Here is a 57,671-nt window from a genome sequence, read left to right as displayed (position 1 = left end):
GCTCATCATGGGCGTTCACCTGTTATTTTTTGTGAATAAAATTGCCTCCATATCATACCATAAAGATTGCTAGAATCGTGGCGTGGATCCTGAAGAATACGTAGGATATAAGATAGGGAGGTGCGAAACAATGTCATATCAAAAAGCCTTTGAGGCCTACATAGCGGCTACGAATACGCATGATTTTGATCAGGTAGCCCGGCTGCTCGATGAGGGAGCGGTGTATTGGTTCTCGGACCGGAGCTGCTGTTGCCTGGAGGAAATCAGGGCCTATTTCGAGCACGCTTGGGACGTCATCCGGGATGAGGTCTACCGGGCGGAGGACGTGGTGTGGATTGCGACTGATGTACATTCGGCTGTCTGCATTTATACTTATCACTACGAGGGGTATTTTCAGGGGGAATACACGACCGGGAGCGGGAGAGCAACGAACGTATTCGTTCGAGATGCCGACGGAGTATGGAAATTAAAGCATGAGCATCTAAGTTCAATGGGATGAATTGGCCGTCAACTTTTACATAGGAAACAGAAGAAGAGCCTTTGGAGGGCTCTTTTTTGTGGATTGAATTTATTAACAGAATATAAAATTACAAGAATTTATCCCATCTCTATGGAAATGTATCCCTTCTCAATCGATGGCGCAGGTTCCATGATACAACTATATGAATATGGATTGAACAACATGGATTTCATTGAAAGGGGGCCGTAGTAGAGCGATACAGCAAGCAAGTGGTGTAGGTATGGAGCGAAAAGGGGGAGGGGATGAATCTAACATAGTTAAGTTTACCTGGATTGGTAACCGCTTTCAAAAACGAGTGGATTTCGAGCGATATGCGAAGCTGGGCAAGTCATCAAGGATACCACCCGGGTGACACCAAGAGGAACAGACATTCATGGAAATGCTGTATCATTTGCAATCGAAATTTAATCGACAGAGGTGAAAACGGTGATACTCTTTATCACGAAAAGACGCCCGAAATGGGTACTGTGTTTTTTGGCCCTTATTCTCATGTTTACCCCACTGCTTCATGCGCCTGCATCCTTTGCAGCAGAAGGCGCATCTCCTTCAGAAATGACCGCAACGAGCTCCGGCATCGATCCGGCGACGGTAACAAGCTCGACCTATGGCTCCCAGGATCCGCTGGCACCGCAGAATCTTCGTATTGAGCAAGACTCCATCACGGCCACCGAAGCAACGATACTATGGGATTACGACAAAAATAATCCGCAGCATACGTTTGATATTGATGTCTGGAACGCCGTGGATGATGCATGGTATACATGGGGGAACGGCGGAAGCCGGACCCTGGATGATTTGAAACCCAACACAACCTATAAATTGTACATTACATGGTATGAGAGACCATCTCAAGGTCCGGACCAACGCCATAAGAGTAATGTAATCGAGTTTACTACGCTGGATGGCGATGTAAAGCCTCCAAAAACGTCCGCTCCCCAGAATCTGCGATTAGTGGAGGTAACGCATAACCAGGCTACCTTTGAATGGGATTTCCTCAAGGGAGACAAGAACGATATCGATGTCTGGAATGCAGATACGGATGCTTATATCACGTGGGGAAATTTAACCACGCATGCCGTAACAGGGCTTAAGCCCGAGACAACCTATCGCATATATATTACCTGGTATGACCACAGGCCCTCAAAGGATATGAAGAGCAATATTCTTGAATTCACGACCACCGCGGATCAAACCGTATATGAACAAGCTCCGATTTCACCTCCGAGTTACCTGAAAGTGACGGACGTTTCCGAGAAATCGGTGACATTAAATTGGGGAGCAAGCTCAGGAGCTACCGGATACGAGCTGTATGTGGACGGCAATAAAGTCGATACCTTGGAAACGGTGACGTCGGTCACGTACTCCCTGGACCCAACAGCCAATCGCGATTATATCTTTGAAGTGACTGCTCAAAAAGCATTGCAGGGACAGAACCCGGAAACCTCGGTGAAGAGTAACGCTGTACATTTAAAATGGGGAGAGCTCGCTGCACCACAGGGGCTGCAGGCTGTTACAGCTACAAGGTCTACCGTCTCCTTGGGATGGGCTCCGGTTCCGGGAGCAACGGGCTATCATATTTATCAGGACGGAAATAAGGTGGCGACAAGCAGCGAGAACCGGTTTGTGGCTGCCGGATTGCAGGAAGGTAAGACGTATTCGTTCCAGATCATCGCTGTTAACCCTTTATGGACATCGCCGATCAGTCAAGCGATTACGGTTGTACCAGGCAGCAATTATAATAATATTACCTACTACACCTCTTGGTCAGCACTACCGGCCGAACGGAATTTCTATCCGTCCGATCTTGACGTTTCTCAAATCACGCATATCAATTACGCGTTTGCTGATTTGTGTTGGAAGAAGTTCGGAAGCACGGTAAGAGCATGTGAAGACCCAAAGGTTCCGCTGCAAAATCGATACGTGTATGATGGCGAGATGATACTTGGCGATCCCGAAAAGGATTTCGAAAATTTCCAAGCTTTCGAATCCGTGAAAGCCGCTAATCCGCATTTGAAGCTTATGATATCGGTTGGCGGCTGGTCCTGGTCCAATCATTTCTCCAACATGGCCAAGACCGAAGAAACACGCCGGGCCTTTGCGAATTCCGCGGTGGATTTCCTCCGAGAATACAAATTCGATGGTTTGGATATCGATTGGGAGTATCCTGTTGAAGGCGGGGAAGACGACAACTCCCGGGGACCGGAGGATACGGAAAACTTCACATTGTTAATGAAGACCGTTCGCGAGGCGCTGGATGCTGCCGGATCAGAAGACGGGAAGTACTATCTGCTGACGATTGCTTCCGGGCAGGGCGATAATTTCGTTAAAAATGCCGATCTTGCGAATTCCGTGACGTATCTCGATTTCATCAATATCATGACTTACGATTACAGCGGCAGCTGGGAGACGCTGGGTCACCATAATGCACCGCTGTTCTTTGACCAAAAGCATCCAAGAGCCGCCTCCTCCGCTCCGAGAAATCATGTGCTCGGCGGTTTGTTGGGCCATCTGAACGGAGGGGTGCCAACGCACAAGCTGATCGCCGGGGTGCCATATTACGGTAAAGGCTGGGATGATTGCCCGCCTACCGGCCAATATCAGACTTGCAAAGGCGGATCCGCGTTAAAGACATGGGAAGCGGGCGTTTTCGATTTCAGCGATCTCGAGAATAACTACATCGACAAGAACGGTTATAAGAGATACTGGAACGAATCCGCCAAAGTTCCATACCTGTACAATGAGCAGAATAAAGTGTTCATCACTTACAACGATAAGGACACCATGAAATATACGGCCTCCATCGTGAAATCGCTGGATATCGCAGGCGTCATGAGCTGGGATATCAGCGGCGACCGCAATAAGACGCTGACGACCCAACTCGTTCACGATCTGCCGATCAACGGCAAAGTCAATGCATCAGCACTCCCGGCTCCAGGGAATCTGGCCAAGGTAAGCGCCGATTCCGGCTCCATCCAGCTGAAATGGGATGCCGTGACGGGCGCAACGGGTTATGAAGTGTACGTGAATCATGCGTTGTCCGGCTCGGTGGCAACGAACGGTTATACCGTGAAGGGCCTCAGCCCCCTAACGAATTACAAGATCCATGTGCTTGCCGTGGATCGAACGGGAGATGAGATCAACCGCGTCTCCAGCGCTTCAAATCAGCTGAGCATCACGACTTCGGGCAACGGCTCCGGTGGCTCTGAAGGCGGAGGAGGCTCCGGCGGATCCGGTTCTACAACGCCATCGACGCCACAGCCGCCTAAAGGCAAGGATCAACTCGAAGCAAACGTTGTGCTTGAAGGAGATAAGGCCCTAGTTACCGTGCCTGCGGCTGCGGCGGTTAACAGCATTAACCAATCGGGATCCTCCAACTTCCAGCTCCATCCGGGTGCGGGCGCGAAGCAGGCGGTGCTGGAAATTCCGCAAGAAGTGATTGCGGCCATTGCGAAAAAAGGGGCGAAAGCCAGTCTGTCCGTTTTCCTAAACGGTACGGAATACCGGATTCCGGCTTCGCTCATCTCGGTTTCCGGGCCGGTGAGAGTCTCGATTGTGGCTCCAGACAATAAGGACGCAGCAAGCCTGGCCGCCTTGCTTCAAGGGAAAGAAACACTGGCGAGTCCGCTGCAGTTCAAGCTTGAGCAAGTACACGCGGATAAAACGGCAACCGAGCTGACACGCTTCGGGAAATCCCATGTCAGCGAGTTTGTTACCTTGGATGCGAAAAAGATAAATATAAAACGTGCGACCGGAGTGGTCTATATACCGGGTACAAACGAGCTTCGATCCGTTCCGACATTGTTTAAAGTGAATACGGACGGCACGGTGACCGTTGAAATCAAGAAAACCGGCAGCGGCGTTTATGCGCTGGTACAGCAGGACATCCGATTTAGTGACGCGATTCCTTCATGGGCACGGGAAGACGTGGCGCAAGCTGCCGCCAAAATGATCGTATCCGGAGAAAATAACGATTCGTTCGGTGCAAATAAAAACATTACCCGTGCCGAGATCATCTCCATCCTGGTGAAAGCGCTGGGTCTATTGCCTGACGACAAGGATTCCAGCTTCAAGGATGTGGATCCGAAATCCCGATATGCCAGAGAAATCGCGGCTGCCCAAGCTGCAGGACTGGTGAAGGGACGCACAGGCGATATCTTTGATCCCAACAGCTTGATTACGCGCGAGGAATTAGCGGTTATTCTAAGCAATGTGCTGGAGTATGCCGGTAAGAAGAATGATGAAGCTAACCAAGGCCTGTTAAACAAATTCAAGGATCACTCCAGGGTTTCGTCCTATGCGAAGTCTTCCGTCGCCTTTGTCGTAGAACAGAAGATAATGCTGGGGGTGTCTGCTACCAAGCTGGATCCGCAATCCCACGTAACCAAAGCTCAAACGGTCGTAACGGTTATGAGATTACTGCGTGCAGCGGAGTTATCGAACTAATATGACGGTATAAGAGAGCGGAGGCCATTTTGACGGATGTGTTTTTCACGGAATTGGACGAATACTGGCTTGAACATAGCAAGCGAAAAGAAATGCCATGCCGCTGCCCATGCTAAGATGAATCTATCAAATGGATGAGGTGATCGTAGATGGCATTGAAAATCGATAATATTTTTGTGAATCTTCCGGTTAAGGATCTGGAGAAAACGAAAGACTTTTTCTCGAAAATCGGTTTTGAGTTTAATGAGCAGTTTACGGATAAGAATGCGGCCTGCCTGGTCATAGGCGATAACATCTTTGCCATGCTGCTCACCGAGGATTATTTCAAGACGTTCACCAAGAAAGATCTGTCGAATGCGGTCAACACAACGGAAGTGATTCTGGCGCTGTCGGCAGAAAGCCGGGAGCAGGTGGATGACATCGTGAACGCTGCGCTGGCTGCTGGGGGATCGCCTTCCAACGACCCGGTGGATCACGGTTTTATGTACGGATGGAGCTTCCAGGATCCGGACGGACATCTATGGGAAGTCATGTACATGGATCAGAGCCATGTCGAATAAAGCAGCGTTATCCTAAGCAGGATCGCAACCTGAACGACATATCCTAATAGAATGAAGCGGCAGATGACTCCAAGAGACAGGGGGAAACTGCCGCTTTACTTTTATTTGGAAATCCACTATATTTGTATGTGCAAACAATATGTGGCGTTTCAACATGATGAACTTCAGCGAAAGAGGTAACCGTTATGCTCAATACGTATATCAAGGAATGCCTTTACTTCACAGCCAATCGCCTTAGCCGGGTCATTACCAAGATGGCCGAAGACGAGTTTGCCGCAAGCGGATTGTCGCCTACGTATGCATATCTGCTTATGGCTGTATATGAGAAGGAAGGAATCTCGCAGAAGGAATTAGGCGAAATTCTTCACCTCCAGCCATCCACCGTAACCCGACTGATTGAGAAGCTGGCCGTGAAAGGGCTGGTATACAATCGGGTGGAAGGAAGGATGTCGCTGATCTATACGACCGATAAAGGAAAGGCTCTTGAGAAAGTAATACACGAGTGCTGGAACAATCTGCGTAGTCGATACGGAGATGTTTTAGGCAATGCCCAAGGGGATGAATTATCCCTGCGTCTATACGAGGTCAGCGATCGATTAGAGAATAAGGACTGAACGCAAAAAAGGCCCTTCAAGCCAAACTTGAAGGGCCTTTTCTAAGATTAATTGGCTTGGACTTCCGTCGTGACCTGCCATAACACGCCGAACTTGTCTTCCAGCACCCCGAACAGCGCTCCCCAGAATTGAGTCTTCAGCGCATCAATCACCTTGCCGCCCTCGGCCAAGCGGTCAAAAGCTTCATGGGCTTCGGCATCGCTCTCAAACGACAGGCTCAGATGAATTCCGTTCCCACGCTCCAGGGTTTGGAAGATCGAGTCCGACATAAAGATCGGGATTCCTCCGGCTACCAGACTCAGATGCATGACCTTGTCTTTCAATTCTTCCTTGGTTCCGGGAACCTCGCCATGGGTTTGCACGGATAAGATTTCCCCTCCCAGTGCTTGGGTATAAAATTCAGCCTGCGCTTTTGCATCCTCAGAGAAAATATACGGTGTCAGTTTAGCCACGTTCAACATCCTTCCCAGGTTTTAATATGATGGATTCGTTTTCCTTGGTTTTAGTATAAATGGTCTCTGGCCCTCACATTTCTTCTGGATTGCTAAATGATACGGCAGCGTCTCGGGGTTGTCCTATAGAATAGGCGACAACAGGCGGGAGATGGACTCCTTGAACTTGATCCACCGTGAACGCTCCAGATACTGCTTCATCGTAAGCTGGCTGGATACCCGCAGATCCTGGTGGAAGATGTGGGTCAACTGTTTCGATATATGCTCATCGTACAGGAATGCGTTCACTTCGAAATTTAGCTTGAAGCTTCGAACGTCGATATTCGCCGTGCCCACGGATGAAATCTTCTCATCGATGATGATCGTCTTGGCATGAATAAAGCCATTATTGTAGAGATACACATTAGCCCCGGTACCCAGCATTTCCCCGATATAAGATAAGGTAGCCCAATACACGAAGGGATGATCCGGTTTATCCGGAATCATCAGATGCACCTCTACGCCGGAAAGCGCCGCAATGCGCAGTGCATCCAGGAGGCTGGCGTCCGGGATAAAATAAGGCGTCTGAATATGAATCGATTTCTTGGCGGACGAAATCATTTTGATATAACCGTTCTTGATGTGTTCATATCGGGAATCCGGACCGCTGGTAACAATCTGAATCCCGACATTGCCGGGCGAATTGATCTTGGGAAACAGATTCGATTCGTAAGTGATATCGTTATGATGCGAAGCCTGATTCCAGTCCAGAATGAAGCGAACCTGCATCGCATAAACGGCCTCGCCTTGGATGCGCAGATGCGTATCCCGCCAATACCCGAACCTGGAGTTGAGGCCCAGGTACTCGTCCCCGACGTTGAAACCGCCGACATACCCGATATTGCCGTCGATGATCGCCAGCTTTCGGTGATTCCGGTAATTCAGCCGCAGGTTAATGAAGCGCAGCTTGGACGGGAAGAAGGCCTCGGCTTCTCCGCCGGCTTCGCGGAATGCCTTGAAGAAGCCTTTGGTTAGTTGACGCGATCCCAGCTCATCGTATAGAACACGGACCTTCACGCCTTCATTAGCCTTTTGGGTCAACAGGGAGATTAGCTTCTTGCCAAGCTCGTCGCGGCGGATAATGTAGTACTGAATATGTATATAGTCTTTGGCTTCCTCGATATCCTGAAACAACCGTTCAAACTTCCTGCGTCCATCCGTAAAAATTTCAACATGGTTGTCGTCCGTAAGGATCGCCTGGTTCTCATTGATATGCATATGGATCAAATCGCTGCTGTCCGCCGCCGCTTGATTGGTAAACGGGTATTCGCCGTTGTTCATCCCTTCCATTTGGGACAGCAATACTTTCTCGATGCCGGTTTTTTGCAGATCGTCCCAATGAAAGAGACGGATTCTTCTTAAATTCTGGGCGAACAGCAAGTACAGCACAAAGCCCAGAATCGGGATAAAGGACAGCACCAGCAGCCATGCCCAGGTGGAGCCGGCATCCCGCCGTTCCCTGAAAACCACGAACATGGAGAACACGATATTCAGAACGATGATCAGACCAAGAATGATGGATGTAACATGCATGTTTATGATATCCTCCTACACTATAGCCTTGCCCTAGCAATCCTTCATATTATACGTGAGGCGTTAGAAGAAGTATATATCGGCGGCATGGAGTGAAACCGAAAGGTCCTAAAACGTTGGCGGCTAGGATAAGGCCTCTTGTAACGAATATAGAAGGGGCCATTTGAATCCGTACTCGTTGTCATGATACGATGGTGAAAAAATAGGAGAAGGGGCATGCTTTTTGCTGAAAATGAACAAGTTTTTCAAATTGTGTCTTGCCGTGATCCTGGTGCTGACCATCATTTATTTGGGATCGCTGGTGGATTTTATATTCAGACCCGTACTTTCGTTCTTCTCCATCATCCTCGTGCCGTTGATGCTGTCGGGATTCTTCTATTACCTGCTCAGACCGCTGGTTGATCTCCTCGAAAAACGCAAGCTAAATCGCTCGCTGGCCATCCTGCTCCTGTATGTCGTGTTCGCGGGCATCCTTACCGGCTTTATCCTGGGCGTATGGCCATCGCTGCGCGATCAGATCGTGGCTCTCGTACAGAACGCTCCAGCCTTGTTTGCCAAGCTTGGCGAGCAGCTTCAGGAATTGGAGAATAACGGCTTTTTCCAGGATATTTTTCCGGAGAACGCCAACCCGCTTACACAGCTCACCGATTATTTGAATCAAGGCTTCACGTTCCTGACGAATTATATTATGAATCTGTTCTCGTTCGTGTCGAATTTTGCCATCGTATTGTTTACGTTCCCGATTCTCCTGTATTACATGCTGAAGGAAGGCGGGAAATTCGGGAAGATGGTGGTCAGCTTTTTGCCTGACCGATTCAAGGGCGAGGGAGCCTCGGTGCTGGATGAAATCAACAATGCACTCAAAGGCTTTATCGTAGGCCGGGTTCTCGTCAATTTGGCGCTGGGGGTTTTGATGTATATCGGATTCCTGATTATCGGCCTGCCTTATGCGCTGTTGTTGACGGTCGTGGCGGTCATCGCGAATTTCATACCGTTTATCGGCGCCATTCTATCCGCGATCCCGATCGTGATTATCGGCTTTATTCAGTCCCCGGGAACCGCGATCTGGTCCCTTGTCGTCATTCTGGCGGCCCAGCAGATTCAGGATAACCTGATTGGTCCGTATATCTTCGGCAAACAGCTGGCGATCCATCCCATTACCATCATTATCCTGGTGCTGGTAGGACAGGATCTTGGCGGGATTATCGGAATTCTGCTGATCGTACCGATCTATATGATCATTAAAATTATCGTAACCAGAGTGTACCAGCTGTTCTTTAAGGAGAAATGGCAAAAGGCTTAAGCCGTGGGATAGGGAGGCGGCTTTAGCCGCATATTAAAGCCGCCCAAGAGCGAGGAATCGTTCTCGGCGGCTTTTTATATATTTGGGGTGCACAGGAGCTTGACAACGATAAGAAAATTATATAATCTTAAAATAAAGATATTAAATTTAAAGATTATTTAATTATTTATGGTTTATGGCTCATCCATCATGCAAAACGGATCATGAACGGAAATAAAGGGTTTCGACACGAAACGGTGAGGGAGAGATGGGATATGACATTACATACGGCAGGCATTCATCATATTACCGCTTATGCGCAGGATCCGCAGAAGAACGTTGATTTTTATACAGGCGTGCTAGGACTCAGAATGGTAAAGAAGACCGTGAATTACGATGCGCCCGAGGTATATCATCTGTATTTCGGGGATGAGGGAGGACAACCCGGAACGATCATCACTTTCTTCCCTTCCTCCGCTTCGCGAAGAGGGCTGCGTGGAGGAGGACAGGCAGGATATACGACCTTTGCGGTTCCTGTAGGGGCCCTGCCTTATTGGGAACAGCGGCTGCGGAGCTTTGGCGTTCCCGTCATGAAGGCTTTCCGGTTTAACGAACCATATCTTCAATTCTCCGATCGGGACGGGCTTTCGCTAGAGTTGGTGGAGCGGGAAGGCGGTCCGAATAACAGCTGGTCCGTGGACGATATAACTCCGGATACAGCCATTAAGGGATTCGGCGGCGCGGTTCTGTTCAGCAGCAAATGGGAGGAAACGAAGAAGGCGCTGGAGAACGTCATGGGACTGACCTACATTGGAGAGGACGTCAATTATGCCCGGTTTCAAGCTGCGGGCCCCTTCGGCAACGTGATTGATCTGCCGATGCGGGATATTCCTTTGGGAGCCGGAGGTGCCGGAACGACCCATCATATCGCATGGCGGGCCCAAAATGATGAGGAGCACGGCAAATGGCATGAATGGGTGAAGGAGCAGGGATTTCGCCCTACGGATATCAGGAACCGTAACTATTTCAAAGCGTTATATTTCAGGGAACGTGGGGGGATCCTGTTTGAGATCGCAACCGATCCGCCCGGATTTACGGTGGACGAAGACCTGCACTCGCTGGGGGAACAATTAAAGCTTCCTGCCTGGTTCGAACCGGAGCGTGCCCGAATCGAGCAGGGGTTGGAGCCTATACAAGTCAAAAATACTGGAGAGGGGCAACCCAAGTGATATCCATTGACCCGAATACCCAAAGCGAACGGGACACATACAAGCTGCTGATTGGAAGCGTCGTTCCGCGTCCGGTCGCTTTCGTTACGACATTATCGGCGGATGGCGTGCTGAATGCGGCGCCGTTCAGTTACTTTTCCATTGTGTCGAGCAATCCCCCTTTGCTGTCGGTTTCCGTTCAGCGAAAGAACAGTGCAACTAAGGACACGGCGAGAAATGCCATGCAGAGCGGCGAGCTTGTCATCCACATCGTGGATGAAGATACCGTTGCAGCCGTGAACGAAACGGCTGCGAATCTGCCTCCGAACGAAAGTGAGCTTGACCGAACCCGTTTAACCCCGGTCGTTAGTGACGTTGTTAAGGTTCCCGGCGTTCTGGAATCCAAGATCCGCATGGAATGCGTGCTGGAGCAGGTCGTCACGTTGGATGGCGCGGATCAGCTGCCTGCCGCTGATCTATTGATTGCCCGCGTCGTCCGATTTCACGTGTCCGAGGAGCTCTACGAGCATGGCCGGATTGACGCATCGAAGTTGAAACCTGTGAGCCGCATGGCAGGAAATATCTATTCGACCCTGGGAGAGATGTTTACGATTGAGCGTCCGGTCTGACAGGGCTTGAGCTTGAATAGGGTTATTGCTTTGCGACTATTTTTAGCGAACATTCTTTTTCGATAGTTGCTGGTCATTCATTAGGAAACGGGGTATTGGAATATCATGGTCGGTATTTGCCCATTCTACATGAATGGATAGCCGGTTGATGAATTTACAACATAGGAGTGATCAACGCATGAAATTTGATTCCAAGGTTGTCATCGTGACGGGGGGCGCCAGCGGGATTGGCGAAGCGGCAGTCAGACTTTTTGCAAAAGAGGGGGCCAAGGTCGTTATCGCGGATTATTCCGACCAGGGCCAAGCGGTTTCCGACGAATTGAGAGGAGCCGGCTTTGAAGCGCTGTTCGTCAAAACGGATGTAACCCAAGAGCAGGAAGTCGCGAATATGGTGAGTCAGACGGTGCAGCATTTTGGCCGTGTCGATGTATTGTTTGCCAACGCAGGCATTGCCCATGATGCTCCTGCCGATCAGTTAACGATGGATAACTGGCAGAGAACGATTGATATTAATCTGACAGGGGTCTTCCTGTGCGATAAATATGTTATTCAGCAAATGCTGTCCCAAGGAACCGGAGGGGCAATCGTAAACTGCGGCTCGATCCATAGCCATGTCGGAAAAGCAGGGGTAACCGCCTATGCTTCGGCCAAGGGAGGCGTCAAGCTGTTAACCCAGTCGCTCAGCGCAGACTATGCCTCCAAAGGAATCCGAATCAATGCCGTGTGTCCGGGATATATCGATACGCCGCTGATCAAGGGAAGAACGGAAGCGATCACGCAGCACCTGGTCGGCCTTCATCCGATGGGCCGTTTGGGACAGCCGGAAGAAGTGGCCAAAGCCGTGTTGTTCCTCGCCAGTGAAGATGCCTCCTTCATTACGGGCACGAGCCTGCTGGTGGATGGCGGCTATACCGCGGTATGATGAGAAAAGCCCTGATGCTAAGCATCGGGGCTTTTTTTCAAGTCATTCCAGGCGTTGTTATCAGACTTATTATGGAGTGTTTCAAAAATTTTTTTTCGGTCCCGTATTTCATACGGGCAGACTTCCTGATCCGGGGCTCATTCATTTCCTGAGCTTCCCTTTATCATGAACACACGCTTAGTTTCCGGCATACATATTCCGGAAAGCGGGGGAACCAGTTTCACCAGGGGCGAGTCACTTGGAATTCACGAGTGTAGGGTACCATCTTACCCGAGTCCGTCAGCTAACCTCGTCAGCAGTGGATGGGTCTTGCATACATAATGGATGTTCATACAAAAGGCCCTTTATTCTCTATAGGGGCCTTTTCTCTATTTTTTGACCCCCTGCTGGCGGAGCTATGTCTAGATCCCCTGTTTGGTGGTCTTTTTGCATTCAATTACAGAGGAGGGGCAGCGCCTGCAAATGTGGAACGAATTGAATCGATCAGACGGCATTGGGTCAAAGCGCGCAAGGAAGCGGATGAATCATCTTCCCTGAAGCCTCGTCCCATGCAAGGGTATCTGAACGTCTATATATCCAAGTTAACACATGTGCTAACACGGATAATTTCGTCATGCCGTTTTTTTAAGAAAGTGAAAAGCTATTACGAAAGGTTGTGGAAGGTTTTGAAGAAAGTGGTTGTGCTGGTGTTGTCCGTGATGATGGTGGTATTGCTCGCGGCTTGCGGCGACAAAGGAAGTACGCTGGATCGAGCCATTGAGCAGGGATATATCACCGTAGGGTTTGCGAACGAGAAGCCGTATGCCTACAAAGAAGCCAATGGGGAGCTCACGGGCGAAGCGGTTGAGATTGCCCGCGTTATTCTGGAGCGTCTTGGCATCAAGGAGATGAGAGGGGAGCTAACGGAATTCGGTTCGCTGGTCGCCGGATTGCAGGCCGATCGGTTTGATCTGATCACGGCAGGCATGTTCATTAATCCTGACCGCTGCTCTGCCGTCCTGTTCGCGAATCCGGAGTACAGCATCGGGGAAGCCCTTGCGGTAAAGCAAGGGAATCCGATGGAACTCGGAAGCTATGAGGACATTGCCAAGAATGAGCAGGCCAAGGTGGCCGTCATGACCGGCGCGGTCGAAATCGGCTACATGGAGAAATCGGGCATTCCTGCGGACCGGATCGTACAGGTCCCTGACCAGGCTTCGGCGATCAGCGCCCTCCAGGCCGATCGGGTGCAGGCGATTACCATGACGGGGCCGTCCCTGCAGGCGATGCTGGATTCAGCCAGCGACGACAGCATCGAACGCGTGGCTGATTTCGAGCAGCCGGTCATCGACGGCGAAAGCGTTCGCGGTTACGGGGCTACGGCTTTCCGCCAAGCGGATACCGAGTTCCAGGAGGCTTATAATGCAGAGCTTGAAAAGATGAAGAAGTCGGGCGAGCTGCTGGAAATTTTGCAAGAGTTCGGGTTCACGGAAGAAGAGCTCCCGGGTGAGATGACGGCCGCTGCGCTCTGCGGGGAATAGCATGCCGAATTCTTGGATCGATTTTCTTCCGACGCTGCTCAAAGGAGCAGAGATCACGATTATCGTCGCGTTCTTTTCAGCCATCCTGGCTATCGTGATGTCCTTTGCAGCCGGATTGTGCCGGCTGTCGAAGCTGTGGATCGTCCGCACGGCGACGGCCGTGTATGTCGAAGTCTTTCGGGGAACCTCCTTGCTGGTGCAGCTCTTCTGGTTGTATTTTGCCCTTCCGTTCATCGGCATCGAGCTTCCGAAAATGCTGGCGGCGATTCTCGCGATCGGACTTAACTTCGGCGCATACGGCTCCGAGATTGTTCGCAGCGCGGTGCTTGCCGTTCCGAAAGGACAGTGGGAAGCTGCCGTGGCGCTTAACATGAAGCCTTTGCAGAGGCTGTGGAACGTTATACTACCCCAAGCGTCCCTGCGAATGCTCCCCCCGTTCGGGAATCAACTTGTGGAACTCATCAAATCCACTTCGCTCGTTTATTTCATCACGATGGCGGATTTGACGTATCAGGCGATGGTGCTCCGCAACAATTACATCTCCTGGACGACCGAGATTCTGGTGCTGCTGCTCTTCATGTATTTTGTCATCGCCACGCTCGTCTCGATGGCGGTTCGACTGCTGGAGCGCAAACTGACCGCGGGGAGGCTGTAGCGGATGTGGGATTGGAAATATGTGTTTGAAATACTGCCGCAGCTTCTGAGCGCATTAAAAATGACGGTATGGGTCACGCTCTGTGCTTTTGTGGTGGCATTGATTATCGGACTGCTGCTTGCCTTTGCCGCGCGGAGTACATTTAAGCCCTTGTCGCTCATCACCAAAGGAATCATAGAATTTATTCGCAATACCCCCTTGCTGGTACAGGTGTTCTTCCTGTATTACAGCTTGCCGCTGCTGACGGGCATTTCGATTCCGGCCTTCTATGCGGGGGTCATCGGCCTGGGGCTGCATTACAGCACGTATCTGTCGGAGGTGTACCGTTCCGGCATTGAAGGGGTGCCGAAAGGACAGTGGGAAGCCGCAACCGCACTGAACTACACGAAATCCCAGACCTGGCGGAGCATTATACTGCCGCAAGCGGTGCCGCCGATCATCCCGGTGCTGGGCAATTATTTGATTGTCATGTTTAAGGAAACGCCGATTCTATGCGCCATAACGCTGGTTGAGATGATGCTGACGGCCAAAAATATCGTGTCGCAATCATTTCGCGCTTTCGAACCGTACACGCTGGTCGGGATTCTGTTCCTGATCATCAGTTATATTGCGTCTTTGCTGGTGCAAAGGCTGGAGAAGCGTTTGAATCTGCAGCGTGGAAAATAAGGAGGGAGTCTATTGAATGCCGTTGTAATCGATGAGCAGGCCGAAGAGGCGAAGAAGCCGCAGCGGGAAAGAAGCCCCGTTACGGGCTCACAGCCGATCGTGAAATATGCGGGCGTGACCAAGTCGTATGGCGACCTGCAGGTGCTGAAGGGCATCGATTTGGAGATGCAGCCGGGAGAAAAGGTGGCCGTGATCGGACCGAGCGGATCTGGCAAAACGACGATGGGCCGGATGCTGATGACGCTGGAAGAACCGACCGAGGGGACCATCGAGGTCGATGGCGAGCTGCTCTGGCATATGGAGGAGAAGGGCAAGCTGGTCCGGGCAAACGAGAAGCATCTGCATCGGATGCGGTGCAACGTCGGCATGGTCTTCCAGCACTTCAATCTGTTCCCGCACATGAATGTGCTTCGCAACGTGACGGAAGCCCCGCGCAAGGTGCTGGGGTTGTCCAAGGAGGAAGCGGAGGAGCGGGCCGTCTCGATGCTGGGCAAGGTCGGTTTGGTCGATAAGCTGAAGATGCACCCGTCCAATCTGTCGGGAGGCCAGAAGCAGCGGGTCGCCATCGCCAGAGCGCTGGTCATGCGGCCGAAGGTGATGGTGTTTGACGAGGTAACCTCGGCGCTGGATCCCGAGCTGGTCGGCGAGGTGCTGGAGGTGATCCGGGAAATCGCCGAAGAAGGCGAAATGGCCATGATGCTGATTACGCACGAGATGGATTTTGCGAAGGAAATCGCGGATCGGGTCATCTTCGGAGCCGACGGCAGAATCGTTGAGCAAGGAACACCCGAGGAAATATTCGATCATCCGAAGAGCGAGCGGCTGCAGAGCTTTCTGCAGCGGTTCCGCTCGAACGGAAATTAGTGCTGGAAAGAGGTGTTTATGTAGATGGCTGTGGATACCGGAACCGAAGTGGTTTACCGAAGACCGGAGGCGCGGGACGGAACCCGGGTATGGGAGCTCATACGCGACACCGGATCGCTTGATCTGAACTCGCCTTATTGCTACATGCTGTTAGGGGATTACTTCAACGATACCTGCATGATCGCGGAGCATGAAGGAGACATCGTCGGTTTTATCTCCGCTTTCCGTTCTCCGCGCAATCCGGAGACGCTCTTTGTATGGCAGGTGGCGGTTGCAAGCTCGCACCGGAGGCAGGGGATCGCGAAGGCGATGCTTACCGGCCTCATGAACCAGAAGGCCTGTCATGGCGTCCGTTTCATCGAAACGACGGTATCGCCCAGCAATATGGCATCACGCCGACTGTTTCTCGGTTATGCCGAGGAGAAATCCATTCCGAGCACCGTAACGGTGGGTTATGGAGCAGAGATGTTTCCGGATGGTACGACACATGAAGATGAGCCGTTATTCGTGATTGGCCCCTTTTTCAATGACATTTAAACAAATGGAGGGAACTATGGACAACCAAGTCATGGAGAAACCGAAGCTTACCGTGTTTAACAAGCTGGAATCGGAAGTGAGAAGTTATTGCCGGAGCTTTCAGACGGTCTTTGACAAAGCCCGGAATGCCAAGCTGTGGGATACGCAGGGCAATGAATACATTGATTTTTTTGCCGGCGCCGGCGCCTTGAATTACGGGCACAACAATGAGAGGATTCGCGAAAAGCTGGTCGACTACATCCTGCAGGACGGCGTTACGCACAGCCTGGACATGGCTACGGGAGCGAAGGAAACGTTTCTGACCCGCTTTCAGGAGATTATCCTGAAGCCTCGCGGGTGGGATCACAAGGTGATGTTTCCCGGACCGACCGGCACCAATGCCGTGGAGGCCGCGCTCAAAATCGCCAGAAAAGTGACGGGGCGCAGCACCGTTCTGTGCTTTACGAATGCCTTTCACGGCATGTCGCTGGGATCGCTGGCGGTGACCGGCAATGCCTTCAAGCGCCAGGGCGCCGGCGTGGATCTGAGCCACTCGGTATTTATGCCGTATGACGGTTACTTTGGCAGCGACGTGGATACGATGGCATATATGGAGAAGCTTCTGGATGATCCGGGAAGCGGCATTCCGCTGCCGGCAGCGGTCATCGTCGAGGCGGTTCAGGGGGAAGGCGGATTGAACGCCGCCAGCCGCCAATGGCTGCAGAAGCTGGCGCGCATCTGCAAGGATAAGGGGATGCTGCTCATTCTCGACGATATCCAGATGGGCTGCGGCAGAACCGGTTCGTTCTTCAGCTTCGATGATGCGGGCATCGAGCCGGACATCGTGTGCCTCTCGAAATCGATCGGCGGCTTCGGCTTGCCGATGGCCATCACGCTGATCAAGCCGGAGATCGACATCTGGGAGCCGGGAGAGCATAACGGCACCTTCCGGGGCAACAATCTCGGATTCGTTGCCGCTGCCGAAGCGCTGAGTTATTGGAAGACGGAGGATTTTCAGCTCGATATCGGCATTCGCGAACATCGGATTCGCCAATCGCTCGAAGACGTCATGAGGGATTATCCCCGGCTTAAGGGCGAAATCCGCGGCAGGGGCATGATCCAGGGGGTAGCCTTTGATAAGCCGGAGCACGCAGGAAGGCTAATCGAAATCGCCTTTGAGCAAGGACTGATTATGGAAACGTCAGGACCGCATAGCGAAGTTGCCAAGCTGATGCCGCCGCTGACCATTGAAATGAACACGCTGGCAGAGGGACTGGGGATTTTTGAGAACAGCATGAAACAATTAGCTGCAGAGGAGAGGTTGTCATGATCGTTAAACATTTGGAAGAAATCGTGGATACGAAAGACGACATCGATACAACGACATGGAATTCGAGAAGGCTTCTGCTGACCAAAGACGGCATGGGCTTCTCTCTTAACGACACCCTGATCAAGGCCGGAACGGAGACGCTGATCTGGTACAAAAACCACGTCGAGGCCGTGTACTGCATCGAGGGGGAGGGAGAAATCGAGGTTGTCGGCGGCGAGACCTATCCCATCACCCCTGGCATGATGTATGCGCTGGACGGACACGAGAAGCATTATTTGAGAGCCCGTTCGCAGATGCGGATGGTCTGCGTATTCAATCCGCCGCTAACCGGCGCGGAAGTTCACGATGAGGAAGGAACCTACCCGCTGCTTGCCCCCATTACGGATTAAGGAGATGATATGCGATGAGTAAACATCATGCGTCGGCCCTTCAGGAAAAAGAAATGGACGTTTACCCTTCAAGAATGCATGCGGAGCCCCGGATCTTAAAAAGGCAGGATCCGGTCGTACATTCGGAGTGGACGCCGGATGCGCCGCTAACGCAGGAGCAATCCGACTTCTACGAGCGCAACGGTTATTTATTTCTGGAAGGCTTCTTTGATCGGGAGGGGCTTTCGCGATATCAGGAGGAGGCCCGCAGGCTGCAGATAACGGCACGGGACTCCGAGAAGGACGAGGTGATCCGGGAGCCCGGCGGAGACGAAGTGCGGTCGGTATTCGCGGTGCATGAGAGCCACGAAGTGTTCAAGAAGCTGTCCCAGCATCCTAGACTCCTGGCGATCATGGAATATCTCTTGGGAAGCGAGACGTATATCCATCAATCCCGAATTAATTACAAGCCGGGCTTTACGGGCAAGGAGTTCTACTGGCACTCCGATTTCGAAACGTGGCATGTCGAGGACGGCATGCCGCGCATGAGAGCGCTAAGCTGTTCCATTGCCCTGGAAGATAACTATCCTTATAACGGTCCCCTTATGGTGGTGCCCGGATCGCATAAGGAATTCGTGGCCTGCATCGGCCAAACGCCGGAGGATCATTTCAAGGATTCCCTGCGCAAGCAGGAGTACGGCGTTCCGGATCATGACAGCCTGACGCGGATGGTGAAGGAGGGCGGGATCGACACGCCGGTCGGCAAGGCGGGTTCGATCGTGATTTTTGACTGCAACATTATGCACGGCTCGAACAGCAACATCACCCCCATGCCGCGCAGCAATATATTCATGGTCTATAACAGCGTGGAGAACAAGGTCAAGCAGCCGTATTCGGGCCAGAAGCCAAGACCGGAGTATATCGCCACCCGTGATTCTCTATGATCTCGCTGTCGCTGATCGGCTCCATCATCGGCATCAATGTGGTCTATGTCTCGATTTTTTCATTGCGGCTGATTCTGATGATCAAAGGCAGGAGAGGGACAGCTTCCCTTCTGGCCATGCTGGAGGTATTCGTGTACTTGCTCGGTCTCAATCTCGTCCTGCAAAATCTGGACAATCCCTTTAATATGGCGGCCTACTGCCTGGGCTTTGGCCTGGGCGTGTATGCCGGCAGCCGAATTGAGGAGTATCTGGCACTCGGATACATCGTGGTGCAGGTGATCGTCAATTCCGTTGAGACGAACCTGGCCATGAACCTCCGGGAGAAGGGATACGGCGTGACCGCTTGGGAAGCGGACGGCAAGGATGGCAAGCGGCTGGTGCTTCAAGTGCTCGTGAAACGGAAGAATGAGCGGCGGCTGATGGAGTCACTTTCCAAAATGTCGCCGCAAGCGTTCATTATCTCCCATGAACCGAAAAGCTTCAAAGGCGGCTTCTGGGTGCGATTGACGGAAGGTCGCAAATTGTGACAAGCGTACAAACGGGATGTAGGATAGAAAGCCTGCTTCGGAACCGGGTTCCTGAAGCAGGCTTTTTGGTTTTTGTCGGGCTGAGACCGGCATGGAATTTCAGAGGTCCTGGACTTCCGCCGCTATTCTGAGCGCCATCAGGCGAAGACGGGCTCCGGTTCATTCTGGTACCAAAAAAAAGCGTAATCGGTCATCGCGGAGGAGCTTCCGAGCTGGCGCAGCATGGCGGCAATATTTCCACGATGGTAAGTGCCGTGGTTCACGACATGCAGCATGATCTCGGACAGGCGGGTATCCCGGATGCCGGCATAAGGATTATCCAATCGGATCATCCGCTCCAGGTCAGGCTGCTGGCGGAGAAACGCAGCGTATCGATCCGACAATTCGATAAACCGCAGGTTCAGGTCTTCCAGCGAAATCGCTTCAAGCTCTTCCCGTAGCTGGTAGGCCTCAGCCAATGCAGAGCTCATGTCCTTCCCGGACAAAATGTTCATCCAGCCGAGATCCACCGTGTAGATATGAATCAACGCTTCCGATACGGTCGGAAAGATACTCGTGATGGTCCGATTGTACAATTCGCCCGGAAGTTCCAGCAGACGGTTGAATATGGCCTGGTTGGCCCATACATGGTATTCATACATTATTACAGGATAGTTCATTAAGATCGTCCCCTTTGGCTTCGTGTTATTTCCTTCTTGGGAACATTGTAAATAAAAAAGTATGACAGCGGACTGTCATACTTTTCCGTACACTTGAAGCATTTTTTCTAATTTGGCTTGCATGCGGATCCTTAAGTCGGCCGGCTCCACAATCTCGATCTCCTCGCCAAAGCTCAGCAGGGTAGACCAGAACCACCAGGAATCCGGATCATTGACCTTGAACGTGAGACAAAGCGAGCCGTCTTCATGAAATTCCCGCTGTACGTCATAGAATTGATCCATCGCTTTGGCCAGGGCCCCGGGGGACACTTGCAGCACGACTTCTACGGCATCGGGCGATGATGCCCAGTTATACCGTTCGCTCCGCCCATATGGATGTTGCTCTTGAAGCTGAGGTCCGTGCGTATGCTCCTCGGAGTGCTGGCGCATAAAGGGCTCGGCGGAGGGGGACAGCTCCGACATTCTCGAGATCCGGAATTCGCGGTAATCGTTCCTCGTTCTGCAGAAGCCGTACAAGTACCAGGATCCGAATTTATACATAAGTCGCAGGGGCTCGACTTTTCGATAAATGCGTTCATTCTTGGCGCTTATGTATTGAAAGGAGATCACATGCTTGTCCGTAATGGCGCGGCGAAGAAGACGAAGGATTTCGTTGTACGACCGCCAGCTCCCGATATCCATGGACAATCCCTGCGAAGCGGAGTTGGCGGAACGGTCAATGGTCTGCAGGCGCTGAATCGTATCCAGGGCCCGTTCATCCTCGAACACCGTAGACATGCTGTGCAGGATGGTGATCAGGGCGCTGACATCGTAGGAACCGAGCAGGCTTTTATCCATCTTGTATTGCTCCATAATGCCGTATCCGCCGTTGACCCCTTGATAGGATACGACCGGAATGCCGGCGGCGCAGATGGCATCGATGTCGCGGTAGATGGTTCGCTGGGACACGTTATATTTCTCTGCCAAGGCTGACGCGGACAGAATCTCATTGTTCAGCAGCATGTAAATCATGGATATGAGCCGCTCCAGTTTCATCGGTACACTCTCCTATCATAATTGGATCTATTCTCCAATGATTCCGTATTATATCATAGGTTTACAGGAGGGAGAGGATTTACGGATGGGCGGGAACATGAAAAAACTACTATTATTAGGGTTGATCGTATTATCGGTTGTCGGAATGTCCGCTTGCGGCGGCTCGGGCTTGTCGGAGAACGAACGGGAGCAGATCGTGAACCAGGTCGAGAAGCTGGAGACGGCGGAATATAAGCTGCTGCATTTTCAAATGGATTATCCGGAGTATTTGGCCGAGGTGGGCGGGATAGTCAGCGAGTCTTACATGCAGGCTATGAGCGACCGGATTATTTTCGGATATAACGAGAAGGAATATCGTGCAAGCGACATGATAGAGATGTCCGCCGAAGAGTACGAGAAGCATAAGGAGCATATGCGGGGGCTGGTCAAATCTTTGGGAATGAACGAAGAGAAGGCCTCGATTCGCATTTCGGACCCTTATGAGAGTGATCAAAGTGGGGAGGTGTTTGTATATGCATCGGAATCCAGGGAACTGAAAGGAAAAACGCTGACTCAAATGAACCGCAGGTATTCCCTGGATAAAACGGAGGGTTCCTGGGTCATCACCGCCGTAGAACAGGATAAGGTCACGATCGGCAGCGATGAGACGGAGACCGACGCCGAAGCGAAGCTGGATGCACTGAAATACCGGACGCATGAGGGAGTGGACGTCAATTACCGGGATAAGATCCTCACGTTTGAGGGATGGAAATAAACGGGCGTCAAAAGGGTGGGCGGAGTCCCGGCGGCTCCGGTTCCATTCCGTTCGATTTTGCCGTACAATATAGGGAGTTCTATAATAGAAGGAGTGTGAGCCTCATGGCCCGTACCAAAACGCAAAAAGCGCTCCGCAAAGCGGAACGCGCCGGCATATGGTCAGCCGTCTCGATGAGAAAGACCAACGAGGATTATGGCGCGCTGTCACAGCATCTGAGAGTGAAGCCGACGAAACAGGAACAATTGAATAAGGTCAAACATCGAAAGCGGATCGGAGACGATGGCGCTTTTTTTGTTGGTTTCGGAGGATGTGATATAGTACGCTAGAGAGGTTAGTTCCAGGATGGAGGTTTATGATGGCAAAGCAAAAATATTACGTAGTCTGGGTAGGCAAAGTACCCGGAATTTATACAAGCTGGGGCGAATGCCAGCAGCAGGTGAACCAATTTACAGGTGCGAAATTCAAGGCGTTCGAATCCCGAAGCGAAGCGGAACAGGCCTATGCGGCAGGGTATAAAAATTACTGGGGACAGTCCGGAAGCGGTTCAAGCAGCTCGGGCTCCAAGAGCAAGAGCTATAAGCGCAGCAGCGCCTCCGCGGACGAGGACCCGGGGGAGATTGATTATGACAGCATCTCCGTGGATGTGGGAACGCGGGGAAACCCGGGACCGGTGGAATATAAAGGCGTGGATACGCAGACGGGAGATATTCTGTTCTCGTGCGGGCCGATCCAGAAGGGGACGAACAATCTCGGCGAGTTCCTGGCGATCGTCCATGCGCTGGCTTATTTGAAGAAGATCGGCAGCACCAAAACAGTGTACAGCGATTCCATGAATGCGCTCAAATGGCTGAAGCAGAAGAAGGTGGTGTCCACGTTGCCGCGCGACGCGTCAACCAAAGAGATATGGGATCTCGTGGACCGGGCCGAGCACTGGCTTCGAACCAATACATACGAGAACAAGGTGCTGAAATGGCAAACGAAGAGCTGGGGAGAGATTAAGGCAGACTACGGGCGCAAATAAAAGAATGATCCTGTCCCGGAATATGCGAAAAAATCCAAATCCCCGGATGTGGATAATTGCATTCTATAAAACGGATGGAGTCAGCATGAACTGTGCATAACCTATTCTTACGTTACTTTATACACAGATTTATGAACATCATCCCCATTCATTCAGCGCAAGCTGCATTTTGCTCCCTGATTCCAGGGGAGTTATCCAGCGTTTGTGAACAAATGTGGAGAAGTGCAAGGATAACTTCCTATTAACTTGGAGGGGCGGCGGGTTATCCCCAAGGAAAAAGGGGCGCCCGGAACGTTCGCTATGACTTATCCACGATACGCCAACCATGATGCCGGACGCTGGCCCCCGGTCCCCCGCCTTATTCCTTGTCGCGAACCTGCTTATAGTATTGGTTCGGCGACATGCCGACGTATTTCTTGAACACCTTGCTGAAATAAAAGGGATCATCCAGGCCGGTCAGATATCCGATCTCCCCGAAGCTGAGGTGAGTGGCCTCGATTAACTCTTTGGCATGATTGATCCGGACCTGATTCACGTATCGCATGATCGTATGGCCCGTGAGCTTGGCAAACACCCGATTGATATAGTCATAGTTGCATTCGAAGCGCTGTTCGATATCCGAGCTGATGATTTTCTCGGCATAATGTTCGTGGATGTAGTCGAGCAGCGCATGCACTTTCATATAGGACTTGGTGTGCGGGCTGTCCTTCTCCAGTTCATCGAACAGGCTTTCGCGGGACAGCTCGATCAGCATTTCCATGAATTTGAGCGCGGTCAAACTGCGGTAAAAGTGCTTTCTTCTGTAAAGCTGCAGCATTTCACTGAGGGCATGGTACATGTGATGAAGACTTTTTCTCTGGGTTAACGTGCAGGTCTTCGGAAAGTACAGCGGCCTGCCGTCATCCTTGCCTGCCGGCTGATTCTCGCTCATGATCCACTGCTTGGCCAGCAGGGATAAGGGACGTTCGGGCGCCTGCCGAATATCGGGATGCTCAAAATGAATATAGTAGTAGTCGCAGGGATGCTTCTGGGTTCCCTCATGGTCCAGATGCGGCTCAAGCACCAGCATGTCGCCTTTTCGGAGCACATGGGATTCGCCGTTCTCCCGCATATGAAGCTCGCCGCTCTTCACGAAATACAGAATATGCTCGTGGGTGTTCCGTTTGAAATGAATCCAGGGGTTCTTATAGGAGACGAAGCCCATCAGTTTGATTCTAGGCACATAGTCAGCGTTCATCGATAGCACGAGTTCCACCCTCTCTCCTTAAAAAACGCGAAGTCGTTTTTGTACAAAAAGAGTAACTTTCACACATTCCCGTTCATTGTAACACAGCCTATACTTGGGTTGAATGCATAAGAGGTCTTTGGATTTCAATTTAAAGGAGGCCGCCATCCTTGGCTAATATCAATGTAACGGTATGGAACGAATACCGGCACGAAAGACATAATGAACAGATCGCGAAGATTTACCCCGAAGGCATCCACCGGACGATTGCCGATTTTCTGGGGAAAGATGCACAGTTCGTCGTACGCACCGCCGTGCTGGATGATCCGGAACACGGATTGACGGACGACGTGCTCGCTTCAACGGACGTTCTGATCTGGTGGGGGCATGTGGCGCACAGTGAAGTACGGGATGATATCGTGGAAAAAGTGCGCCAGCGCGTATTGGACGGCATGGGGATCATCGTGCTGCATTCCGGCCACGGCTCGAAGATTTTCCAGCGCCTTCTCGGCACGAACACCGGCGCGCTGAAATGGCGCGACGACGGCGAGAAGGAACGGTTGTGGGTCATCGATCCCGGCCATCCGATCGTCAGCGGGCTCGGTGAGTATATCGAGATTCCGCAGGAGGAAATGTACGGGGAGCGTTTTGAGATTCCGGCGCCGGATGAGCTGGTGTTTGTCTCCTGGTTCGAAGGCGGCGAGGTGTTCCGCAGCGGCTGCTGCTACAAGCGCGGACGCGGCAAGCTCTTCTATTTCAGACCGGGTCATGAAGCGTTCCCTACCTATCACCAGCCTGAAATTCAGCAGGTGATTGCCAATGCCGTGGCTTGGGCGGCACCGATTCAAGGTGCGAAGACGTCCTATGGCCGGGTATCTCCGCTCGAATACGTACAGCCGGTATAGCTATAGAGGTATAGGCTGGTTCTTAGCAAGCGCCCGTTGTCAACGCGTGAATCTCCTGCAATGTCAGGACTTTATGTGTTGATCGGGCGCTTGTATGTGTTTACGAAGACGGCGCTATCGAAATCCGCAGCATAACGATGTATAATGGACCCAATTCGATTACGACATAATAAAAGTGGGTTGGATCATGGATCAGGATAAACAGCGCCTCAGCATTGAGGCGGCAAGATTGTACTATATGTCGGATTACAGCCAGCAGGATATCGCCACGAGACTCGGCGTTTCCCGCCCTACGGTCTCCAGGCTTCTTCAGCACGCCAAGGAGCAGGGTTATGTGCAGATCAGCATCGTGGACCCTCTCGAGGACCTGGGCGCTTTGGCCGAAAGGGTGAAGAAGGCTTACGGTTTGGAACACGTGCTGGTGAGTTATTCTCCCGCTAACGAATACCGCGAAATCCAGAAGCATATCAGCAAAAAGGCAGCCGATTACCTGCATGAAACGGTCCAGGATGCGGATATCATCGGCGTTACCTGGGGAACGACCATGCATGCCGTGGCGCTTCAGCTGCAGCAAAAGCCCGTTCGGGGCGTCGAGGTCGTGCAGTTGAAGGGCGGCGTCAGCCATTCGCATGTGAACACGTATGCCGCCGAGATCGTCAATCTTTTCGCCGAGGCGTACCACACAATGGCGAGATATTTGCCGCTGCCGGTCATCTTCGACACCACGGAGCTAAAGGAAATGGTGGAGAGGGACCGGCATATCCAGCGGATCATCCAATTAGGCAAACAAGCCAATATTGCCATGTTTACAGTGGGTACCGTTCATGAAGACGCGCTGCTGTTCCGGCTCGGTTATCTGAGCAAGGAAGAACAGAAGCTGCTCCAGCGGATCGGCGCGGGAGATATTTGCTCCCGTTTTTTCGATGCGGAGGGCAGGGTGTGCAGCGAGGATATCAACAATCGTACGGTGGGCATCGATTTGGACGATTTGCGCCACAAGGAGAAATCGATTCTCGTGGCAGGCGGGCAGCGCAAGGTGGAGGCCATCCGAGCTGCGCTGATCGGCAAGTATGCAAACATCCTGGTAACGGACCAGTTTACGGCGCAAGCCTTGCTTCCATGAAATGTCCAACATATTGTGCAGTTTTACGGCACCTCGTTCCGGAAGGTCGAAGCGGCAATCAGCTTCCTCTGTCTGGACGGGGTGTTTTTTTTGCGTATTGGAAATCGGCTTCCCCAAGCCGCATGGGAGGAATATTCTCTGTTTATGTTTACGCTGACAGGGTATAGAGCATAGTAAACGGCGTGAATTGTTAGATTATTCCTGAATGATGAATAGTCCTTCAGCGAACAATGATAAATATCATTGCCATAAATCGGAATGAACATATTTTCAATATATGTTTTACATATGTTCAAGGCTGTGATATGATGGTCCCGTCTAAAGGATTGAGCGTTATGATAGCGCTTTTACAAGATTGCATAAAAACAATATAAGGAGTGTTTTAACCAGATGAATATAGCAGGAATGATCGACCACACGCTGTTGAAGGCGGATGCAACCCAGGCCGAGATCACGAAAATTACGGTTGAGGCCAAAAAGTACGGATTTGCTGCGGTTTGCGTGAACCCGACTTGGGTATCCTACTGTGCTGAGCAGCTTGCGGGCACGAGCGTCAAAGTATGCACCGTTATCGGCTTCCCGCTGGGGGCTAACACGACGGCCGTAAAGGCTTTTGAAGCGAAGGATGCCATCGCTAACGGGGCTACGGAGGTTGATATGGTCATCAACATCGGGGCGCTGAAAGATCGGAACGATGAGCTGGTGCAGCAAGATATTCAGGCTGTCGTGGATGCAGCCAAGGGCAAAGCCCTGGTCAAGGTCATCATTGAGACAAGCCTTCTGACCGAAGAAGAGAAGGTGCGTGCGTGCCAGCTGTCCGTGAAAGCCGGAGCCGATTTTGTCAAAACCTCCACAGGATTCTCCACGGGCGGAGCTACTCCGGAGGATGTCGCCTTGATGCGCAAGACGGTCGGAGAAAACACGGGCGTTAAGGCTTCCGGCGGCGTGCGCAGCAAGGAAGACATGGATCGCATGATTGAAGCGGGCGCAACGCGTATCGGGGCCAGCTCCGGCGTGAAAATTATGGAGGGCGGCCAATCCAGCTCTTCCTACTAAATCGTTTTTTGGATTATACGGTTTTCGATGATTCGGTAGCCATGCCATCTATCAAAAAAATTCACCTATGGGGGAACATCGACGATGAAATTTCTAATCGCCATACTAGGTTTGCTGGTCGTATTCGGTCTTGCGTTCCTTATCAGCAATGATAAGCGCAACATTCGTTATCGCCCGCTGGCTGTCATGATTGTGCTGCAGCTGATCCTTGGATTCGTCCTGCTGAATACAAGCATCGGCGAGTATCTTGTTAAAGGGATAGCCAGCACGTTTGAAGCGCTGCTTGGCTATGCCGGAGCCGGAATCGAGTTTGTATTTGGCGGCATTGCCAATGAAGGTGCAGGTCCGTTCTTCTTGAATGTCCTGCTGCCAATCGTGTTTATTTCCGCGTTGATTGGTATACTTCAATATATTAAGGTACTGCCGTTTATCGTAAGATATATCGGCCTCGTCTTGAGTAAAGTCAACGGCATGGGTAAGCTGGAGTCTTACAATGCGGTAGCTTCCGCGATCCTGGGGCAATCCGAGGTGTTTATCTCGGTCAAAAAACAGATCGCCTTAATTCCGAAGCACCGCATGTATACGCTTTGCGCTTCCGCGATGTCCACGGTATCGATGTCGATCGTCGGCGCATACATGACCATGATCGAGCCGCGGTATGTGGTGACCGCGCTTGTATTGAACCTGTTTGGCGGATTTATCATCGCTTCCATCGTCAATCCCTACAAGGTGGAGAAGGAAGAGGATATTCTGGAGGTGCAGGAGGAGGAGAAGCAATCCTTCTTCGAAATGCTGGGCGAATACATCATGGATGGTTTCAAGGTCGCGATTACCGTTGCGGCGATGCTCCTCGGCTTCGTTGCTTTGATCGCAATGATCAACGGCATTTTTGATATGATTTTCGGAATCACCTTCCAGGAGCTGTTAGGTTACATCTTTGCTCCATTCGCTTTTGTGATGGGCGTGCCTTGGAAAGAGGCGGTGGATGCAGGCAGCATCATGGCTACCAAGCTGGTATCGAATGAGTTCGTCGCGATGCTTGATCTGGCCAACTTCACGAATATGTCCGAACGCACCGTAGGTATCGTATCCGTATTCCTGGTGTCCTTCGCCAACTTCTCCTCGATCGGCATCATTGCCGGCGCGGTTAAAGGCCTGAACGAGAAGCAGGGGAACGTGGTCGCCCGCTTCGGCCTAAAGCTGCTGTACGGGGCGACGCTGGTGAGCGTGCTGTCGGCTACGATTACCGGACTGTTCCTGTAAGCCCAGCAGAGGGAACTACTGCAAGCGAGCCTTATGGATAAGTTTGATTCAACAACTCTATATGAGGGGGAGCAATGGATATGGAACGTTTTGACCGAATTCACTTGATCGTATTGGACTCCGTTGGCATCGGGGAAGCACCGGATGCGGCTGATTTTGATGACATCGGCTCCGACACGCTGGGGCATATCGCCCGCGAATGCGGCGGGCTGAACATGCCGAACATGGCAGCGCTCGGGCTGTCCAACATCCGGGAGATCGAGGGCGTCCCTGCAACGGATCAACCTCGGGCTTACTATACGAAGATGCAGGAAGCTTCGAATGGCAAAGATACCATGACAGGCCATTGGGAGATTATGGGCTTGTATATCGATACGCCATTTCGCGTATTCCCGGACGGGTTCCCGGACGAGCTGATTCAGCGCATCGAAGAGAAAACCGGACGCAAGGTTATCGGCAATAAGCCGGCCAGCGGAACGGAGATTATCGAAGAGCTTGGCGAAGAGCATGTAAAAACAGGGGCTTTGATCATCTATACCTCTGCCGATTCCGTGCTTCAAATCGCTGCGCATGAGGATGTGGTTCCTCTCAAGGAGCTGTACGAGATTTGCGAGTTCTGCCGCGAAATCACGCTGGAAGATCCGTATATGCTCGGCCGGATCATTGCCCGTCCTTTCATTGGCGAGGCGGGGAGCTTCAAGCGTACGGCGAATCGGCATGACTATGCCTTGAAGCCTTTCGGACGTACGACGATGAACGAGATGAAGGATGCCGGTCTTGACGTCATCGCCCTCGGTAAAATCTCCGATATTTACGACGGGGAAGGCATTACGAAGGCAGTCAGAACCGTATCGAACATGGACGGCATGGACAAAATGGTGCAAACCCTGGATGAATCCTTCAAGGGGCTGAGCTTCCTGAATCTCGTGGATTTCGATGCCGTGTACGGACACCGCCGCGACCCGAAAGGATACGGCCAAGCGCTGGAGGATTACGATCGGCGCCTGCCGGAGGTATTCGAGAAAATGACGGAGAACGATCTCCTGATCATCACGGCCGACCACGGGAATGATCCTACTTACAAGGGCACGGACCATACGCGAGAATACGTGCCGCTGCTTGTATATTCCCCTCGCTTCGCGGAAGGCAAGGAACTGCCGCTTCGCAAGACCTTTGCCGACATCGGCGCCACGGTTGCCGACAACTTCGGCGTGAAGCTGCCGGAGCACGGAACCAGCTTTTTGAGAGATTTGAAATAAATCGAACAAGTGGAGGAATGGGACATGAGTACACATATTGGAGCGAAACCGGGAGATATCGCGGAGTCGATTCTGCTGCCAGGCGACCCGCTGCGGGCTAAATTCATTGCCGAGACGTATTTGGAGGACGTAACCTGCTACAACGAAGTGCGGGGGATGCTTGGATTTACGGGAACCTATAAAGGAAAACGCATTTCCGTTCAGGGATCGGGCATGGGCGTGCCTTCCATCGGGATTTATGTCAATGAACTCATTCGGGAATATGGCGTCAAAAACCTGTTCCGCGTCGGAACCTGCGGCGCGATGCAGGAGCACGTCCGGGTGCGCGACGTCATTCTGGCCCAGGCGGCTTGCTCGGATTCCGGCATGAACCGTCACCACTTCAACGGTTATGATTTCTCCCCGATTGCCAGCTTCCCGCTGCTGCTCGGCGCGTATGAGCGTGGCAAGGAGAAAGGCCTGAAGATGCATGTCGGCAACGTGTTCACGTCCGATGTGTTCTACCGCGAGGACAAATCCGTGGTGGAGAAGCTGATGCAGCATGGCGTGCTCGGCGTGGAAATGGAGACGACGGCGCTCTACACGATCGCGGCACGATTCGGCGTGAATGCCCTGACGATCCTGACCGTTAGCGATCACTTGCTCACAGGGGAAGAGACTTCTTCCGAGGAGCGGCAAACGACGTTTAACGAGATGATGGAAGTCGCGCTGGATACGGCGATTTCATTGTAAGGAAACTGCCCTGAGCGCAGAAGGCGGAATTGTTTTGGAGAAGCGACCAGGTCGACTTTGCCCACGGATTCCAATAATAAGGAATTTGGGGGCAGCGGCGATCGGAAGGAAGAACAGTCCGTATTTGTAATGCTTCCCGTGGAAGGAATACAATCATCGCAAACAGTGAGGAGAATGTACGATGAGAATGGTTGATTTAATTGCGAAGAAACGCGACGGCAAGGAACTGACAACAGAAGAGATCAATTTCTTTATCGACGGATATACCAAGGGAGATATTCCCGACTATCAGGTGAGCGCCATGAACATGGCGATTTATTTCCAGGACATGTCCGACCGGGAACGGGCGGACTTGACGATGGCGATGGTAAACTCCGGCGAAACGATTGATCTGTCCGCAATTGAGGGAATCAAGGTCGATAAGCATTCCACCGGGGGCGTAGGCGACACGACGACGCTGGTGCTGGCTCCGCTCGTAGCGGCTCTGGATATTCCGGTAGCGAAGATGTCGGGACGAGGCCTCGGCCATACCGGAGGAACGATCGACAAGCTGGAATCCATCGAAGGCTTCCATGTGGAGATAAGCAAAGACGAATTTGTGAACCTTGTGAATCAACATAAAATCGCCGTCATCGGCCAAACTGGAAACCTCACGCCGGCAGACAAAAAACTGTACGCGCTCCGGGATGTGACGGCCACCGTCAATTCCATTCCGCTGATTGCAAGCTCGATCATGAGCAAGAAGATTGCCGCCGGTTCGGATGCGATTGTGCTGGACGTTAAAACCGGCGCAGGCGCGTTCATGAAAACGGTGGAGGATGCCAAGGAACTGGCACACGCCATGGTCAGCATCGGCAACAACGTCGGCCGCAAAACGATGGCGGTCATTTCCGATATGAGCCAACCGCTTGGGGCCGCGATCGGCAATTCGCTGGAAGTGCAGGAAGCGATCGATGCGCTTCGCGGCGAGGGCCCGAAGGATCTGGAAGAGCTGTGCCTGGCGCTGGGCAGACAGATGGTGTATCTGGCCCGGAAGGCCGACTCGCTTGAAGATGCCGAAGAGAAGCTAAAAGAGGTGATTCGCAACGGCAAGGCACTGGAGAAGTTCAAGGAATTCATCCAGAACCAGGGCGGAGATTCGTCCGTGGTGGATCATCCTGACCGTCTGCCGAAGGCACAGTATCTCATTGAGCTTCCCGCGCAGCAGGACGGTGTTGTCGCCGAGCTGGTAGCGGATGAGATCGGTACGGCGGCGATGCTGCTCGGGGCCGGCCGCGCGACGAAGGAATCTGAAATTGATTTGGCGGTAGGCCTGATGCTGAACAAGAAGGTCGGCGATGCCGTGAAGAAGGGGGATTCCCTTGTCACGATCCATGCCAACCGCGAGAACGTGGACGACGTGAAGCAGAAGCTGTATGAAAGCATTCGAATCGCTGATCATGCGGATGCCCCTGTATTGATTTATGACATCGTGACGGAATAAGGCGAATTTCGATCCGAAGCGAGCCATAACCTAAACGCTGGCGCTGTTTGGAATGAGTGCCTCGTACGCTGTCCGGAATGAGTACCTCGTACCCCGTGCGCTGCCTCTTCCCCCGTGCCTGCGCGATATGCAAACCTGCCCTCGAAAGTTATCTGAACGAGGGCAGGTTTTTTTGGCGGTCATCGTCATAAACGGGGGATGAACCCTCATAGGATGGTAATGGGGAAAACGTAAGGCATTTAACGGGAGAGGGAGATGCGTAGTCCGGCAAGAGCCATCCTGCCATTCAAGGAGGCTTTTGGCCATGACCATCGATCAGTTGATTGCTTTGCTGGCACTTATCGTTATGATCATTGGGCTTGCGGTGAAGAAGGAGTCTTAACCGATGAGTCCGAAAAGGGCTGCTGCTAAGTAGAATTTCTACGGATGCGGCGGTCTTTTTCTTTTTGATAGGTTGATAGGATTCGCTATAAGTCATATACTTAGATTGCAATGTTCTCCATTATTCATCATTCATTGGGAGGAAACCATGCTCTATTTTGCAGCGTTTGTCATATCCATGGTGCTGGTGTTGGTATTGATTCCGCCATTTCGCAAACTTGCGATCAAGATTGATTTTGTGGACAAGCCAAGGCCGGACAGCGAGCGGAAAATACACCGCGAGCCGATACCGCTGACGGCGGGAGTCGCCATATTCATCGGATTTTTCATCACTTATTTTGCGCTTACAGGTACCATCTCAAGGGAAGCGGTAGGTATCTTTATCGGTAGCGCGTTGATTCTTGGGATCGGCCTCGTGGACGATTGGTATAAGTCCCAGGGCAAGGAGCTGGCTTCGCTGCCGAAGCTCATTGTACAGGTCAGCGCAGCCGTCGTTGTATACAGCTACGGCATCGCGTTCGAAGGATTCAACAATCCGTTTACGGGTCACTATATTAACTTGCCGGAATGGCTGCAGCTGATCTTAACGATTCTGTGGATCTTCGGCGTTACGACGGTTATTAACTTCTCGGATGGCATCGACGGGCTGGCAGGAGGACTATCCGCCATATCCGGAGGTACGCTGTTTGTTGTCGCGATTACGATGGGCCGAGGCGAATCCGCCTTGCTCGCCGTCATACTCGTAGGAGCCGCGCTGGGATATTTAAGGTACAACAAGCCGCCGGCCAGAGTGTTCATGGGGGATGCCGGCGCTACCTTCCTCGGGTTCATCCTTGGGATTATTGCTCTGGACGGCGCGTTTAAGGGTGCGACCCTGGCGTCCTTGTTCGTTCCCATCTTTGCGCTGGGCGTGCCCATCTTCGATAATATCATCGTGGTCATCCGCAGAATGCTTCAATCCAAGCCGATCTATCAGGCCGATGCCTCCCAAGCCCATTATCGTTTGCTGGCAACGGGGCTCAACCAGAAGCAGACGCTGGTATTCCTGTGCCTGCTGAACCTCTGCTTCGGACTGGCTGCGATCATACTCGCCATGAACGGCGGCGCTTGAGGCGTATAAGCCTGGCATAAGCTTTCTTCAGTACGAAATTGAAGTCTCGTCTCCAGATCGATGTTGGTGGCGGGACTTTTTTTTAGAGATAAGAAAGTATAAACTTCGGAGGCTTACCATCCTTGTCTCGCAAGAAAAACTTCCGCTAAATGCGGTCTGTCTTCTGAGAAAGTACGTCGATAGACGTTTTTGTTATTACAATGGTAGAAGGATACGAACAGGAGGTCAGCGGGATGAATGACATGACAGGAAAGATCGTCATCGTAACAGGAGCCAACTCCGGCATGGGCCTGGCAACGACGTCGGAGCTGGCAAAAGGCGGAGCGCACGTGATTATGGCCTGCCGTAGTCGGGCCAGGGGCGAAGAGGCTCTTCGGCAGGCGCAGCAGGAGAGCGGCAGCTCGAACATCGAGCTGATGTCGCTGGATTTAGGGTCTTTTGACAGCATTAGGGCATTTGCTTCCGAATATAAGGCCAAATACGAGCAGCTTGACGTTCTGGTGAATAACGCCGGCGTGGTCACCATTCAGCGGGAACTGACGAAGGACGGATTCGAAGCGATGATCGGAGTCAACCATCTGGGGCATTTTTTGCTAACGAACGAGCTGCTGGAGCCCCTTCAGCATGCCAGGCAGGGGAGGGTCGTGAACGTTTCCTCCGGAGCGCACAAGGTGGGCAGCATCCACTTCGATGATCCGAATCTTGGGAAGGGCTTCAATGTGGCCAAGGGTTACGCGCAGTCCAAACTGGCTAACATTTTATTCACCAAAGAGCTGGCCCGCAGGCTGCAGCCGACAAGGATAACGGTTAATGCGCTTCATCCGGGCGCCGTCAGCACCAGCATCGGCGTGAACCGGGATACAGGCTTCGGCAAAGCCGTTCATAAGCTGCTTCGTCCCTTCTTCTTAACCCCGCTCGAAGGAGCCCGGACAGCGATTTACCTGGCATCAAGCCCAGAAGTGGAGCATGTGTCAGGGGAATACTACGTCAAATGCAAACCGGCCAAAACGACCGAGAAGGCAAGGGATCCGAAGCTGGCTGCGCGCCTGTGGGAATGGAGCGAACAACAGGTCGGCCGGGCATCGGACAAGGAGTGATGAACCCACGGTTGTTTATAAGAAGTCCAGGTTTCGCGAGGGGCTGAAGCCTAACGATCCGATGGGGCAGAACGGGCATCCATGAACGATGAAACCCGTCGGCCCATCAATAAGATGACGTCTATCCGTACATAAAGGTCCAAGGCTGGCAAACAAATAAACGGGATATCCTCCAGATCGACCGGACCTGGGATATCCCGTTTAACATTTCACGACGGGTGCCTTAGTTCGCACATAAGCACACGTTATGTTATTTCGTTGTTTTCATATCGATCGCGCTGCGCACAAACCCGCTGGTACCGTCAAGAAGCTTGGAGGCTTCCGCGGCACTGACGTTGGCAAGCAGCATTACGATCGCGGTTTTGACATGGGCGCCGGCTTCATGGTATGCCTTCTCCACGGCCTCCTCTGATGCTCCCGTTGCCAGGGTAATGATGCGCTTGGCGCGATGGACCAGCTTATTGTTCGACGGGTTGAGGTCAACCATCAGGTTTTTGTACACCTTGCCGATCCGAATCATGGCGGTGGTCGTCAGCATGTTCAGAATCAGCTTCTGAGAGGTGCCGGCCTTCATGCGCGTGGAGCCCATGATGACCTCGGGACCCACGACAGCCTCGATCACGAATTCGGCATACTGATGCATCGGCGATTCGTAATTGTTGCACAAACCGATAACAACGGCCCCTCTTTCCTTGGCGCGTCTCATGGCGCCAAGGACATACGGCGTGCGTCCGCTTGCAGCGATGCCAAGAACGACGTCCTTCTCGTTGATACCGTTTTCATTGATATCCTGCTCGCCGAGCTCTTCGCTATCCTCAGCGCCTTCGATGGCCTCTTTGACGGCCCTGAAGCCGCCGGCAATCAACCCCTGCACCATGGACGGGTCCGTTCCATAGGTAGGCGGGCACTCGGATGCGTCCAGAATCCCGATGCGACCGCTGGTCCCCGCACCGATGTAAAACAATCTGCCGCCCTTCTGGAAAGCATCGACAACGTGATCGGCCGCCCTGGCAATCAGAGGAATGAGTTCGCGAATCGCATCGGTGATCAGGCTATCTTCATTGTTGATGAGGATCATGATTTGTTCCGAGCTCAACTGATCAATGTTCTGGGTATTTTCGTGAGGCTGTTCGGTTGTCAATTGACTTAGAATATTCGTCATGAGACAGGTCTCCTTTTTTGCCTTGGAATATGGACGGGCACTGATGATGTGGAAGCTACAGCAAGTCAGAGACGCCGTCAGTAAATAGCTTGCAGGCCAACAGGGCCCCGCCCTGCGCGGGCGTTCGCTCACGGTTTCCTTCAGGGAAACGGAGCAGGGGGTAACGTGTAAGCATAAGGCTGGTGTACGTCTCCCGGAACCATCGTGAATGCTTGAAAATCGAGCCGATTCCCACAAGCTCGCTCTCGGCGAATTCGGCGTTCTGTCGAATGAGCGCGCAAGTGGTATCGGCCAGCTCTTCGGCCTGCTGCCTGATAATGCGTAGTGCCGTTTCATCGCCGGCGTCGGCTGCCTCGATGCAGCAGCGGGCGAAAGAGGCGATATCCTGTTTCGTTATAGCGGGCTGATAAATGTAAGATTTGAGGTCGGTAATATGCCGGATCGGGTAGGCTGCAACGATCAGGCTGCTCATGAGGGTGGGGGGCGTTATGCCTTCATGGCTCTTGATCACGGATTTCAGAGTCTGAAGTCCGATCTGATAACCGCTGCCTTCATCTCCGAGAAGATGTCCCCAACCACCGACGCGGTAGATGTCTCCCGATTGGGTGATGCCGTAGGTATTGGAGCCTGTTCCTGAGATTGCGAGTATTCCATGCTGACGCCCCAGTACCGCCATCAATGAAATTTCGGCTTCCGAACGCATGTAAATACGCAGCGAGAGCTGCCGCTGCCGGAAGTAGGAACGCAGGTGAGATTGTACACGCTGTCGTTCCTCTACCGAACTTATACCTGACATACCAAGGCATATTGATGTTAATAAAAACGACTTATTAAAAAGAGGGGCCATGAGCTCATCCAACACGGTTCGGAGTTCCTCCATCGCTTTATCGAATGTTACAATGTAAGGATTGGTGGAACCTCCGGTAAAACGGGACAACACTTCTCCAGCGCTATTGATAGCGGTTGCTTCGGTCTTTGTACCGCCGCCATCGACACCGATAAAAATTTCCATATTGAACCACTTCGCTTTCTATATCCAGTATAGGAGAAAAACCAGGTGTTGTAAAATAAAATTTTAAATCATGAATTATGTATTGAAATATAATTTCATACAATTTATAATAAACTCAATCCACTGATAGTGAAAGCGATACCAGTCATGCTTTCATTCAAGATGTGTAAAGTAATATTACATAGTAGTGACCATCAGAGGATGATTTGAAAAGGGGGGCAAGAAATGAACGGCGGATTGGTTCGATTGCGCGAGGTGTATGATTCATTAAATCCGTCCGAGCGCAAGGTTGCAGCCTTCATTTTGCAGGAGCCGGCAGAGATGATACAAATGTCGGTGGCGGATCTTGCTGTCCGAAGCGGCTCCAGTCAGGCAGCCATTGTGCGCCTGTGCAAAACGATGGGATTCAAAGGCTATCAGGATCTGAAGCTGAAGGTAGCCGGAGACTTGCAGGAGCCATTAGCCACCGGATATCAGGATATCCGGCCCAATGACAGCATTTCTGCAATTATACAGAACGTCTCGAACAATAACATTCAATCGATTCGGGATACGATGAAGATTATGGAGGAAGGGATGGTGGAAGAGGCCGTTCTGGCCCTCGATCAGTCGAAGCGCATTTTCATGTTTGGGGTAGGGGCTTCCAATCTGATCGGGATGGATGCCCAGCAGAAATTTTTGCGGATCAATAAGGTATGCATATCTTTTCCGGACCCTCATGTTCAGCTCACCTCGGCGGTGCTGCTGACTCCGGAAGATGCGGCCGTATGCATTTCCTATTCCGGTGAAACGGACGAGGTGATCCGCGCAGCAGCCATTGCCAAGGAGAAGGGGTGCAAGACGATAGGCATTACCAAATACGGAGATTCTACCTTGAGCCGATCGGTCGACATACCTTTGTACACCTCCTCGACGGAGAACGAGATTCGCAGTGGCGCGATGTCCTCTCGTATTACGCAGCTTAATCTTATCGATATTTTATATCTTGGCGTCGCCAGCCGGAATTACGAGAATTCAGTGAAATACCTGGATGAAAGCCGGCGAGCGATCAAGCGTTTGTAGTTCATAGCGAAACCACAAATATATAAATGATAAGGGGAGTAGTACATGAAGAAAAAAGGTTGGCTTACATTGTTGGCTTCTTTGATGCTCGTGTTTACCGCGGCTTGCGGCGGTTCCGGCGGAGCGAAGGCACCGGAAGGCGGAAGCGGAACGGCTTCGGAAGGAAACGGCGAAGCTGCGCCGAAGCAGGACACGGTTGTTGTCTGGACTTATCCGGTACATGGTAAATACGAAGATGAATTGAAAGAGCATGTGGCGGATTTGAAGGAGAAATATCCGCATATTACCGTACAAACCGAAGTGCTCTCCTGGGCTGAAGGCCCGAAGAAGTTCGACGTCGCCTTGAATGCCGGCAACCCGCCTGACCTATACTTCCACGCGGTGGATGGAGCTTATGTGGATACGGGCCTGGCACTGGAACTGACCCCTTATATTACGGATGAAATCAAGAACGACTATCTGCCGGGAACGCTTGAGCTGGGTCAAATCCAGGGCAAGCAGTATGGTCTCCCGCTGTACCAATCCCTCTGGGCTTGGGGCGGCAACAAGAAGATTCTCGAAGAAGCAGGCATCGACTGGAAGGCTATTCAAGAGAACGGCTGGACTTGGACCGAGTTCAAGGCTGCTGCCGAGAAGCTGACCAAGAAACTTCCGAACGGCAATACGCAGTATGCGCTGGTGACGGACGGTACTTCCCTGGACTTCATGGAAATGCTGACGCGCAGCAACGGCATGCCTGACGTTCTGAACGACAAGGGAGAGTTCCAATGGAATGACGAGCGGATCCTGGATACGATGACGTTCGTGTCCGATCTGATGAAAGCCGGACATCTGCCTGCAGAGACTGCCGCGATTACGCCGGCGAAACGGATGGACCTGTTCTATGCCGAGGAAGCCGCGATCGTGTCCAAGGCGATCCCTTACTATGACGTGATGCTGCAGAACCGCGCGAAGGATATTGACAGCGGTACGGTCCAAGGCGCGAAAATCGACTTCGTCCTGCTGCCGGTTCCGCATAATGACGGGGCTGAGCGCAAGACCTCCATGTTTGGCGAAGGCTACGTAGCGTTCAAACAGAAGAAGGATAAGGGCGAAGAGCATGCAAAGAACACGTTCCTCATCATGGAAGGACTGAGCGGCGCGAAAGCAGGTAATTCCGCGAATGAACTGGTGCTGCCTTTCGTTCGTAAATCCCAAGCGGAGTTTTATGAAGGCAAAGGGCTCGGTACGGAATCTACCATTAAAGCAGCGGAAATTTTCGCGAACTTCAAGGAAATTCCGGTGACTTTGAATCTCGATGCGGATGCTTCGGGCAACCAGAAGAAATTCAAGGAGCAAGTGGTGAAGCCGAACATTCAAGCGCTGTTCTCTGGCGAGAAGACGCCGGAGCAGATCGCACAAGACTTCAAGGACAAAGGCAAACAAATTTTAGGACAGTAATTGAAGTTATAAGGGGGTGTCCCGTTGTCCTTAGCAGGAACGATCGGGGCACTCCCTTTTTAAACCAATCGCTCCAGGCTCTATAAGGCTTCATGAAAATACTTCACCTGTGCGCAAAGGAGGAAATCACATGCAGACTGCCCCGGCGCAAGCCCGGCCATCACGTCCCCCCATGAAGGGGTACATACGAGAATATGGATGGGCGTATTTATTCATTCTGGCTCCCGTACTGTTGTTTTTGATATTCACGCTCTACCCTGTCGCCTCCGCTTTTCTGATGAGTTTTCAGGAATACAGCGTGATGGGCTCCGAATGGATTGGAGCAGACAACTACACACGGATGGTACAGGATGAAGTGTTCTGGAAATCCATGAGGAATACGGTCATCTTCACGATCGGTACCGTTCCGGTTAACATTGTCATTACGTATGCATTATCCTTTTTTATTTTTCAGATGAAAAATAAATGGCAGACCTTCTTCAAGGCTACGATGTATTTGCCGGCCGTTGCCTCCGGGGTCACCATTTCGGTGGTATGGCTCGCGATCTACGATCCGACCCAAGCCGGGCTGCTGAACCGTTTCATCGGTTTGTTCGGATTCGATCCGGTCATATGGCTCGGCAAATCGAACACGGCGCTCTTTTCGCTCATTCTGATGAACTGGCTCGGTTCGCATGGCGCGGGCATTATTCTCTATTTGGCCGCCATGGGCGGGATTCCGAAATCGCTCTATGAAGCTGCGGACATCGACCATGCCAGCGGTTGGTCCAAATTCTGGCGCATTACGTGGCCGCTGATGAAACCAACCACCCTGTATCTGCTGGTGACGGGCGTCATTACGTCTTTCCAGGTGTTCATCTCGGTGTACCTGATGACGCAGGGCGGACCGAACTTCGCGACGACAACCATCGCCTATCTGATTTACAGCACGGCGTTCAATTTCTATGAATTCGGACTTGCGGCGGCGCAATCTTTTGTCCTGGCTGCCTTGATTATTGTCATTTCCATCATTCAATTCAAATACTTCTCGTCCGACGTGGAGTACTAAGGCCTATTTTTGAAGCTAAGGGGGTGCACCTATGAAATCAAGATCAAAAGTGATCATGCTGATTGTGGCCTCGGTCATCCTGGTGGTATGGAGCGTTCTGACGATCATTCCGATGTACTGGATGCTGATCGGCTCTGTGCAGGACACCAAGTCAGCGGCATCGTTTATCCCGAAAATGATACCGGAGGTATTCTCCGTAGCCCCGTACGAGCGTTTTTTTGGCAAAACCGACGTCATGAGGTGGCTCTTTAACTCCTTATTGATCTCATCCATCCTAACGGTGACCAACGTATTCCTGGCTTCGCTCGCAGGGTATGCTTTTGCGAAGCTGAAGTTTCCGGGGAACAAAGCGGTATTCTGGATTTTGCTCAGCACGATGATGATCCCGGCGCAGGTGACGCTGATTCCGCTTTACATTTTGATGATCGACGTATTTGATCTCGGGAATACATACACGGCGATTCTTCTTCCCGGAATCGTAAGCGTGGGCAACATTTTCTTGATGAAGCAGTACATGTCATCGCTGCCTACCTCTTTGATACATGCGGCGCGCATCGACGCTTGCGGCGAATTCGGCATCTTCTGGAAGGTCATTCTTCCGATGGCGAAGCCGGGTCTTGCCGTGCTTGCGATATTCACGTTCGTTGCATCATGGAATGATTTCTTCTGGCCCTTCCTCGTGACCAACTCGACGGAAATGAGGACGATTCAGGTCGGTCTTGCTTCCTTTGTCTATGCGGACACGACCGATTTCGGCGCACTTATGGCTGGAGCAACCGTCGCGGCACTGCCGATGATGATCCTGTTCTTCTCGCTTCAGCGCTATTTCCTGCAAGGCATCACCATTGGAGCCGTTAAAGGCTAGAAGGAGGCAAAGTTATGGCACGCGTAGAATTCCGAAATATACGAAAAGAATTTGTAGACGACAACAAAGGGACGTTTACCGCTGTAGCGGGGTCGGACTTTGTGATCAATGATAAAGAGTTCGTGGTATTCGTCGGTCCGTCCGGCTGCGGCAAAACCACCTCGCTGCGCATGATTGCGGGGCTTGAACGTCAAACGTCCGGCGACATCATCATCGGCGACCGGGTGGTCAACAATCTGCATCCGAAAGACCGCGACATCGCCATGGTGTTCCAGGATTATGCGCTGTATCCGCATATGACGATCCGCGAGAACCTCTCCTTCGGTTTGAAGAACCTGAAGAAGCCCAAGGCTTACATCGAGCAAAAGGTATCGCAGGCAGCCTCCATACTCGGCCTGGAGTCGATGATCGACCGGAAGCCGCGCGAGCTGTCCGGCGGACAGCGTCAGCGTGTTGCGGTAGGGCGGGCGATCGTGCGCGACCCGCAGGTGTTCCTGTTTGACGAGCCGCTGTCGAACCTGGATGCGAAGCTTCGCGTGCAAATGCGGGTAGAGCTGTCCGAGCTGCACAAGCGCCTGGAAGCTACCATCGTATACGTCACGCATGATCAGGTTGAAGCGATGACCCTCGGTGAGCGTATCGTTGTAATGAATAACGGCATTATCCAGCAGATCGCCTCACCGACCGAGCTGTATGCGAATCCGCAGAATATGTTCGTAGCCGGCTTTATCGGATCCCCGCCAATGAACTTCATCGACGTGCAGAAGGAAGGAAATGTTCTCCGGATGGAAGGCGGGACATTCACCATTCCGGATTCGATGGCAGGTGCCCTAAGCAAATACGACAACAGGCATCTGATTCTGGGGATTCGCCCCGAGCATATTACCGGCGAGGATATGCCAGGCACAACCAATCTGAATTACAAGTATTCCACGAAGGTTCAGGTCGTTGAACATCTCGGCTCGGAGAATCTGGTGTACTTCCGCGTAGGCAACCGGACCGTGACCGCGAAGGTTCATCCGGAAACGACGGGTTATCCGGGCATGGACAAAACCTTCATTTTCAATTTCGATAAAGTGCATTTCTTCGATCCTGAGACGGAGCAGCGTATCGATTGGTAAACAACGACGAAGAGGAGAGGAAAGCTATGCGCAAGCTGAATGATGTGTTGAAGAAGACCGGGGTTGAGATTTACCGTGAGATTACGGCGGTGGCCTTATACAGCATGATTACCTCGCTGGTGCTCGTGACGGTGGTCATGTTCGTGCCGCTGATGGTAGCGCTGCTGCTGCTGCCGGTCCTGTACATGCCGCTCTTCTATGGGGTTTGCTATGCGTATCACCGCAAGACGGAGAGAGGAAAGTCGAGGCTTAAAGATGTGTTCCAAGGCGCGATCAAGGGACTCGGACCTGCCGTAGTCATGGGCTTCTTCTTCGTGGTGATGGCGCTGATTTTGTGGTCCACCTGGTGGTATTACGGGGGCAAAGAGGGAATCGGTTATCTTGCGATCGGCGTGTTCCAAACCTATTTTGTCATCATGGCGCTCATCTCCCAATTCTACACCTTTCAGCTTGTCCTTCAGGAAGGGATGGGGATCTTCAAGGCCATGGCGCACAGCGTCAAGCTGTTCTTGAAGTTTCCGGCCTATACGCTGGGCGCGTGCTTCCAAGCCTTCTGCGTCGCCATTCCGCTGCTCGTCACAGTTGTTGGCTTTGGATTCTTATTTAACGGCATGTGGGCCATATACCAGCATAAGGTTACGTATAATGTACTGAATCCGGAAGAGGCCAAGCCGGCGGAAGACGGTGTGGTAGCCTCCGAAGCGAGAGGTGTGAGCATATGATAAAAGTCAATGTGCGAAGCGGCATTGATGTGCTGTCGGGCATCAAGCACGAGAAAATCACGGGTCGTCGCCTTGGCGTCATTACGAATCCGACGGGGCTCACGTCGGATTTTCGTTCATCTATCGAGGTGGTTGCAGGCTTGCCAGAGTCGGAACTGACGGCTTTGTTCGCCTGTGAGCACGGACTGCGCGGCCAGCTGCAGGCAGGCAAGCACGTGGATGACGAAGTGGATCCGGTATTCGGCGTGCCGGTGTACAGTCTGTACGGTTCGCGGCGCAAGCCGGATGCTGACATGCTGAAGAACGTGGACACGGTCATCTTCGACATTCAAGATCTTGGCGTGCGCTTTTATACGTATATGACGACGCTGCTGTATGTTATGGAGGCATGCGCCGAACATGGCAAGAGCCTGCTTGTCCTGGATCGACCGAATCCGCTGGGCGGCGAGCGCTGCGAAGGAGGTTTCCTTAAGCCGGGATATGAATCCATGGTGGGCGGATGGCACATTCCGATTAACACCGGGATGACCATCGGCGAATTCGCGCGCATGGCCAATGACATGCGGGGAACCGGCTGCGATCTGGATGTCATTGGGCTGGAAGGCTGGACGCGCGGCATGGAATATACCGACACGGGCTTGCCGTGGGTGTTGCCTTCGCCGAACATTCCCACGATGGATACGGTGCGGCTGTACAGCGGGACCTGTTTCTTCGAAGGGACCAATCTTTCGGAAGGTCGGGGGACGACCCGGCCGTTTGAATGGATCGGCGCTCCATGGGTCAACGGGGAGGAGCTGGCCCAGGCGTTCAACGCATACGGACTGCCCGGCGTCCATGCCCATTCCATGTATATGACCCCTACCTTCTCGAAGCATCAGGGCGAAGGCTGCGGCGGGGTCATGCTGTTTGTGACCCATCCGGCAGAAGTAGAGGCTGTGCGCACAGGGCTTGTGCTGCTGCATCTTGTCAGCCGGATGTACCCGGATCAGTTCCAGTGGCTTAGCCCGCCGGAAGGACGAAGCCGGTACTTCATTGATTTGCTGACGGGAAGCGAGGATGTCCGCCGGCACATCCACGAAGAAGCCGGACTCCAGCGTCTGGTTGCGGAGTGGGGCAAGGACGCGGAGCAGTGGAGAACGATGCGGGCTCCGTATCTGCTGTACGGGGAGGCGTAAAATATGATGTTCTCGCCATGGAAGGAGGGCAGGCCGGCCATTGTGGTCGGCCTGATGTCCGGTACTTCGCTGGACGGCATTGATGCGGCCATCGTCGGCATACAGGGAAGCGGCTTCGATGCATCGGTTGAACTGCTGCATTACTATAGCAAGCCTTACGAACCGGAGCTCCGTCAGCGGCTGCGCGATTTGTGCAGTGAGGAGAATTCGAACAGCGCTGCTGTCTGCAGCATGAATGCATACTTGGGGTATCAGTTTGGAGCCGCAGTCCTGGAAGCGGTTGCCGATGCCGGCATGCGCATAGATGAAGTGGATTTGGTAAGCTCCCATGGACAAACGATTTGGCATCAGCCCGTACCGGAGCAAGGGGATCCGTATTCCGTCGCTTCGACTTTGCAGATCGGCGATATTTCCGTTATCGCCAAGCGCACCGGCAAACTTACGGTAGGAGACTTCCGGCCCGCGGATATGGCGGTTGGGGGCCAAGGGGCGCCGTTTGCGCCTTACGGAGACTTGATCCTGTTTCGGCATCCGGAGCGGGGGAGGCTGCTGCAGAACATCGGCGGGATCGGCAATTGTACGGCGCTGCCCGCAGGGGCGGATCCTTCGGATGTGCTGGCCTTTGATACCGGACCCGGCAATATGATCATGGATGCAATAGCTCATATGCTATCCGGAGGGCAGCTTTCGTATGACGACAGCGGACAATGGGCTGCCCGAGGCAACCCGGATCAGGATTTGTTAAGGGAGATGCTGGCGCATCCCTATTTTCAAGCAGAGCCGCCGAAATCAACGGGCAGGGAATTGTTTGGCCACAATTACGCGGTTTCGTTTCTGGAGCAAGCCAGGCTCAGGAGCCTCTCGGATGAGGATACGATGGCCACGGCAACGGCGTTTACCGCACATTCCATTGCCGATAGCTATGTGAACTATGTGTTTCCTCACCACAGAATGGATGAGGTGATCGTAACCGGTGGAGGGGCCCATAACAAGACGCTGCTCTCGATGTTAGGGGAGCTGCTGCCGGAGCAGAAGGTCATGACCTCCAAGGCGCTGGGCTTCGATGACGATGCCAAGGAAGCCGTGATTTTTGCGCTGCTGGGCAATGATTTCATGCTCGGCGTTCCTAACCATTTGCCAGTGGCAACCGGTGCGCGCAAGCCGACCGTTATGGGGAAGCTGGCACTGCCATAGACCATTCACTAAAGCCAGCAAACGGAAGTGCCAGGCGATGGCACATAGATAATGTTAGGCAGCGATTTGGTGGTAAGTAAAGGGATTATCTTAGTAGTCAAACCCGTATAGGGGAGGGGGAGAAACAACATGCTGGAAACTGTCATTCGCGAGCAGCTGGCCGCCGTGGTTGGCGGGAAGTGGTTCAAGGATGATCCGGAAAGTCTCGTCTCATACAGTTATGATGCTACGCCGCTGTATCAAGCGATGCCGGACGGAGTTATCTTTCCTGGAAGCACGCAGGAGGTCTCCGACATCGTCAAAATTTGCTCGAAGCACCGGATACCCGTTATTACGCGGGGAGCGGGCAGCAATCTGTGCGGCGGCACCATTCCGCTTCAGGGCGGTCTGATCGTGGTCATGACCCGTATGAACAAGCTGCTGGAGATCGATGCGGATAATCTAACCGCGACCTTCCAGACGGGTCTGAATACAAAGCAGTTTCATCTGGCGGTCGAGCGGACGGGGCTGTTCTATCCTCCGGATCCGAGCAGCATGATCATCTGCACGATGGGCGGCAATATTGCCTTGGGAGCCGGCGGGCTGCGCGGATTGAAGTATGGAACGACCAAGGATTACGTACTCGGCCTGGAGGCCGTATTGCCGGACGGCAGTATCCTGCGCACGGGCGGCAAGCTGGTGAAGGATGCCGCCGGGTATGATTTGACCCGATTATTGGTGGGATCGGGCGGAACGTTAGCCATACTGACGGAAGCCACGGTGAAGCTAATTCCGAAGCCTTCATACAGAAAGGCCATGGTCGCCGTATATGATGACCTTCAAGCGGCGGCTCGAACGGTATCCAACATTATAGCCAATCATATATTCCCGTGCACCTTGGAGTTCATGGATCAGCCGACTCTTCAGGTGGTTGAGGATTTTGCCAAAATCGGGCTCCCGGTTCACGCCAAAGCGATGCTGGCGATCGAGCAGGACGGCAGCGTGGAGGATGTGGAGCGGGATCTGAAGAAGCTGGAGGAGATATGTCTTGCTTCCGGCGCGGTGCAGCTGAATATCGCCAAGACCCCGGAAGAAGGGGCGAAGGTGATGGAGGCGAGACGGAGCGCGCTCGCTGCGCTGTCCCGTCTGCGGCCGACCACGATCTTGGAGGACGCAACGGTTCCGCGTTCGAAGATTGCGGACATGGTGCTTGAAGTTCAGCGCATTGCCCAGAAATACGATGTGCAAATCTGCACGTTTGGCCATGCCGGGGACGGCAATCTGCATCCGACCGCGATGACGGATGCCCGCGACCCGGAAGAAATTCATCGCGTGGAAGAGGCATTCGCCGAAATCTTTGAGGCGGCGATTGCCATGGGCGGCACGATTACCGGCGAGCATGGCGTCGGTATCGTGAAGGCGCCTTACCTGGAATGGAAGGTGGGGGAAGCCGGCATCCGGATGATGAAATCCATCAAGGATGCAATCGACCCGCACCAGATCATGAATCCGGGCAAGCTGTTTGCGGAAACCCGAAAGCGCATCGTATTCCAGGAGCGGACGGAGCAAGCAGGGCGGGACTCAGCTTCGGATCAGGATCAGGATCGGAAGATCGAAACATCGTGAGAGGAGGCGATCGCGCATGAATTCAACCCATGAGAAGCTTGCACAATCGCTGAAGCTGACGCTGGACGAGGATCAATTGACGAACTGTATGCGCTGTGGGTTCTGTCAGACCGCATGTCCGACATTCATCGAAACTGGGCTCGAGGCTGCCTCCCCACGCGGGCGGATCGCCCTCATGAAAGCGGTTGTTGATGGTTTGATGGAACCGGATGAGAGCTTTCGGAGCCAAATGGATCTCTGTCTGGGGTGCAGGGCATGCGAGCCGGCATGTCCGTCCGACGTGAAATACGGCCAATTGATCGAGCAGACCCGGGCGGCCATTGCGGCGGAGAAGCCTTATTCGCTGCCGGTACGAGTCGTCCGCAAGACGTTCCTGCAAGGGATTTTCCCGCATCGCGGAAGACTGAAGCTGATCGGCAAGACGCTTTCGTTCTATCAGAAATCCGGGCTGCAGAAGTTTGCGCGCAGCTCCGGGGCCATGAAGCTGTTTCCCGACCATCTCCAGCAGCTGGAAAAGGCGCTGCCTGACGTAACGGGCGATGGTCTGGAAGAACTGTGGGGCAAGGCCGGCTTGCCCTACCGCCGCGAGACGACAGGGAGCGGTTCCAAGCTTATGGTGATCCCCGCGTCCGGGGCCAAGGTCGGCCGGGTCGGCATGTTCCGGGGCTGCATTATGGATGTCATGTTTGCTTCTACGAACGTGAACACCGTGCGGCTGCTGCGTCAGGCCGGGTTCGAGATTGTCATTCCGGAGGAGCAGGTATGCTGCGGTGCGCTGCATGCCCATGCCGGTGAAATGGACGATGCCAAACAGCTGGCCGGCCAGAATATATGGGCTTTTGGGGAAGCGAACGTGGATTACATTGCAAGCAATGCGGGGGGCTGCGGCGCCCTGCTGAAGGAATACGATCATCTGATGCATGCCGAACAGGATGAGCGGCTTCAGCAATCGGCCGTTCGTTTCGCAGAACAGGTAAAGGACATCTCGGAGCTGCTGAGCAGCCCGGGACGGCCGCTTACGCCGATTCAAGCGGAAAGCGCGAATAAGACCGTCAAGGTCACCTACCAGGATTCTTGCCATCTGCGCAACGTCATGCGGGTGCAAGGAGAGCCTCGCCAGCTGATGCAGCAGCTTCCGGGCGTAGACATGTGCGAGCTTCAGGGGGCAGAGGTATGCTGCGGGTCTGCAGGCATTTACAATCTGACCCAGACGGAAATGTCGACAACGCTGCTCGATCATAAGATGGAGCATGTGGAGGCAACAGAGGCCGAGGTAATCGTGACCTCGAATCCGGGCTGCCTGCTGCAGATGAAGTGGGGCATCGAGCGTGCCGGGAAACAACGCGGCATCGAGGCCGTTCATCTTGCCGATTTTCTGGCAGGGCAGGTATGGATTGAGGATAAGGGCGAGTAACGAACAATCGGGGCATTTCCATGGTCATCATGATCAGGGAAATGCCCTTTTCTGGTTCATCTCCTTATTATGGCCGCAGATCCTATTCCAATCTCTTGCATGGTTCTTTCGTACAGTTCGCGTAGAATCAAGAGGCTGTCTAAGGCATGCCAAGCGGAAGGGGATCGGCGGTAATCGTTATAGACCAACGAACCGGTTTACATCGTTCCCAATCAAAGGTATGGTAGACCCACAGGGAGAATTCCTTTTCACATTTGATACAAATATATATTGCAACATGCCATGAAATGCGATTCATCGAGGAGGAGAGCGATAACATGAAAGAGAGTTTTGATCCGTCACTCATCGAGCGATTGGAAAGTCCGGAAAGGAAAAAAGAGCTGCCGGCTTCTTCGCTGCTTAAGATGCTTCAGGTGAATGGCGAGGTGGATGTGCTGGATATCGGGGCGGGCACCGGCTATTTTTCCATACCGGCAGCCTCATTAACGACAGGCACCGTTTACGCGCTGGATACCGAGCCAGCCATGCTCGACATGATGCGCGGGCGTGCACAGGAACAAGGAATCACGAATGTGAAGGTGATGGAAGGCGTGTTGGAACAGCTTCCTTTCCAGGATGAAACCGTTGATCGAGTCATCGCGTCCTTGATCCTTCACATCACCGACCAGCTGGAGGAGTCGATCTCCCAAATCGCAAGAGTGTTACGGCCAGGCGGGCGCTGCTTGTGTCTGGAATGGCAGGAAGACCCGTCCGAGAAGCGGGTTCCGAGGCCGAACCGGGTTGACCCGCAGGTGCTAAAGGCTATGTTGGAGCAAGCAGGGCTGCAGGTTGACGGAATCCGGTATCCCACGAATCGTCACTACCTGATCATCGCCAGCAAGTAGTTCATGACGTTGGCAGCTTCTTGCGGGGGTGCTTCCTTAGATCGGCAGCCGAAATGCGCCGTTATCCCTCCCTCATTTTTGGAGTGGATCGGCGCATTTATGGATAGAGTTGGAACATTTTAGGGGGAAGGGCCGTCTAAGGATTGAGGTGACCCATGATGAGAAAATCCAAGGTTATGATCATGCTTAGCTGTTTGCTCTTGCTCGTCAGCCTGTATACGATACAACCATCCGACGTATTTGCTTGCTCATGTGCCGGACCGCCTGAGGTTGCGGAAAGCCTGGAACGGAGCGCAGCGATATTCGCAGGCAAGGTGACTCAGATCGCGGGCCCGCCGCGGAAGCAGGTCATGTCCTCGGCTGATCCGGTTCATGTTACGTTAGAGGTAACGGAAATATGGAAAGGCGAGCTGAACCCCGTAACGGAGCTTACCACGGCCATGTCATCGGCCAGCTGCGGTTATGACCAGTTTGCCGTAGGCAGCGAATATCTGGTGTTCGCGTCCGCAGAGTCGGGCCGGCTGACAACGGGGCTTTGTGACGGAACGAAGCCGCTCACCGCCGCCGGCAAGGAGCTATCCGAGCTAGGGGCCGGATATCCTCCGAAAGCTGCGCCTCCACCGGGCGAAACGGGGTCTGATACGCTTGCTGAGGGAATGCTTCCAAGTGAAGGTGAGGCTGCAGATCAGACATTTATGCAGTGGCCTTTCCTGTGGGGGGTTGTCGCAGTGCTGATGGCAGCTGGACTATGGCTCTATTTTTGGAGGAAGAAAAAAAGAAATGTAAAGTGAATGTAAAATTTTTGAAAGTCTATTGGCGGTGGGTAAACGGCCATGCTATAATTCATGTATTCAAGTAAAGGGGAGTAGCAGTCGCAGCAAAGTCGTCAATTCGTGACACGTACGTGTCTCCGGCTTTGTTGGCAACGAAAGTTGTTTGCGAGACCTTTGCCGATTCGGTAAAGGTGCTTATTCCTACAGCCTATTTCTGGGTAGATACCTTTATCGCCGATTTTCGGGATAAAGGTTTTTTGTTTTATACGCCTTTGAAACGTAAATCGGATCATCCTATACATGAAGGAGAGATTGCGTTTGGAAATGGGACTGTTGCTCGAATATGGGTGGGTGCTGCTGGTGTTGATTGGACTCGAGGGGATTCTCGCAGCCGATAATGCCCTGGTGATGTCCATCATGGTTAAACATTTGCCGGAGGACAAGAGGAAGAAGGCGTTATTTTACGGATTGGCCGGTGCGTTTGTGTTCCGTTTCGCATCCCTCTTCATTATCTCTTTTCTGGCGGATGTCTGGTACGTACAGGCGATTGGAGCCTTCTACCTGCTGTATATCAGTATCAATCATATGGTGAAGCAGTTCTTTGTGAAGAAGAAGAAACATCTGAAGGAAGCGGAAATGAAGCAAGAAAAATTCTGGGTTACCGTGTTAAAGGTAGAGCTTGCGGATATTGCGTTTGCGGTCGATGCGATTTTGGCTGCCGTAGCCCTCGCCTTGACGCTGCCCGAAACCGGCCTTCCGAATATCGGAGGCATGGACGGCGGACAATTCCTGGTTATCCTGGCAGGCGGAATTATCGGCTTGGTGATCATGCGGTTCGCGGCATCGTATTTCGGCAGGCTGCTCGTAAGAAGGCCCGGCTTGGAAACGGCTGCATTCCTGATCGTGGGATGGAATCAAGCTGGCCGTCTATACGCTCGCGCACCCGGATATCGCTGTATTAGAGAAGACGTTTCCCAAGAGCGCCGGCTGGAAGCTCATATTCTGGGGCGTATTGATCCTGATCGCGGTCCTCGGCTGGTTCTTATCCAAGGAGAAGAGCGATATGACCCAGAAGGAACGGAAACAAGTGGAAAGCTAAAGCAACGGCCCCTTTTGATATAATGAACATAGGAAAAAGAAAGGAATCGTGATCTCGCGTGTAAAATTATCGTTTCTGCGCAACCTTTAATATATAGATATGAGGAGAAACGATTGTCATTGGATAAATGAAGCTTAAAATTGGATAAAATGCTGCCCGCCCTGATTTTGTTCATGGTCATTGAGAGTCATATGACTTTCTGGGTTACCGCCGAGTTAAAGATGCCTCCGAGAATGCAAAACGGTTATGCCGCGGCATCCGTACCTGTCCGCATTTGACCGAAAGGCAGAAATTCCTAACGGAAATCATTGAGGTTACCTTGGCTTAAGAGTAGAATAAGATCATGTGGGGCGCTATCAGCTTTTCTTTTTTTGGAACCAAGACAAGAAAACAGATACACCTTGTGATTGTGAATCAGCCTTATTGGCCGGGGAGTGAGGAGGACGCAGATGCCTGTCCTGAAGCTCCTTCGGTCAGCTAAGGCTTTTTGATTTGAGTAGGAGAGCAGCCATGAAAAGGAGTGAGCAGGATTGATAATCCTCAAAACACAAGAACAAATCGCCAAAATGAATAAAGCCGGCGATATTCTCGCCGAATGCCACCGTCAGATCGCCAACATGATCAAGCCGGGCGTAACGACGCTGGAGATTGATCAGTTTGTCGAACGGTTCCTGGCGGAGCGCGGCGCGACGCCGGAGCAGAAGGGGTATCATGGTTATCCTTTTGCGACCTGCGCATCGGTCAATGACGTGATCTGCCATGGTTTTCCGAGCCATGAGCCGCTGAAGGACGGGGATATCGTTACCATTGATATGGTGGTGAAGTATGATGGTTGGCTCGCGGACTCGGCTTGGTCCTATCCGGTCGGAAACGTCTCCGAGGAAGCGCAGCATCTGCTGGACGTGACGAAGAAAGCTCTGTACCTCGGAATTGAGCAAGCGGTGATCGGCAACCGGATCGGCGATATTTCCCATGCGATTCAATCCTATGCGGAAGCACAGAATTTATCGGTTGTCCGTCACTTCGTGGGGCACGCCATCGGCGAAAATATGCATGAGGAACCGCAGGTACCGCATTACGGGCCACCCAACCGCGGGACTCGGCTTAAAGAGGGCATGGTCATCACCATCGAACCGATGCTGAACCTGGGAACATATCAATGCAAGATCGATTCGGACGGATGGACCGCCAGAACCGTTGACGGGAAATGGTCCGCCCAGTATGAGCACACGCTCGCCATCACGAAGGATGGCCCCGTGATCCTGACGGAACAATAAGTGGCGACTTTATAGTGTGAGCCCTGGGCAAAGGACTCCAACGAAGCAGGCGGAATTGTTCTGTAGAAACGGAAGTGGTCGCCTTTGCCCCCGGATTTCAACGATAGATATCGTGCTTCAAAGGAAATTTGGGGGCAACAGCGATCGGAAGAACAATCCGCAGGCGGAGTGGTGCTATATCATGCAGAATTCGACATCTGCGAATCAACGTCAAATTGAATTGGTCTCTTTAAGGGTTTACAAAAAAGACTCCAACGGAGCAGGCGGAATTGTTCTGTAGAAGCGAAGCGTTCGCCTTTGCCCCCGAATTCCAACGATAGATATCGTGGTTCAAAGGAATCTGGGGGCAACAGCGATCGGAAGAATCCGCAGGCGGAGTGATGCGTGATCAAGCAAATTTCGACATCAGCGAAACATGCTAAATTGAATTTGTCTTTAAGGTTTAGTCTTTAAGGTTTATAAAGATAAACTCCAACGAAGCAGGCGGAATTGTTCTGTAGAAACGGAAGTGGTCGCCTTTGCCCCCGGATTTCAACGATTGATATCGTGGTTCAAAGGAAATTTGGGGGCAACAGCGATCGGAAGAATAATCCGCAGGCGGAGTGATGCGTTACCATGAAGGATTCGACATCAGCGAATAGACGTCAATCCCAGTTTTTCTTTAGAGATCAGGAAGAGAAGGCATCGAAGCTCAACCGACTTGATCTCGCAAGAAAAACAACCGCTAAAGAAGGATTCGACATCTGCGAATAGACGTCAATCCCAGTTTTTCTTATAATAGAGTAATCATTTTACAAGCGAAGGGAACATGGAACATGACGATACGAAAAGCATTAACCGTAGCCGGCTCGGATACAAGCGGCGGCGCTGGCATCCAGGCCGATCTGAAAACCTTTCAGGAATTTGACGTATACGGAATGACCGCACTGACCACGATTGTCTGCATGGAACCAAAAACATGGGATCACCAGGTTTTCCCGGTGGCATTGGATATCGTTGAAACGCAGCTGAAAACCGTGCTCGAGGGCATCGGCATCGATGCCATGAAGACCGGCATGCTCGGATCCGTAGAGATCATCGAGCTCGTTTCCCAGTATATCGACCGCTATGATCTGAAACGGATCGTCATCGATCCGGTGATGGTCTGCAAAGGCACGGATGAAGTGCTGCAGCCCGAAAATACGGAAGCGATGCTGGAATTCCTTCTCCCGCGCGCCGATTTGGTAACGCCAAATCTGTTCGAGGCGTCTCAGCTGGCCAAATCCGGTCCGATCACGTCCCTGGATCAAATGCAGGAGGCTGCCGCCATCATTCACGAGCGCGGCGCAAAGAACGTGCTGATTAAAGACAGAGGGAAGATCCGCGAAGGCAAAGCCATGGATCTGCTCTATGACGGAAACAGCTTCGAATGGTTCGAGGCCGACGCCATCGTTACCCAATACACCCACGGTGCGGGCTGCACGTCATCCGCTTCCATCACGGCCAATCTTGCCAAGGGCTTGAGCGTTCGCGAGTCGGTACAGCAAGCCAAAGCCTTCATTACCCAGGCGATTTCGAACGGCTTTCCGCTGAATGAATTCGTAGGTCCGACAAGGCATTCCGCACACCGCAGTTTATCTGCAAATTAAACAAGATGCATTTCTTTGCAAGCTTATTCATGTTTGAAATTCGGCTTGCGAGGAGCGACCGACAACCTTTCTTCCTAGAAGAAAGGTTTTTTTGTTGTTAGTCGAACCTGCTGCATATAGTATATAGGTGCAAAGGCATGCTTCGTTCTGCGCGTTTTTTCGGCAGGGATCAAGCGGCTTAGGTCCTTTCCAGTATAATTATGTGCTATACTTTATAAAGGGTCTGATAGAAACAGGAAGAAAATGTTTAGGGGTTGAGACATGTTTCAGGACATTTTGGATTTTTTGATGAAGTTTGGTCCATGGGGATTGTTTATTCATTCGTTTGCGGATGCTGTCATTTTTCCGGTTCCCGCCTTTTTTCTGCAGGTTTCGCTTAGCATCATGCATCCGCAGAATGCACTGTGGCTGGCAACGTATGGTTTTATCGGATGCTTACTGGGGACGCCGCTGGGCTATTTGATCGGAAAGCTGCTTGGGAAGTCGGTATTATACAAGATACTGAAAAAAGAGTGGATTGACGCTGCAACGAACATGTTTCAAAAAAACGGAGAAGCCGCCATACTGATCGGCTCCTTTACGCCGGTTCCCTTTAAAGTGTTTACGATTCTGTCGGGATGTTTGAAATTCCCGCTATGGAGACTGTTGGCATATGCCGCGCTTGGCCGGGCTACCAAGTTTTATGTGGTGGGTACCCTGTTCTATCTGTACGGTAACGCCGCGGAGGGCATGGTTAAGGATGTATCGTTATATATTGCGCTGATCGCCGTTCCGCTTCTGTTGATCGGCGTGTACTTCAACCGCAAACGCAAGCGCAAGAAAATGGAGCAGCAAAAGCTGGCTGAATCCGGTCCTGTCGTGGTGGAGAAGGCGGTTCTGGAGCAGGCGTCGGATCAGACTCCATCGGCCTAACGCTAGAGAATGACGCCGGGGGTTAACCCCCGCGAGGAACATATAAAATAACCCCACAAAGTGGAGCCTATGCTTCGATGCTTATTCCAAATACTTTGCGGGGACCCCAAAAAACTTATTTAAAAAAAGCAGCCGGGTGCGAGCCCGGCTGCTTTTTTCCAAGGTATCAGAGAAACATATTTATATCATAGCTACATATTCTCGGTATTAACCCGTTTTTCCGATTCTGAAGAACTTGCCTCGGCCTTTCGTGGTCACAGGAACAAACGTCGGCGACGGGGAAAGCGGGGCTGGCATGTCTTGAGCAAGATAACCATGGAGAGGCCCGCGATAGACTTCATTCAACTGGGGGGAGTGGGAGAAATCTTCCGGCGTTACAAGATGACAAGGCTTGTTCACAGGCCGCAGGCCTGCTTGCTCCAGCACCGTCGCGACAAAGTGGGAGCAGAAAAAAGCATCATCACGATCGATATGAATCCGAAACAATATACCCAGCAGCCCTAGCAGATTATATTTGTAGCGGTCCTGATCACGCATCATCTCTTTGACAAGATTGTGCATGCGTTGATAGTCTTCATTACTGACGCGGAAGCGATATACCGCGCACTCCGAAGTGTAGAAGAAAGGGTCACGCAGGTTCTCGCGAACCAAACCGCCGTCAAACGGATTGTTCGCCTTCTTTCGCCCAAAGCTGTACACTTCGCGTAACTCGGAATCAAACGCAATGGATGCATGGTTAAGTGGGGCCTTCGTGAAATATTGGATCATTCTGCTGAACCAGGTGCCCGTGCCTGTAAGCACAATCCAAATATCTTGTTCCGTGTACATACTCGCAAACTCCTTTGTTAACGATCCTAACGACTAGCAATTGTAAATGACTTGCTTTCTTTCACAATAAACGAAAAAGCCATGGCGTTCAAGTCAAAAAAAACCATTTTCTCTCAATTTCACTAGAATAGCGCTGGGATAGACACCAAATATTAGAAACCTCATATCCAATATATTCGCTTCATGTCCGAATTATCCTTTAGTTGGTTTTATTTATATTCCATATAGGCTAAAGGAGAAGCAATCCCATATCTAGAAATTAGGTAAAACCGATTTGAACAATGAAAGACAGGAGGATCTCCAAACGATGATGAATAGTGAATGTCTCAGCTATGATTTTATGGTTCAGGCGATAGAAGTTGCGCCGATAGGAACGGTATTCATCGATTCAGAGGGGAGCATTATCCGAATCAATCCGGCGGCTTGCACAATGCTCGGATATGAGGAGGAAGAATGTCTGCATCATCCCTATAACGATTGGGTTTATCCGGAGGACGTAAATAAGGACAGGGAAATGATGGAAAAATTTAAAACGGGCCGGATCTCTTCCTTGCAAATGGAAAAGAGATTAATACATAAACAGGGAGATATCAGGTGGGTATCGTGCAGGCTTAGCACAGCCCGCAGCAGAGAGGGAAGGGCACTGGGCTATGTAGCGCATTTGACGGATATCACCGACATGAAGAGAGCGGCCGATCAGGAAGAGAAGCGGCTGATCCAGTCCGACAAACTGTCCATGGCCGGGCAGCTTGCCGCAGGAATCGCCCATGAAATCCGTAATCCGATGACGTCCATCAAAGGGTTCGTGCAGCTGATTCGCTCCGGCGCCGGACGGAAGGATGAATATTTCGATATTATCTCTTCGGAGATTGAAAGGATCGAACTGATCGTCAGTGAGCTTCTGTTCTTGGCGAAGCCGCAAAGCGTGAAATTCGAGCGTGCCGATATCCGGCAGCTGCTGGAACAAGTGATTACGTTATTAAATACGCAGGCGATTATACATAACGTAGAGATCATAACCGATTTTGGAGAGCAAGAGGCCAATGTGGACGGTGACGTGAATCATCTGAAGCAGGTCTTCATCAACTTTATAAAAAATGCGGTGGAATCGATGCCGGACGGCGGCAAGTTGACCATACGGCTGGAGAGAGGCGACGACCATACCGTGGCCATTCATTTCACGGATAACGGATGCGGAATCCCGGAATCGATCCTTTCCCGTCTCGGGGAACCGTTCTTCACAACGAAGGAGAAGGGCAACGGCTTAGGGTTCATGATCAGCAAAAAAATGATCGAGGATCACAGGGGGCAGGTGTATGTGACCAGCAAGCTTCAGGAGGGAACGACCATAACGGTCATGTTGCCGCTGAGCATAATCTAGCTTGACCGGACGTATGGTTCGCTCTACATTATAGAAAGATATAGGAGAGGGGGCGGTTAATATGGGCAACATGCAATTGTTAAAAGAGCCCAAACGGCGCAAGCTGCTGTTCAGCGCGGGTGCCAGCTGGATGTTTGATGCGATGGATGTCGGCATGATTTCGTTTGTTGTTGCGGCATTGGCAGCGGAATGGTCGCTAAGCTCGCAGCAGGTCGGCATTCTGACAAGCACCACATCGATCGGAATGGTATTCGGCGCGGCCATGGCCGGATTTCTGGCGGATAAATATGGACGGAAAAATATTCTGCTGTGGACACTGCTCATATTCTCGATAGCGAGCGGGCTTTCCGCTCTGGCTACCGGTTTTGTC

55 protein-coding genes, 1 pseudogene and 1 riboswitch (2 of these 57 cut by a window edge) are annotated in these 57,671 nt (G+C 52.2%); of the genes and pseudogenes, 47 read left to right on the top strand and 9 right to left on the bottom strand.

The annotated features are described in order from the left end of the window. On the bottom strand, window positions 1-9 hold the start of the coding sequence (locus tag AC3RCL_RS28410; RefSeq protein WP_492533309.1) for a helix-turn-helix domain-containing protein. The gene continues 768 nt to the left of window position 1, outside the view; only the first 9 of its 777 coding nucleotides appear in the window; the start codon lies at window positions 7-9; the stop codon falls past the left edge of the window. 121 nt (window positions 10-130) lie between these two features. Here AC3RCL_RS28410 and AC3RCL_RS28405 point away from each other — a divergent pair, with 121 nt between their 5' ends. The 4 genes from AC3RCL_RS28405 (at window position 131) to AC3RCL_RS28390 (ending at window position 6,137) form a co-directional block, all read left to right on the top strand. Beyond that, entirely contained in the window at window positions 131-499 is a 369-nt protein-coding gene (locus tag AC3RCL_RS28405; protein ID WP_119846280.1) for a YybH family protein, read from the top strand. 573 nt (window positions 500-1,072) lie between these two features. Beyond that, entirely contained in the window at window positions 1,073-4,963 is a 3,891-nt protein-coding gene (locus AC3RCL_RS28400) for a glycosyl hydrolase family 18 protein (protein WP_492533306.1), read from the top strand. Window positions 4,964-5,112: 149 nt separating this feature from the next. Next, complete coding sequence (locus AC3RCL_RS28395) at window positions 5,113-5,523, top strand: VOC family protein (RefSeq protein WP_492533304.1); 411 nt, start codon at window positions 5,113-5,115, stop codon at window positions 5,521-5,523. A 185-nt stretch (window positions 5,524-5,708) separates the two neighbouring features. Further along, entirely contained in the window at window positions 5,709-6,137 is a 429-nt protein-coding gene (locus AC3RCL_RS28390) for a MarR family winged helix-turn-helix transcriptional regulator (RefSeq protein ID WP_340969041.1), read from the top strand. A gap of 47 nt (window positions 6,138-6,184) precedes the next feature. On the opposite strand, the gene AC3RCL_RS28385 is transcribed toward AC3RCL_RS28390, so the two are convergent. Both AC3RCL_RS28385 and cls read right to left on the bottom strand, forming a co-directional pair. Beyond that, window positions 6,185-6,589, bottom strand: coding sequence for a VOC family protein (locus AC3RCL_RS28385; RefSeq protein WP_015737584.1), 405 nt, complete (start codon window positions 6,587-6,589; stop codon window positions 6,185-6,187). A 123-nt stretch (window positions 6,590-6,712) separates the two neighbouring features. After that, on the bottom strand, window positions 6,713-8,161 hold the full coding sequence (cls, locus tag AC3RCL_RS28380; protein ID WP_340969039.1) for a cardiolipin synthase: 1,449 nt from the start codon (window positions 8,159-8,161) through the stop codon (window positions 6,713-6,715). Window positions 8,162-8,384: 223 nt separating this feature from the next. Between cls and AC3RCL_RS28375 the strand changes: the two genes are divergently transcribed. From AC3RCL_RS28375 to AC3RCL_RS28315, 13 genes are all read left to right on the top strand, one after another. After that, a complete protein-coding gene (locus tag AC3RCL_RS28375; protein ID WP_145041058.1) occupies window positions 8,385-9,464 on the top strand; it encodes an AI-2E family transporter in 1,080 nt (359 codons plus the stop codon). 254 nt (window positions 9,465-9,718) lie between these two features. Beyond that, on the top strand, window positions 9,719-10,672 hold the full coding sequence (locus AC3RCL_RS28370) for a ring-cleaving dioxygenase (RefSeq protein WP_492533302.1): 954 nt from the start codon (window positions 9,719-9,721) through the stop codon (window positions 10,670-10,672). After that, window positions 10,669-11,280: a flavin reductase family protein gene (locus AC3RCL_RS28365; RefSeq protein ID WP_492533300.1), complete on the top strand. Its 612-nt coding sequence runs from the start codon at window positions 10,669-10,671 to the stop codon at window positions 11,278-11,280. The genes AC3RCL_RS28370 and AC3RCL_RS28365 overlap by 4 nt, the downstream gene beginning before the upstream one ends. A gap of 178 nt (window positions 11,281-11,458) precedes the next feature. Then, window positions 11,459-12,202: an SDR family NAD(P)-dependent oxidoreductase gene (locus AC3RCL_RS28360; protein WP_492533298.1), complete on the top strand. Its 744-nt coding sequence runs from the start codon at window positions 11,459-11,461 to the stop codon at window positions 12,200-12,202. 164 nt (window positions 12,203-12,366) lie between these two features. Next, window positions 12,367-12,513: riboswitch (cyclic di-AMP (ydaO/yuaA leader) on the top strand. 354 nt (window positions 12,514-12,867) lie between these two features. Next, on the top strand, window positions 12,868-13,722 hold the full coding sequence (gene ehuB, locus AC3RCL_RS28355; RefSeq protein WP_492533296.1) for an ectoine/hydroxyectoine ABC transporter substrate-binding protein EhuB: 855 nt from the start codon (window positions 12,868-12,870) through the stop codon (window positions 13,720-13,722). A 1-nt stretch (window position 13,723) separates the two neighbouring features. Next, window positions 13,724-14,377, top strand: coding sequence for an ectoine/hydroxyectoine ABC transporter permease subunit EhuC (gene ehuC / locus AC3RCL_RS28350; protein WP_492533294.1), 654 nt, complete (start codon window positions 13,724-13,726; stop codon window positions 14,375-14,377). 3 nt (window positions 14,378-14,380) lie between these two features. After that, window positions 14,381-15,043, top strand: a complete 663-nt coding sequence (ehuD, locus tag AC3RCL_RS28345) for an ectoine/hydroxyectoine ABC transporter permease subunit EhuD (protein ID WP_090913364.1) — start codon at window positions 14,381-14,383, stop codon at window positions 15,041-15,043. 12 nt (window positions 15,044-15,055) lie between these two features. Continuing rightward, window positions 15,056-15,907: an ectoine/hydroxyectoine ABC transporter ATP-binding protein EhuA gene (gene ehuA / locus AC3RCL_RS28340; protein WP_492533292.1), complete on the top strand. Its 852-nt coding sequence runs from the start codon at window positions 15,056-15,058 to the stop codon at window positions 15,905-15,907. 24 nt (window positions 15,908-15,931) lie between these two features. Next, window positions 15,932-16,444, top strand: a complete 513-nt coding sequence (gene ectA, locus AC3RCL_RS28335; RefSeq protein WP_015737574.1) for a diaminobutyrate acetyltransferase — start codon at window positions 15,932-15,934, stop codon at window positions 16,442-16,444. A 16-nt stretch (window positions 16,445-16,460) separates the two neighbouring features. Further along, the gene (gene ectB, locus AC3RCL_RS28330; protein ID WP_492533289.1) at window positions 16,461-17,753 is read left to right on the top strand and encodes a diaminobutyrate--2-oxoglutarate transaminase; all 1,293 of its coding nucleotides are present in this window, start codon (window positions 16,461-16,463) and stop codon (window positions 17,751-17,753) included. Beyond that, window positions 17,750-18,142, top strand: a complete 393-nt coding sequence (locus AC3RCL_RS28325) for an ectoine synthase (protein WP_009589551.1) — start codon at window positions 17,750-17,752, stop codon at window positions 18,140-18,142. Before ectB ends, AC3RCL_RS28325 begins: the two co-directional genes overlap by 4 nt. Before the next feature lie 14 nt (window positions 18,143-18,156). Continuing rightward, window positions 18,157-19,065: an ectoine hydroxylase gene (thpD, locus tag AC3RCL_RS28320; RefSeq protein ID WP_492533287.1), complete on the top strand. Its 909-nt coding sequence runs from the start codon at window positions 18,157-18,159 to the stop codon at window positions 19,063-19,065. After that, window positions 19,062-19,592: a DUF2179 domain-containing protein gene (locus AC3RCL_RS28315; RefSeq protein ID WP_492533285.1), complete on the top strand. Its 531-nt coding sequence runs from the start codon at window positions 19,062-19,064 to the stop codon at window positions 19,590-19,592. The genes thpD and AC3RCL_RS28315 overlap by 4 nt, the downstream gene beginning before the upstream one ends. Before the next feature lie 137 nt (window positions 19,593-19,729). Here the strand turns inward: AC3RCL_RS28315 and AC3RCL_RS28310 are convergent, their stop codons facing one another. Then, window positions 19,730-20,251: a DinB family protein gene (locus AC3RCL_RS28310; RefSeq protein ID WP_492533283.1), complete on the bottom strand. Its 522-nt coding sequence runs from the start codon at window positions 20,249-20,251 to the stop codon at window positions 19,730-19,732. Window positions 20,252-20,326: 75 nt separating this feature from the next. Further along, window positions 20,327-21,286 (bottom strand): helix-turn-helix transcriptional regulator, encoded by a 960-nt coding sequence (locus AC3RCL_RS28305; protein WP_492533281.1) that lies wholly within the window; start codon window positions 21,284-21,286, stop codon window positions 20,327-20,329. 97 nt (window positions 21,287-21,383) lie between these two features. Between AC3RCL_RS28305 and AC3RCL_RS28300 the strand changes: the two genes are divergently transcribed. The 3 genes from AC3RCL_RS28300 (at window position 21,384) to rnhA (ending at window position 23,064) form a co-directional block, all read left to right on the top strand. Further along, window positions 21,384-22,040, top strand: coding sequence for a hypothetical protein (locus AC3RCL_RS28300; RefSeq protein ID WP_486046760.1), 657 nt, complete (start codon window positions 21,384-21,386; stop codon window positions 22,038-22,040). A gap of 104 nt (window positions 22,041-22,144) precedes the next feature. After that, window positions 22,145-22,369: a ribosome rescue factor BrfA gene (gene brfA, locus AC3RCL_RS28295; protein WP_492533279.1), complete on the top strand. Its 225-nt coding sequence runs from the start codon at window positions 22,145-22,147 to the stop codon at window positions 22,367-22,369. A 29-nt stretch (window positions 22,370-22,398) separates the two neighbouring features. After that, window positions 22,399-23,064, top strand: coding sequence for a ribonuclease H (rnhA, locus tag AC3RCL_RS28290; protein ID WP_251501974.1), 666 nt, complete (start codon window positions 22,399-22,401; stop codon window positions 23,062-23,064). Window positions 23,065-23,422: 358 nt separating this feature from the next. On the opposite strand, the gene AC3RCL_RS28285 is transcribed toward rnhA, so the two are convergent. Further along, a complete protein-coding gene (locus AC3RCL_RS28285) occupies window positions 23,423-24,310 on the bottom strand; it encodes a helix-turn-helix transcriptional regulator (RefSeq protein ID WP_492536487.1) in 888 nt (295 codons plus the stop codon). Between the two features lie 149 nt (window positions 24,311-24,459). On the opposite strand from AC3RCL_RS28285, the gene AC3RCL_RS28280 reads away from it, so the two are divergent. The 9 genes from AC3RCL_RS28280 to AC3RCL_RS28240 all read left to right on the top strand — a co-directional run bounded on the left by AC3RCL_RS28280 (window position 24,460) and on the right by AC3RCL_RS28240 (window position 34,699). After that, window positions 24,460-25,194, top strand: a complete 735-nt coding sequence (locus AC3RCL_RS28280) for a ThuA domain-containing protein (protein WP_458715765.1) — start codon at window positions 24,460-24,462, stop codon at window positions 25,192-25,194. 187 nt (window positions 25,195-25,381) lie between these two features. Further along, window positions 25,382-26,317, top strand: a complete 936-nt coding sequence (gene deoR / locus AC3RCL_RS28275; RefSeq protein ID WP_492533276.1) for a DNA-binding transcriptional repressor DeoR — start codon at window positions 25,382-25,384, stop codon at window positions 26,315-26,317. Between the two features lie 390 nt (window positions 26,318-26,707). Further along, the gene (deoC, locus tag AC3RCL_RS28270) at window positions 26,708-27,373 is read left to right on the top strand and encodes a deoxyribose-phosphate aldolase (RefSeq protein WP_492533274.1); all 666 of its coding nucleotides are present in this window, start codon (window positions 26,708-26,710) and stop codon (window positions 27,371-27,373) included. Between the two features lie 84 nt (window positions 27,374-27,457). Then, window positions 27,458-28,636, top strand: a complete 1,179-nt coding sequence (locus AC3RCL_RS28265) for a NupC/NupG family nucleoside CNT transporter (protein ID WP_340969015.1) — start codon at window positions 27,458-27,460, stop codon at window positions 28,634-28,636. 80 nt (window positions 28,637-28,716) lie between these two features. Next, the gene (gene deoB, locus AC3RCL_RS28260) at window positions 28,717-29,895 is read left to right on the top strand and encodes a phosphopentomutase (protein WP_492533272.1); all 1,179 of its coding nucleotides are present in this window, start codon (window positions 28,717-28,719) and stop codon (window positions 29,893-29,895) included. A 24-nt stretch (window positions 29,896-29,919) separates the two neighbouring features. Then, window positions 29,920-30,627 (top strand): purine-nucleoside phosphorylase, encoded by a 708-nt coding sequence (gene deoD, locus AC3RCL_RS28255; protein ID WP_009589537.1) that lies wholly within the window; start codon window positions 29,920-29,922, stop codon window positions 30,625-30,627. 181 nt (window positions 30,628-30,808) lie between these two features. Next, window positions 30,809-32,110: a pyrimidine-nucleoside phosphorylase gene (locus AC3RCL_RS28250; protein ID WP_492533270.1), complete on the top strand. Its 1,302-nt coding sequence runs from the start codon at window positions 30,809-30,811 to the stop codon at window positions 32,108-32,110. Between the two features lie 529 nt (window positions 32,111-32,639). Continuing rightward, window positions 32,640-33,602, top strand: coding sequence for an MraY family glycosyltransferase (locus tag AC3RCL_RS28245; protein WP_015737556.1), 963 nt, complete (start codon window positions 32,640-32,642; stop codon window positions 33,600-33,602). A 233-nt stretch (window positions 33,603-33,835) separates the two neighbouring features. Beyond that, window positions 33,836-34,699: an SDR family oxidoreductase gene (locus AC3RCL_RS28240; protein ID WP_492533267.1), complete on the top strand. Its 864-nt coding sequence runs from the start codon at window positions 33,836-33,838 to the stop codon at window positions 34,697-34,699. 250 nt (window positions 34,700-34,949) lie between these two features. On the opposite strand, the gene murQ is transcribed toward AC3RCL_RS28240, so the two are convergent. Together murQ and AC3RCL_RS28230 are read right to left on the bottom strand one after the other, a co-directional pair. Continuing rightward, the gene (murQ, locus tag AC3RCL_RS28235) at window positions 34,950-35,861 is read right to left on the bottom strand and encodes an N-acetylmuramic acid 6-phosphate etherase (RefSeq protein WP_213580936.1); all 912 of its coding nucleotides are present in this window, start codon (window positions 35,859-35,861) and stop codon (window positions 34,950-34,952) included. A 55-nt stretch (window positions 35,862-35,916) separates the two neighbouring features. Continuing rightward, window positions 35,917-36,873 (bottom strand): BadF/BadG/BcrA/BcrD ATPase family protein, encoded by a 957-nt coding sequence (locus AC3RCL_RS28230; protein WP_277747093.1) that lies wholly within the window; start codon window positions 36,871-36,873, stop codon window positions 35,917-35,919. A 225-nt stretch (window positions 36,874-37,098) separates the two neighbouring features. On the opposite strand from AC3RCL_RS28230, the gene AC3RCL_RS28225 reads away from it, so the two are divergent. From AC3RCL_RS28225 to AC3RCL_RS28150, 16 genes and pseudogenes are all read left to right on the top strand, one after another. Then, window positions 37,099-37,935: a MurR/RpiR family transcriptional regulator gene (locus AC3RCL_RS28225; RefSeq protein WP_036663781.1), complete on the top strand. Its 837-nt coding sequence runs from the start codon at window positions 37,099-37,101 to the stop codon at window positions 37,933-37,935. Window positions 37,936-37,980: 45 nt separating this feature from the next. Next, entirely contained in the window at window positions 37,981-39,375 is a 1,395-nt protein-coding gene (locus AC3RCL_RS28220; protein ID WP_009590111.1) for an ABC transporter substrate-binding protein, read from the top strand. A gap of 130 nt (window positions 39,376-39,505) precedes the next feature. After that, a complete protein-coding gene (locus AC3RCL_RS28215; RefSeq protein ID WP_009590108.1) occupies window positions 39,506-40,423 on the top strand; it encodes a carbohydrate ABC transporter permease in 918 nt (305 codons plus the stop codon). Window positions 40,424-40,454: 31 nt separating this feature from the next. Further along, window positions 40,455-41,288 (top strand): carbohydrate ABC transporter permease, encoded by an 834-nt coding sequence (locus tag AC3RCL_RS28210; protein WP_009590118.1) that lies wholly within the window; start codon window positions 40,455-40,457, stop codon window positions 41,286-41,288. Between the two features lie 14 nt (window positions 41,289-41,302). Then, window positions 41,303-42,409 (top strand): ABC transporter ATP-binding protein, encoded by a 1,107-nt coding sequence (locus AC3RCL_RS28205; protein WP_009590136.1) that lies wholly within the window; start codon window positions 41,303-41,305, stop codon window positions 42,407-42,409. Window positions 42,410-42,435: 26 nt separating this feature from the next. Then, window positions 42,436-43,131, top strand: coding sequence for a hypothetical protein (locus tag AC3RCL_RS28200; protein ID WP_036663782.1), 696 nt, complete (start codon window positions 42,436-42,438; stop codon window positions 43,129-43,131). Next, window positions 43,128-44,306 (top strand): DUF1343 domain-containing protein, encoded by a 1,179-nt coding sequence (locus AC3RCL_RS28195; RefSeq protein ID WP_036663784.1) that lies wholly within the window; start codon window positions 43,128-43,130, stop codon window positions 44,304-44,306. The genes AC3RCL_RS28200 and AC3RCL_RS28195 overlap by 4 nt, the downstream gene beginning before the upstream one ends. Before the next feature lie 3 nt (window positions 44,307-44,309). Further along, window positions 44,310-45,500: an anhydro-N-acetylmuramic acid kinase gene (locus tag AC3RCL_RS28190; RefSeq protein ID WP_036663786.1), complete on the top strand. Its 1,191-nt coding sequence runs from the start codon at window positions 44,310-44,312 to the stop codon at window positions 45,498-45,500. 129 nt (window positions 45,501-45,629) lie between these two features. Next, complete coding sequence (locus AC3RCL_RS28185) at window positions 45,630-47,105, top strand: FAD-linked oxidase C-terminal domain-containing protein (protein WP_036663789.1); 1,476 nt, start codon at window positions 45,630-45,632, stop codon at window positions 47,103-47,105. Window positions 47,106-47,121: 16 nt separating this feature from the next. Next, window positions 47,122-48,519 (top strand): (Fe-S)-binding protein, encoded by a 1,398-nt coding sequence (locus AC3RCL_RS28180; protein ID WP_036663791.1) that lies wholly within the window; start codon window positions 47,122-47,124, stop codon window positions 48,517-48,519. Between the two features lie 317 nt (window positions 48,520-48,836). Continuing rightward, window positions 48,837-49,403: a class I SAM-dependent methyltransferase gene (locus tag AC3RCL_RS28175; protein ID WP_036663793.1), complete on the top strand. Its 567-nt coding sequence runs from the start codon at window positions 48,837-48,839 to the stop codon at window positions 49,401-49,403. Window positions 49,404-49,558: 155 nt separating this feature from the next. After that, on the top strand, window positions 49,559-50,194 hold the full coding sequence (locus tag AC3RCL_RS28170) for a hypothetical protein (protein WP_036663796.1): 636 nt from the start codon (window positions 49,559-49,561) through the stop codon (window positions 50,192-50,194). A gap of 300 nt (window positions 50,195-50,494) precedes the next feature. Beyond that, window positions 50,495-51,275, top strand: a pseudogene (locus AC3RCL_RS28165) (TerC family protein). Between the two features lie 530 nt (window positions 51,276-51,805). Next, the gene (gene map, locus AC3RCL_RS28160) at window positions 51,806-52,552 is read left to right on the top strand and encodes a type I methionyl aminopeptidase (RefSeq protein WP_015737542.1); all 747 of its coding nucleotides are present in this window, start codon (window positions 51,806-51,808) and stop codon (window positions 52,550-52,552) included. A gap of 815 nt (window positions 52,553-53,367) precedes the next feature. Then, window positions 53,368-54,180 carry a pyridoxine/pyridoxal/pyridoxamine kinase gene (gene pdxK, locus AC3RCL_RS28155; RefSeq protein ID WP_492533259.1) on the top strand — a complete coding sequence of 271 codons (813 nt, stop codon included), beginning with the start codon at window positions 53,368-53,370 and terminating at the stop codon, window positions 54,178-54,180. Window positions 54,181-54,441: 261 nt separating this feature from the next. Next, entirely contained in the window at window positions 54,442-55,092 is a 651-nt protein-coding gene (locus tag AC3RCL_RS28150; RefSeq protein ID WP_015737540.1) for a YqaA family protein, read from the top strand. 207 nt (window positions 55,093-55,299) lie between these two features. On the opposite strand, the gene AC3RCL_RS28145 is transcribed toward AC3RCL_RS28150, so the two are convergent. After that, window positions 55,300-55,920, bottom strand: coding sequence for a hypothetical protein (locus AC3RCL_RS28145; RefSeq protein ID WP_009590113.1), 621 nt, complete (start codon window positions 55,918-55,920; stop codon window positions 55,300-55,302). A 307-nt stretch (window positions 55,921-56,227) separates the two neighbouring features. On the opposite strand from AC3RCL_RS28145, the gene AC3RCL_RS28140 reads away from it, so the two are divergent. Both AC3RCL_RS28140 and AC3RCL_RS28135 read left to right on the top strand, forming a co-directional pair. Then, window positions 56,228-57,301 carry an ATP-binding protein gene (locus AC3RCL_RS28140; RefSeq protein WP_492533256.1) on the top strand — a complete coding sequence of 358 codons (1,074 nt, stop codon included), beginning with the start codon at window positions 56,228-56,230 and terminating at the stop codon, window positions 57,299-57,301. A 61-nt stretch (window positions 57,302-57,362) separates the two neighbouring features. Beyond that, a protein-coding gene (locus AC3RCL_RS28135) for an MFS transporter (protein ID WP_277747083.1) crosses the window boundary here: on the top strand, window positions 57,363-57,671 show its 5' portion. It continues 915 nt past the right edge of the window; the window shows 309 of its 1,224 coding nt (coding positions 1-309); the start codon lies at window positions 57,363-57,365; its stop codon lies off the right edge, out of view.

The sequence above is a fragment of the Paenibacillus sp. MT86 genome (genome assembly GCF_058792535.1).
Note: the sequence above shows the minus strand (reverse complement) of the source record. Positions and strands in the feature narration are given on the sequence as shown.

Excerpts from the sequence above, each read along its gene's own strand:
- ectA (WP_015737574.1), top strand. The coding sequence starts at position 15,932 with ATGGCTGTGGATACCGGAACCGAAGTGGTTTACCGAAGACCGGAGGCG.
- brfA (WP_492533279.1), top strand. The coding sequence starts at position 22,145 with ATGGCCCGTACCAAAACGCAAAAAGCGCTCCGCAAAGCGGAACGCGCC.
- ehuC (WP_492533294.1), top strand. The coding sequence starts at position 13,724 with ATGCCGAATTCTTGGATCGATTTTCTTCCGACGCTGCTCAAAGGAGCA.
- AC3RCL_RS28180 (WP_036663791.1), top strand. The coding sequence starts at position 47,122 with ATGAATTCAACCCATGAGAAGCTTGCACAATCGCTGAAGCTGACGCTG.
- pdxK (WP_492533259.1), top strand. The coding sequence starts at position 53,368 with ATGACGATACGAAAAGCATTAACCGTAGCCGGCTCGGATACAAGCGGC.
- AC3RCL_RS28190 (WP_036663786.1), top strand. The coding sequence starts at position 44,310 with ATGATGTTCTCGCCATGGAAGGAGGGCAGGCCGGCCATTGTGGTCGGC.
- AC3RCL_RS28185 (WP_036663789.1), top strand. The coding sequence starts at position 45,630 with ATGCTGGAAACTGTCATTCGCGAGCAGCTGGCCGCCGTGGTTGGCGGG.
- AC3RCL_RS28150 (WP_015737540.1), top strand. The coding sequence starts at position 54,442 with ATGTTTCAGGACATTTTGGATTTTTTGATGAAGTTTGGTCCATGGGGA.
- AC3RCL_RS28395 (WP_492533304.1), top strand. The coding sequence starts at position 5,113 with ATGGCATTGAAAATCGATAATATTTTTGTGAATCTTCCGGTTAAGGAT.
- deoR (WP_492533276.1), top strand. The coding sequence starts at position 25,382 with ATGGATCAGGATAAACAGCGCCTCAGCATTGAGGCGGCAAGATTGTAC.
- AC3RCL_RS28240 (WP_492533267.1), top strand. The coding sequence starts at position 33,836 with ATGAATGACATGACAGGAAAGATCGTCATCGTAACAGGAGCCAACTCC.
- AC3RCL_RS28405 (WP_119846280.1), top strand. The coding sequence starts at position 131 with ATGTCATATCAAAAAGCCTTTGAGGCCTACATAGCGGCTACGAATACG.
- AC3RCL_RS28300 (WP_486046760.1), top strand. The coding sequence starts at position 21,384 with ATGAAAAAACTACTATTATTAGGGTTGATCGTATTATCGGTTGTCGGA.
- AC3RCL_RS28170 (WP_036663796.1), top strand. The coding sequence starts at position 49,559 with ATGATGAGAAAATCCAAGGTTATGATCATGCTTAGCTGTTTGCTCTTG.
- AC3RCL_RS28220 (WP_009590111.1), top strand. The coding sequence starts at position 37,981 with ATGAAGAAAAAAGGTTGGCTTACATTGTTGGCTTCTTTGATGCTCGTG.
- AC3RCL_RS28200 (WP_036663782.1), top strand. The coding sequence starts at position 42,436 with ATGCGCAAGCTGAATGATGTGTTGAAGAAGACCGGGGTTGAGATTTAC.
- AC3RCL_RS28400 (WP_492533306.1), top strand. The coding sequence starts at position 1,073 with ATGACCGCAACGAGCTCCGGCATCGATCCGGCGACGGTAACAAGCTCG.
- AC3RCL_RS28325 (WP_009589551.1), top strand. The coding sequence starts at position 17,750 with ATGATCGTTAAACATTTGGAAGAAATCGTGGATACGAAAGACGACATC.
- AC3RCL_RS28230 (WP_277747093.1), bottom strand. The coding sequence starts at position 36,873 with ATGGAAATTTTTATCGGTGTCGATGGCGGCGGTACAAAGACCGAAGCA.
- AC3RCL_RS28225 (WP_036663781.1), top strand. The coding sequence starts at position 37,099 with ATGAACGGCGGATTGGTTCGATTGCGCGAGGTGTATGATTCATTAAAT.
- AC3RCL_RS28215 (WP_009590108.1), top strand. The coding sequence starts at position 39,506 with ATGCAGACTGCCCCGGCGCAAGCCCGGCCATCACGTCCCCCCATGAAG.
- AC3RCL_RS28250 (WP_492533270.1), top strand. The coding sequence starts at position 30,809 with ATGAGAATGGTTGATTTAATTGCGAAGAAACGCGACGGCAAGGAACTG.
- AC3RCL_RS28390 (WP_340969041.1), top strand. The coding sequence starts at position 5,709 with ATGCTCAATACGTATATCAAGGAATGCCTTTACTTCACAGCCAATCGC.
- AC3RCL_RS28305 (WP_492533281.1), bottom strand. The coding sequence starts at position 21,286 with ATGAAACTGGAGCGGCTCATATCCATGATTTACATGCTGCTGAACAAT.
- deoC (WP_492533274.1), top strand. The coding sequence starts at position 26,708 with ATGAATATAGCAGGAATGATCGACCACACGCTGTTGAAGGCGGATGCA.
- AC3RCL_RS28140 (WP_492533256.1), top strand. The coding sequence starts at position 56,228 with ATGATGAATAGTGAATGTCTCAGCTATGATTTTATGGTTCAGGCGATA.
- deoD (WP_009589537.1), top strand. The coding sequence starts at position 29,920 with ATGAGTACACATATTGGAGCGAAACCGGGAGATATCGCGGAGTCGATT.
- deoB (WP_492533272.1), top strand. The coding sequence starts at position 28,717 with ATGGAACGTTTTGACCGAATTCACTTGATCGTATTGGACTCCGTTGGC.
- AC3RCL_RS28315 (WP_492533285.1), top strand. The coding sequence starts at position 19,062 with ATGATCTCGCTGTCGCTGATCGGCTCCATCATCGGCATCAATGTGGTC.
- cls (WP_340969039.1), bottom strand. The coding sequence starts at position 8,161 with ATGCATGTTACATCCATCATTCTTGGTCTGATCATCGTTCTGAATATC.
- thpD (WP_492533287.1), top strand. The coding sequence starts at position 18,157 with ATGAGTAAACATCATGCGTCGGCCCTTCAGGAAAAAGAAATGGACGTT.
- rnhA (WP_251501974.1), top strand. The coding sequence starts at position 22,399 with ATGGCAAAGCAAAAATATTACGTAGTCTGGGTAGGCAAAGTACCCGGA.
- AC3RCL_RS28205 (WP_009590136.1), top strand. The coding sequence starts at position 41,303 with ATGGCACGCGTAGAATTCCGAAATATACGAAAAGAATTTGTAGACGAC.
- ehuD (WP_090913364.1), top strand. The coding sequence starts at position 14,381 with ATGTGGGATTGGAAATATGTGTTTGAAATACTGCCGCAGCTTCTGAGC.
- AC3RCL_RS28195 (WP_036663784.1), top strand. The coding sequence starts at position 43,128 with ATGATAAAAGTCAATGTGCGAAGCGGCATTGATGTGCTGTCGGGCATC.
- AC3RCL_RS28175 (WP_036663793.1), top strand. The coding sequence starts at position 48,837 with ATGAAAGAGAGTTTTGATCCGTCACTCATCGAGCGATTGGAAAGTCCG.
- AC3RCL_RS28145 (WP_009590113.1), bottom strand. The coding sequence starts at position 55,920 with ATGTACACGGAACAAGATATTTGGATTGTGCTTACAGGCACGGGCACC.
- murQ (WP_213580936.1), bottom strand. The coding sequence starts at position 35,861 with ATGACGAATATTCTAAGTCAATTGACAACCGAACAGCCTCACGAAAAT.
- AC3RCL_RS28265 (WP_340969015.1), top strand. The coding sequence starts at position 27,458 with ATGAAATTTCTAATCGCCATACTAGGTTTGCTGGTCGTATTCGGTCTT.
- AC3RCL_RS28310 (WP_492533283.1), bottom strand. The coding sequence starts at position 20,251 with ATGAACTATCCTGTAATAATGTATGAATACCATGTATGGGCCAACCAG.
- AC3RCL_RS28245 (WP_015737556.1), top strand. The coding sequence starts at position 32,640 with ATGCTCTATTTTGCAGCGTTTGTCATATCCATGGTGCTGGTGTTGGTA.
- AC3RCL_RS28210 (WP_009590118.1), top strand. The coding sequence starts at position 40,455 with ATGAAATCAAGATCAAAAGTGATCATGCTGATTGTGGCCTCGGTCATC.
- ectB (WP_492533289.1), top strand. The coding sequence starts at position 16,461 with ATGGACAACCAAGTCATGGAGAAACCGAAGCTTACCGTGTTTAACAAG.
- AC3RCL_RS28370 (WP_492533302.1), top strand. The coding sequence starts at position 9,719 with ATGACATTACATACGGCAGGCATTCATCATATTACCGCTTATGCGCAG.
- AC3RCL_RS28360 (WP_492533298.1), top strand. The coding sequence starts at position 11,459 with ATGAAATTTGATTCCAAGGTTGTCATCGTGACGGGGGGCGCCAGCGGG.